The sequence below is a fragment of the Kibdelosporangium aridum genome, assembly GCF_900176515.1.
Classification (GTDB): domain Bacteria; phylum Actinomycetota; class Actinomycetes; order Mycobacteriales; family Pseudonocardiaceae; genus Kibdelosporangium; species Kibdelosporangium aridum.
This window is the reverse complement of record NZ_FWXV01000001.1, coordinates 1-56861: the sequence shown is the minus strand read 5'-3', so window position 1 is coordinate 56861 and position 56861 is coordinate 1. Positions and strand designations below refer to the sequence as shown.

At 66.0% G+C, this 56861-nt stretch carries 57 protein-coding genes (1 of these 57 running past the window's edge); 19 read left to right on the top strand and 38 right to left on the bottom strand.

Annotated features, from left to right (window positions below; genetic code table 11):
- The 20 genes from B9C43_RS00275 to B9C43_RS00180 form a co-directional block, all read right to left on the bottom strand.
- A protein-coding gene (locus B9C43_RS00275) for a hypothetical protein (protein ID WP_084424023.1) crosses the window boundary here: on the bottom strand, positions 1-401 show its beginning. The gene continues 715 nt to the left of window position 1, outside the view; only the first 401 of its 1116 coding nucleotides appear in the window; its start codon is at positions 399-401; its stop codon lies off the left edge, out of view.
- Complete coding sequence (locus B9C43_RS58255) at positions 398-544, bottom strand: LysM peptidoglycan-binding domain-containing protein (protein ID WP_235038376.1); 147 nt, start codon at positions 542-544, stop codon at positions 398-400. Before B9C43_RS58255 ends, B9C43_RS00275 begins: the two co-directional genes overlap by 4 nt.
- A gap of 116 nt (positions 545-660) precedes the next feature.
- On the bottom strand, positions 661-1254 hold the full coding sequence (locus B9C43_RS00265; RefSeq protein ID WP_235038375.1) for a hypothetical protein: 594 nt from the start codon (positions 1252-1254) through the stop codon (positions 661-663).
- A gap of 43 nt (positions 1255-1297) precedes the next feature.
- On the bottom strand, positions 1298-1897 hold the full coding sequence (locus B9C43_RS00260; protein ID WP_084424019.1) for a hypothetical protein: 600 nt from the start codon (positions 1895-1897) through the stop codon (positions 1298-1300).
- A complete protein-coding gene (locus B9C43_RS00255; protein WP_084424017.1) occupies positions 1894-8118 on the bottom strand; it encodes an eCIS core domain-containing protein in 6225 nt (2074 codons plus the stop codon). The genes B9C43_RS00260 and B9C43_RS00255 overlap by 4 nt, the downstream gene beginning before the upstream one ends.
- Complete coding sequence (locus B9C43_RS00250; protein WP_084424015.1) at positions 8115-8360, bottom strand: hypothetical protein; 246 nt, start codon at positions 8358-8360, stop codon at positions 8115-8117. Before B9C43_RS00250 ends, B9C43_RS00255 begins: the two co-directional genes overlap by 4 nt.
- The gene (locus tag B9C43_RS00245; RefSeq protein ID WP_407657057.1) at positions 8351-10234 is read right to left on the bottom strand and encodes an ATP-binding protein; all 1884 of its coding nucleotides are present in this window, start codon (positions 10232-10234) and stop codon (positions 8351-8353) included. The genes B9C43_RS00250 and B9C43_RS00245 overlap by 10 nt, the downstream gene beginning before the upstream one ends.
- Before the next feature lie 2 nt (positions 10235-10236).
- The gene (locus B9C43_RS00240) at positions 10237-11424 is read right to left on the bottom strand and encodes a Pvc16 family protein (RefSeq protein WP_084424011.1); all 1188 of its coding nucleotides are present in this window, start codon (positions 11422-11424) and stop codon (positions 10237-10239) included.
- Positions 11421-12092: a hypothetical protein gene (locus B9C43_RS00235; protein ID WP_084424009.1), complete on the bottom strand. Its 672-nt coding sequence runs from the start codon at positions 12090-12092 to the stop codon at positions 11421-11423. Before B9C43_RS00235 ends, B9C43_RS00240 begins: the two co-directional genes overlap by 4 nt.
- Positions 12085-12795 (bottom strand): T4 family baseplate hub assembly chaperone, encoded by a 711-nt coding sequence (locus B9C43_RS00230; RefSeq protein ID WP_084424008.1) that lies wholly within the window; start codon positions 12793-12795, stop codon positions 12085-12087. Before B9C43_RS00230 ends, B9C43_RS00235 begins: the two co-directional genes overlap by 8 nt.
- 2 nt (positions 12796-12797) lie before the next feature.
- A complete protein-coding gene (locus B9C43_RS00225) occupies positions 12798-13322 on the bottom strand; it encodes a phage tail protein (RefSeq protein WP_033391081.1) in 525 nt (174 codons plus the stop codon).
- 35 nt (positions 13323-13357) lie between these two features.
- Positions 13358-15166 (bottom strand): phage tail sheath C-terminal domain-containing protein, encoded by a 1809-nt coding sequence (locus B9C43_RS00220; protein ID WP_084424006.1) that lies wholly within the window; start codon positions 15164-15166, stop codon positions 13358-13360.
- 500 nt (positions 15167-15666) lie between these two features.
- Positions 15667-16419, bottom strand: a complete 753-nt coding sequence (locus B9C43_RS00215) for an ESX secretion-associated protein EspG (protein WP_084424004.1) — start codon at positions 16417-16419, stop codon at positions 15667-15669.
- A gap of 5 nt (positions 16420-16424) precedes the next feature.
- Positions 16425-17558, bottom strand: coding sequence for a hypothetical protein (locus B9C43_RS00210; protein ID WP_084424002.1), 1134 nt, complete (start codon positions 17556-17558; stop codon positions 16425-16427).
- 25 nt (positions 17559-17583) lie between these two features.
- A complete protein-coding gene (locus B9C43_RS00205; protein ID WP_235038513.1) occupies positions 17584-18159 on the bottom strand; it encodes a DUF3558 domain-containing protein in 576 nt (191 codons plus the stop codon).
- 34 nt (positions 18160-18193) lie between these two features.
- Complete coding sequence (locus B9C43_RS55330; RefSeq protein WP_143445973.1) at positions 18194-19366, bottom strand: WXG100 family type VII secretion target; 1173 nt, start codon at positions 19364-19366, stop codon at positions 18194-18196.
- 92 nt (positions 19367-19458) lie between these two features.
- The gene (locus B9C43_RS00195; RefSeq protein WP_084423996.1) at positions 19459-20043 is read right to left on the bottom strand and encodes a vitamin K epoxide reductase family protein; all 585 of its coding nucleotides are present in this window, start codon (positions 20041-20043) and stop codon (positions 19459-19461) included.
- Positions 20040-20693, bottom strand: a complete 654-nt coding sequence (locus B9C43_RS00190) for a DsbA family protein (RefSeq protein WP_084423994.1) — start codon at positions 20691-20693, stop codon at positions 20040-20042. Before B9C43_RS00190 ends, B9C43_RS00195 begins: the two co-directional genes overlap by 4 nt.
- 89 nt (positions 20694-20782) lie before the next feature.
- Complete coding sequence (locus B9C43_RS00185; protein ID WP_143445972.1) at positions 20783-21244, bottom strand: hypothetical protein; 462 nt, start codon at positions 21242-21244, stop codon at positions 20783-20785.
- Positions 21241-22152 carry an alpha/beta hydrolase gene (locus B9C43_RS00180; RefSeq protein ID WP_084423990.1) on the bottom strand — a complete coding sequence of 304 codons (912 nt, stop codon included), beginning with the start codon at positions 22150-22152 and terminating at the stop codon, positions 21241-21243. Before B9C43_RS00180 ends, B9C43_RS00185 begins: the two co-directional genes overlap by 4 nt.
- Positions 22153-22256: 104 nt before the next feature.
- Here B9C43_RS00180 and B9C43_RS00175 point away from each other — a divergent pair, with 104 nt between their 5' ends.
- Positions 22257-23114, top strand: coding sequence for a helix-turn-helix domain-containing protein (locus B9C43_RS00175; RefSeq protein ID WP_084423988.1), 858 nt, complete (start codon positions 22257-22259; stop codon positions 23112-23114).
- A gap of 37 nt (positions 23115-23151) precedes the next feature.
- On the opposite strand, the gene B9C43_RS00170 is transcribed toward B9C43_RS00175, so the two are convergent.
- Genes B9C43_RS00170 through B9C43_RS00160 form a run of 3 tightly spaced genes read right to left on the bottom strand, consistent with a single transcriptional unit; the run spans position 23152 to position 26904 of the window.
- On the bottom strand, positions 23152-25338 hold the full coding sequence (locus B9C43_RS00170) for a xanthine dehydrogenase family protein molybdopterin-binding subunit (protein ID WP_084423986.1): 2187 nt from the start codon (positions 25336-25338) through the stop codon (positions 23152-23154).
- Positions 25338-26309, bottom strand: a complete 972-nt coding sequence (locus B9C43_RS00165) for an FAD binding domain-containing protein (RefSeq protein ID WP_084423984.1) — start codon at positions 26307-26309, stop codon at positions 25338-25340. Before B9C43_RS00165 ends, B9C43_RS00170 begins: the two co-directional genes overlap by 1 nt.
- A 1-nt stretch (position 26310) precedes the next feature.
- Positions 26311-26904 (bottom strand): (2Fe-2S)-binding protein, encoded by a 594-nt coding sequence (locus B9C43_RS00160; RefSeq protein WP_084423982.1) that lies wholly within the window; start codon positions 26902-26904, stop codon positions 26311-26313.
- A 197-nt stretch (positions 26905-27101) separates the two neighbouring features.
- Here B9C43_RS00160 and B9C43_RS00155 point away from each other — a divergent pair, with 197 nt between their 5' ends.
- Positions 27102-27938: a helix-turn-helix transcriptional regulator gene (locus tag B9C43_RS00155; protein WP_084423980.1), complete on the top strand. Its 837-nt coding sequence runs from the start codon at positions 27102-27104 to the stop codon at positions 27936-27938.
- A 54-nt stretch (positions 27939-27992) separates the two neighbouring features.
- Positions 27993-28232, top strand: coding sequence for a hypothetical protein (locus B9C43_RS57380; RefSeq protein ID WP_200825516.1), 240 nt, complete (start codon positions 27993-27995; stop codon positions 28230-28232).
- Here B9C43_RS57380 and B9C43_RS60050 read toward each other — a convergent pair.
- From B9C43_RS60050 to B9C43_RS00140, 3 genes are all read right to left on the bottom strand, one after another.
- Entirely contained in the window at positions 28160-28312 is a 153-nt protein-coding gene (locus tag B9C43_RS60050; protein WP_200825376.1) for a VOC family protein, read from the bottom strand. The genes B9C43_RS57380 and B9C43_RS60050 overlap by 73 nt on opposite strands.
- Positions 28313-28447: 135 nt before the next feature.
- Positions 28448-30790, bottom strand: a complete 2343-nt coding sequence (locus tag B9C43_RS00145; protein ID WP_084423978.1) for a LuxR C-terminal-related transcriptional regulator — start codon at positions 30788-30790, stop codon at positions 28448-28450.
- 108 nt (positions 30791-30898) lie between these two features.
- Positions 30899-31357: a hypothetical protein gene (locus tag B9C43_RS00140; RefSeq protein WP_033391100.1), complete on the bottom strand. Its 459-nt coding sequence runs from the start codon at positions 31355-31357 to the stop codon at positions 30899-30901.
- A gap of 154 nt (positions 31358-31511) precedes the next feature.
- Here B9C43_RS00140 and B9C43_RS00135 point away from each other — a divergent pair, with 154 nt between their 5' ends.
- On the top strand, positions 31512-32486 hold the full coding sequence (locus B9C43_RS00135) for an NsdA family TPR-like regulatory protein (protein WP_084423976.1): 975 nt from the start codon (positions 31512-31514) through the stop codon (positions 32484-32486).
- A 4-nt stretch (positions 32487-32490) separates the two neighbouring features.
- Here B9C43_RS00135 and B9C43_RS00130 read toward each other — a convergent pair whose 3' ends face one another.
- The 6 genes from B9C43_RS00130 to B9C43_RS00105 all read right to left on the bottom strand — a co-directional run bounded on the left by B9C43_RS00130 (position 32491) and on the right by B9C43_RS00105 (position 37646).
- A complete protein-coding gene (locus B9C43_RS00130) occupies positions 32491-32910 on the bottom strand; it encodes a hypothetical protein (RefSeq protein WP_033391101.1) in 420 nt (139 codons plus the stop codon).
- A gap of 118 nt (positions 32911-33028) precedes the next feature.
- Positions 33029-34339 carry an MFS transporter gene (locus B9C43_RS00125; protein WP_084423974.1) on the bottom strand — a complete coding sequence of 437 codons (1311 nt, stop codon included), beginning with the start codon at positions 34337-34339 and terminating at the stop codon, positions 33029-33031.
- Positions 34340-34375: 36 nt separating this feature from the next.
- Entirely contained in the window at positions 34376-35119 is a 744-nt protein-coding gene (locus B9C43_RS00120) for an ABC transporter permease (RefSeq protein ID WP_084423973.1), read from the bottom strand.
- Positions 35116-35892, bottom strand: a complete 777-nt coding sequence (locus B9C43_RS00115) for an ABC transporter permease (RefSeq protein ID WP_084423971.1) — start codon at positions 35890-35892, stop codon at positions 35116-35118. Before B9C43_RS00115 ends, B9C43_RS00120 begins: the two co-directional genes overlap by 4 nt.
- On the bottom strand, positions 35885-36667 hold the full coding sequence (locus tag B9C43_RS00110; RefSeq protein WP_084423969.1) for an ABC transporter ATP-binding protein: 783 nt from the start codon (positions 36665-36667) through the stop codon (positions 35885-35887). Before B9C43_RS00110 ends, B9C43_RS00115 begins: the two co-directional genes overlap by 8 nt.
- A 13-nt stretch (positions 36668-36680) precedes the next feature.
- The gene (locus B9C43_RS00105; protein ID WP_084423967.1) at positions 36681-37646 is read right to left on the bottom strand and encodes an ABC transporter substrate-binding protein; all 966 of its coding nucleotides are present in this window, start codon (positions 37644-37646) and stop codon (positions 36681-36683) included.
- A 242-nt stretch (positions 37647-37888) separates the two neighbouring features.
- Here B9C43_RS00105 and B9C43_RS00100 point away from each other — a divergent pair, with 242 nt between their 5' ends.
- The 10 genes from B9C43_RS00100 (at position 37889) to B9C43_RS00055 (ending at position 49028) form a co-directional block, all read left to right on the top strand.
- The gene (locus B9C43_RS00100; protein ID WP_084423964.1) at positions 37889-38488 is read left to right on the top strand and encodes an SRPBCC family protein; all 600 of its coding nucleotides are present in this window, start codon (positions 37889-37891) and stop codon (positions 38486-38488) included.
- Positions 38470-39327 (top strand): FAD binding domain-containing protein, encoded by an 858-nt coding sequence (locus B9C43_RS00095; RefSeq protein ID WP_235038373.1) that lies wholly within the window; start codon positions 38470-38472, stop codon positions 39325-39327. Before B9C43_RS00100 ends, B9C43_RS00095 begins: the two co-directional genes overlap by 19 nt.
- On the top strand, positions 39320-41566 hold the full coding sequence (locus B9C43_RS00090; protein WP_084423960.1) for a xanthine dehydrogenase family protein molybdopterin-binding subunit: 2247 nt from the start codon (positions 39320-39322) through the stop codon (positions 41564-41566). The genes B9C43_RS00095 and B9C43_RS00090 overlap by 8 nt, the downstream gene beginning before the upstream one ends.
- Positions 41563-42024 carry a (2Fe-2S)-binding protein gene (locus B9C43_RS00085; RefSeq protein WP_033391114.1) on the top strand — a complete coding sequence of 154 codons (462 nt, stop codon included), beginning with the start codon at positions 41563-41565 and terminating at the stop codon, positions 42022-42024. The genes B9C43_RS00090 and B9C43_RS00085 overlap by 4 nt, the downstream gene beginning before the upstream one ends.
- Entirely contained in the window at positions 42021-42761 is a 741-nt protein-coding gene (locus B9C43_RS00080) for an alpha/beta fold hydrolase (RefSeq protein ID WP_084423958.1), read from the top strand. Before B9C43_RS00085 ends, B9C43_RS00080 begins: the two co-directional genes overlap by 4 nt.
- A gap of 3 nt (positions 42762-42764) precedes the next feature.
- Positions 42765-44207 carry a UbiD family decarboxylase gene (locus B9C43_RS00075; RefSeq protein WP_084423956.1) on the top strand — a complete coding sequence of 481 codons (1443 nt, stop codon included), beginning with the start codon at positions 42765-42767 and terminating at the stop codon, positions 44205-44207.
- Between the two features lie 21 nt (positions 44208-44228).
- Positions 44229-45014 (top strand): IclR family transcriptional regulator, encoded by a 786-nt coding sequence (locus B9C43_RS00070; RefSeq protein ID WP_033391116.1) that lies wholly within the window; start codon positions 44229-44231, stop codon positions 45012-45014.
- Positions 45004-45639, top strand: a complete 636-nt coding sequence (locus B9C43_RS00065; protein ID WP_084423954.1) for a UbiX family flavin prenyltransferase — start codon at positions 45004-45006, stop codon at positions 45637-45639. The genes B9C43_RS00070 and B9C43_RS00065 overlap by 11 nt, the downstream gene beginning before the upstream one ends.
- Positions 45640-45765: 126 nt before the next feature.
- Positions 45766-47058 carry an ABC transporter ATP-binding protein gene (locus tag B9C43_RS00060; RefSeq protein ID WP_084423952.1) on the top strand — a complete coding sequence of 431 codons (1293 nt, stop codon included), beginning with the start codon at positions 45766-45768 and terminating at the stop codon, positions 47056-47058.
- 17 nt (positions 47059-47075) lie between these two features.
- The gene (locus tag B9C43_RS00055; RefSeq protein WP_084423950.1) at positions 47076-49028 is read left to right on the top strand and encodes a serine/threonine-protein kinase; all 1953 of its coding nucleotides are present in this window, start codon (positions 47076-47078) and stop codon (positions 49026-49028) included.
- Here B9C43_RS00055 and B9C43_RS00050 read toward each other — a convergent pair.
- Positions 49025-49855 (bottom strand): hypothetical protein, encoded by an 831-nt coding sequence (locus B9C43_RS00050; RefSeq protein ID WP_160096204.1) that lies wholly within the window; start codon positions 49853-49855, stop codon positions 49025-49027. The two genes, B9C43_RS00055 and B9C43_RS00050, sit on opposite strands and share 4 nt — an antisense overlap.
- Before the next feature lie 144 nt (positions 49856-49999).
- Here B9C43_RS00050 and B9C43_RS00045 point away from each other — a divergent pair, with 144 nt between their 5' ends.
- Complete coding sequence (locus B9C43_RS00045) at positions 50000-50776, top strand: heparin lyase I family protein (RefSeq protein ID WP_160096202.1); 777 nt, start codon at positions 50000-50002, stop codon at positions 50774-50776.
- A gap of 40 nt (positions 50777-50816) precedes the next feature.
- Here the strand turns inward: B9C43_RS00045 and B9C43_RS56525 are convergent, their stop codons facing one another.
- Both B9C43_RS56525 and B9C43_RS00040 read right to left on the bottom strand, forming a co-directional pair.
- Positions 50817-50978: a hypothetical protein gene (locus B9C43_RS56525; RefSeq protein WP_160096200.1), complete on the bottom strand. Its 162-nt coding sequence runs from the start codon at positions 50976-50978 to the stop codon at positions 50817-50819.
- Positions 50979-50997: 19 nt separating this feature from the next.
- Complete coding sequence (locus B9C43_RS00040; protein WP_084423944.1) at positions 50998-51369, bottom strand: ester cyclase; 372 nt, start codon at positions 51367-51369, stop codon at positions 50998-51000.
- Between the two features lie 88 nt (positions 51370-51457).
- On the opposite strand from B9C43_RS00040, the gene B9C43_RS00035 reads away from it, so the two are divergent.
- A complete protein-coding gene (locus B9C43_RS00035) occupies positions 51458-52036 on the top strand; it encodes a TetR/AcrR family transcriptional regulator (protein WP_084423942.1) in 579 nt (192 codons plus the stop codon).
- Here B9C43_RS00035 and B9C43_RS00030 read toward each other — a convergent pair.
- Positions 52008-54239 carry an ATP-binding protein gene (locus B9C43_RS00030; RefSeq protein WP_200825375.1) on the bottom strand — a complete coding sequence of 744 codons (2232 nt, stop codon included), beginning with the start codon at positions 54237-54239 and terminating at the stop codon, positions 52008-52010. The genes B9C43_RS00035 and B9C43_RS00030 overlap by 29 nt on opposite strands.
- A 166-nt stretch (positions 54240-54405) precedes the next feature.
- Between B9C43_RS00030 and B9C43_RS00025 the strand changes: the two genes are divergently transcribed.
- The gene (locus tag B9C43_RS00025) at positions 54406-54861 is read left to right on the top strand and encodes a carboxymuconolactone decarboxylase family protein (protein ID WP_084423938.1); all 456 of its coding nucleotides are present in this window, start codon (positions 54406-54408) and stop codon (positions 54859-54861) included.
- 35 nt (positions 54862-54896) lie between these two features.
- The gene (locus B9C43_RS00020; RefSeq protein WP_084423936.1) at positions 54897-55331 is read left to right on the top strand and encodes an iron chaperone; all 435 of its coding nucleotides are present in this window, start codon (positions 54897-54899) and stop codon (positions 55329-55331) included.
- Positions 55332-55432: 101 nt separating this feature from the next.
- On the opposite strand, the gene B9C43_RS00015 is transcribed toward B9C43_RS00020, so the two are convergent.
- The gene (locus B9C43_RS00015) at positions 55433-55828 is read right to left on the bottom strand and encodes an NUDIX hydrolase (RefSeq protein WP_407657056.1); all 396 of its coding nucleotides are present in this window, start codon (positions 55826-55828) and stop codon (positions 55433-55435) included.
- A 101-nt stretch (positions 55829-55929) separates the two neighbouring features.
- On the bottom strand, positions 55930-56322 hold the full coding sequence (locus B9C43_RS00010) for a VOC family protein (protein ID WP_200825374.1): 393 nt from the start codon (positions 56320-56322) through the stop codon (positions 55930-55932).
- On the opposite strand from B9C43_RS00010, the gene B9C43_RS00005 reads away from it, so the two are divergent.
- Positions 56309-56812, top strand: coding sequence for a hypothetical protein (locus tag B9C43_RS00005; RefSeq protein WP_200825373.1), 504 nt, complete (start codon positions 56309-56311; stop codon positions 56810-56812). The genes B9C43_RS00010 and B9C43_RS00005 overlap by 14 nt on opposite strands.
- The last annotated feature ends 49 nt before the right edge of the window (positions 56813-56861 follow it).

The following is a 56861-nucleotide window of genomic DNA, read 5'->3' as shown; positions in this document are numbered from 1 at the left end:
ATCGCAGCAACCCGCGCGGCCGGTCCCATCGCGGGAAACGGAACCCCCTCCCGCTCTTCCAAATCCATCAGAACGGTCAGGTCTTCACCAGTGACGGTCAAAGTGGACTGCCCAGGAACGCCGGAGACACCAACCTCCTGGCGCGTGATGATGCCGTCCATCAAAACGGTTCGTGTCCCTTTGAAACTGACCGTGAGGACGATTCGCACTTGCGGGTCGAACTGCCCGCCGGGCAGCAGGGAGCGGTTGATCAAGCCATTGCGGCTGAGGTCGAACGACAGCTGAAACCCACTGCGCTGCCCGGCGGTGACGGTGACCTGAGCGGAAAGCAGGGCATCGGTCACCTCCTGCGGGGCGGGCGCGACGATCTGCGGGCCCATCAGCAACGTCATCCGAATCATTGGGTGATCCTCAGCCTGCGCCCCGGAGTGCTCGTCAGATCCCGCGGGTCAAGGACAGGGTTGGCGTCGGCGATCCGCCACCACTGCTCCGGATCCCCGATGTACCGGTTGGCAAGCACATCAGCACGATCCCCCTCCCGCACCTCATGCACCGCAAGTGTTTCCTCCGGCGGTCGCGGCAAAAGACGCGGCGGCAAACAAGGAATCCCATCGTGCACAACGGGTTCAATCCCGAAGTACCGACTAGTACGCGGATAAGTCATCCCAGTCCTCCCCTAAGCCCCAACGCACTGAGCTGCCCGGCCGGAGCAACCCCAGCAAGCCGCTCCTTCTGGGCGAGGTGAGCGAGATAGAGCTCGGCCCCCCGATGCCCAGTGGGCAGATCGCTGGACGACAAAACCCTCAACCCGACGGACAACGTGGCCCGAATAGGGTTGAGGTCGACGTCAAAGGCATCCTCCACAATGGAAAGCTCGGTGAGCCTCACCGGCATCACCCGGTTGCGTCCCCACGTGAACAACGTCAGCGGGCTCTCGATCGGCGTGATCTCCAGCGTGCCGGAGTCGGCGAGCGCCTGGTTCGCCCTGATCCGCGCGCTCGGCGGCTGCACGAGCATCTCAAGCGCGGCAAGCTGCGGATGGATCCCGTTCGGCGCCGGAACCTCCGGCTGGTCGGTGGAGTCGATTTCGGCGGTGAACTTCCAGGTCTCGACGGCGGGACCTTTGAGCCTCAGGGCTTCCGTCCGGTCGCCTTGCTCCGCACCGGCCGCTTGCGGCGCCAGCCCCCGCTCCAACGAGTCCGGGTTGAACTGCAGCACGATCACCCTTTGCGGCGTCCCCCGCTCAGGATCCACAATCACAATCCCCGACCGAATCGGCTTCGGTATGTCCAGAAACCTAGTCACCGCCAACCCCCTGCATCCTGTACGCCTGTATCACCATCCGAGCTTCAGCACGAAGCTGTTCACTGTGATCACGTTCCGCGACTTCAAGGAGAACGGGAATGTACTGCTCCCAGACGGCGTACAAGGTCGCCCACACCGCAGCTCTGCGCAATCCTTCGTCAGCGCTGGACATCGATTTTCGTACGCGGTCGAAAAACCGTTCGTCGAACTCGAGTGGCGAACCCAGTCCCAGCCGTAGGGTAGCCAGGATTTCATCTGCCAAGTCCCCGGACACGTCGTCGAACGCCTCGACAAGTTCGTCAAGGGTGGCAGGCCGCAGCCGGCCCTGCGCGAACCGCGCCGCGACATCGACCTTCGCACGGTCGTGTCCAGTGACGAAGAAATGAGGGCTACGAGAAAGGAAATCTTCAGAATAGTGCAGCGTCAGCTGGTCTGACGCGCCCCAGATCACCTCTCGCGAAACCAGATCAGCGCTGTTTTGGGAGATTTCGCCAAGTTTCGCCCATCCCAGCTTCGTGGCGACCACTGCAACATCGGCGTCAGTCGCTTTCGGCGCGAGCAAGTAACGCCGCGAGGAGAAGGATTCACTCACGGCAACTCCCCGCCAGCGGATTGTGCAGCAGTTTCTGCCACCGGAATGTTGTACGCCGCATGCATTCGCTGACGTATTAGCCTGAAAAGCGCCTGGGTCCGATCTTCTTCATTCGCAATCAGAACTTTCAGATCAAGAGTTTCCGCCCAGATCTGAATAATCTTGATCTCTCTGTCCATAACTTCTTGCGCGCGAGCCATGTGCTCAGATCGTTGACGCGTCGCCTTACGAAGAGCCTCGGCTCGACGAAGATCTTGTTCGACCTGACCACTGTTTTCCGCCGAACCTTCGTCCCGTTGCACCTGCCGCATAGCGGCCATCGCGCCGGTGGCGCGGGACGAGAGGTTCTGCAATTCTGTCGATTCTCCACCAGGACCCAGTGGTTCTCCGACACCGCTCCGCAACACGTCACCTCGTTCTTCGCGTTCCAGGTAGTCACTCAACCTGAACATACCGCGCTGCGAACCAACCGGCGCCGCCGGGAAATTCCCAAGACTCTTGTCCACATCTCCTGTCTTGGCCATGATCTGCATGGCCATCGCTGTGGTGACGATCGGAGCCGACCGTGGATCGCGATGCCCCTCTTGGACGACCGTGAGAATGCCGAGGAAACCAGCCAAGTCACTGCCCGATCCGGTCACCGGCTTTCCACGCATCACACGTTGAACCTGACGAGCAAGACGCTTCGCTCGGAACTTACTGCCGCGGGCGTCTTCTTTGATTGTCTCCGCTATCTCCAAATAAGAAGGCGGCCGGCCGGACTGACGCATGCCATCCAGCATTGCGAAGACCTTCTTGTTCACGGTGGGCGGTAATCCCTTGGTAGGCAACCACCCCTGCTGGCGCCACACTTCCACACCGCCAGAGAGACTGATCACTTCGTGGCCACTGCGACGATAGGGAAGATCCTTGAGAAATCGCAGTAGCGCGGGCAGGCTCGTTCTACGCGCCGGCCGATAGACGGGAATGACTTCCGTCTTCCCGGATTGGTTGACCACACGCGACTGGAGGTCGGTCTTCACCTTGGCCGCCTGGCGGATAGTGGTAGGAGCGGTGAGGATCTCGTCAGCGACCTGGCGGATGAATCTGAGCAATCTTTCTTCATTAATCTCGACACCGGCCACGACAACGGTGCCCGGATTGAGCGTTGCTCGAATTCTAAACCTGTCAGTACCAAGCAGTTCCAGGCTTGTCAGGCGGTGCCAGACACGCAAGGCCTGCAAGATGACACGGAGGACAGGACCTCGAACTCCACGGCTGAGCAGTCTCTCCAAACGAGGACGAATACGCGCCACAATCAGTTCAAGCCGTCGCTGTTTGGCCTGAGGAGACTGCTGATCGTTACGGCGGCGACGATCCGCCGCACGCTGGCGTTGGCGATCCTTGGTGTGGTCGCGACGGCGGCGGAATTTGTCGCGGAGTTTGTTGACGCTGTTGCGCAGGGCGCGGCCGAGTCTGCTGTTGGCAATCTTGCGTCCTGCCTTGCGGAGGACATTGCCGACCGCGCGGACGGCGCGTCGGGCGCGACCGGGTGAAGGTGTGTCGCGGTCACGGGAACGAGCGTCGGCATCGCGGTCACCGGGGCGGCGTGGTGCATCGGGGTCGCGGTCACGGCGGCGAGCGGGAGCTGGACGTTCTGGGCGGGCGCGGCGGCCGGGGCCGGCGGCGGGGCGAGGGCGGCGGGTGGGTGCCGCAGCGCCGGGCCGACGGGCGAGTGCGCCGGGGCGGCGGGCGGTGCCAGGTCCGGCGCCCATGGCGGGACGGCGGGGCGGGGCAAGCGCTGACTTCAGGTCGCGGCGGGCCGAATTCACCGCTGTGCCGGTGGCTTTGCGGGGTCCGCGGGCGGTGCGCCGAAGGCCTGCCTGGATCTTTTTGGCCATTCCGCTCAACGTTCGGCCGACGCCCTTGGCGGCCATGGCGAGCTTGGCCATCAGGAAGTTGGTGATGAACTCCAGCAGCGCCACCACACCCGCGGCGACAGCGGTAGCGAACAGACAGGCCGCGGGCCCGGCTCGGACCGCCTTCAAGAAGGCGATGAACGCGCCGATCGCCGCCAGGATCCTGCTGATCGTGCCCCACGCGGCCATGAGCCCTTGGACGATGGCGAGGACCGCGCCCGCCGCTGGGATGATCAACGAGACCAGGCGCTCGATGACCACCATGATGATGATCATTGGCAGCGAGGCGATCAGCGCGTCCCAGGCCATCCGGCCGATCTTGGCCATCGAGATGCAGCCCTTGACCAGGGTGTTGATCACGGCTTTGCCCAGGCCCAGGATGGACTCGACTTTTTCGTTGAACCATTGGCGGACCGCCGCTTTTATCGCGCCCCACAGGTGGTTCTGGATGCCTTCCTTCGCCGAGCTGCCGAGGCGGCCTAGCCAGGGACCGACGCCCATTGCCGCGATGTCGGCGATGATCGCGGCGAATTGGCCGAGCATTTGGATTGCTGCTCGGGCGAACTCGATGGCGCCTTCCACCGCCGCGCGCACCACTTGCACCGCTGCCTTCAGGCCCGCTTCGAGCAACCTCAACAATCCTGTCAGGGCTTGGGCGAGCAGGTTCATCAGCGCTTGGACGCCAGCCTTCAAAGCGTCCGCCAACGCGTTCACGGCCGCGATCGCCGCGTCACGCAGCTGCTCGATCTTCGCGCGGATCTTGGCCGCCAGCTCCGGGAAGAAGATCGCCAGGATGTCGCACAGCTTCAACAGGGCATCGGCCAACGCGTTGATCAGGCCGATGATCGCGTTGCGCGCCAGGTCGATCAGGCCGGTGATGAAACTGGCGAAGCCCTGCACGATCGTGTTCACCAGCTTGATCGCCGCGTCGAAGATCGCCGTGATCGCGTTCAGCAGCCCTTCGAAGAAGCTCTTCACCTTCGACGCGATCCACCCGAAGATCCCGCCGCTCGACTCCTCCTTCTTCCTCTCTTTCTCCTTGCGCGCCTTCTCTTCGGCTGCTTCACGCTCCCGCGCGATCTCGTCGTTGTCCTGCTTCTGGCGCTCCTCGCCTTCACGGTCGGCGTCCGTCTTCTCCTTGTGGATCCCGGTTCTGGCCTGCTCGTGCTCCTTGCCCGCCTCCGCGCCCGTTTCCTGGATCTTCTTGTCCTGCTCGGCCCGCCACTCCTCACGCTGCGCGGCCGCGTCCTCGGCGACCTTGCCGCGCTCAGCCGCCTGCGCTTCGGCGTTCTCCTGCACGGCCTGAGCCACATCAGCTTCGTGCTGGGCGTTCGCCTCGGCCGCGCCCTGCTGCTGGTTTTGCCGCTCCTGGCCCATCTGCGCTTGGCCTTGAGCGACACCGGCCTGGATTTGCGGGCCACGCTCCTGTTGGGCGACAACGGCAACGCCCTGATCCGCGGCAGCCGCCCCAGGGCCGACGGGTCCCCCGCCACCGCCCTGACCGCCTGGCACCTCAGCGGTCAGGGTCTCCGCGGGTACGTTCGGGTAAATCTGGTCCTCGCCAAGCGGTTTGGCCGCCTCCTCCTTACCGCCCTGATTGATCTCCTGCGACTTCTGGCTGAGCTCGGCGGACTGCTCATCGGTCCTGACCGGGTCGGTCTCACCCTTCAACTCGACCTTCTGGACTGGACCGACAGTGGCGTGCAAGGCCGGGTCGGTGGTCGGGACGTTCTCCACCGCCTCCTCGACGTTGCGCGCCTCCTGCTCGGTGATCTTGCCGTCGGTGCCGCCAGTGACCTGCGGACGTGACGCCTGACCAGCCGGATCTGTGCCCTGAACCTGCTTGGCCTGCTGCTGCTTCTGCTGTTCGGCACGCTCGGCGGCGATCTTGTCCAGCGTCACCTTCTCGGTGTGCCCCAACGGCGCGGCCTCCGGCGGGCCGGACAGTGTCTGCGGGGCGCCGGACGGCCGCTGTGCCGTCGGTGGCGCCGCCTGCAACTGGGCCTGTTGGTCGCCGACGTCCTTGCCCACCGCACTGTCTACTTGCGACAGCGATGACGCCATCCGATCCGGCGGCAGGGTCGAGACCGTGGCCAGCGCGGCCTCTGGTTGCTGAGCGGAGACGTCAGGCGCAGGCGGCTGCTGTTCAGCAGCAGGAGGCGCGGCCCCGCCACCGCCACCTGCGGCGCAACCGCCTTGGCCGCCCTCGGGCTTCGCGCCATCGGTCGTGGGCTCCGGTGAACCGGCGCACGCACCACCACCCGCCTCCAGCGAAGCGTCCGGACCTGCCCCCGGTGGGCCAGCTAGACCTGCATCGGCACCCGGCCCGGCAGACCCCATGCCTGGTCCGTCAAGACCGGCACCCGGCCCGGCGGCACCAGCCTCTGGTCCGCCGAAATCGGCCCCCGGTCCACCAGGACTCGCCCCTGGTCCGCCAAGGTCGGCACCTGGTCCAGCAGGTCCCACACCTGGTCCGCCAAGGTCAGCACCTGGTCCGGCAGGTCCCATGCCCGGTCCGGCCGGCTCTGCCGCTGGTTGCGCCGCGAGTGGTTGCGGCTCAGCAGGTCCAGCGAGCGGCTCAGGGTCGGGACCCGTCTCAGCGGGCTCAGCTGGCTCAGCCGCAGCACGTTCGGGCTCCGCGAGTTCGGGTTCGGCGGTCGCGGGCTCGGGAGACGGCTCAGGTTCGGCGGCCTCAGGCGCGGCGGGCGCGGGGGGTTCCTCGGCCTCTTCCTGTTCAGCCTTGGTCGGCGGCGGTGCCGGGAAGCTCGGTGGGGCGGGAGGTCTCGGCGCGGCACCGCCGGCCGGCAACGTGACCTGGGCGGCAGTCGGCACATTGGACACGTCGAGATCGCTGCCGGGCAGGAAGTCCTCAGGCTTGAGCTCGGGACGCTCCGGTTCAGCCGCCGCGCGTTCCGGTTCAGGCTCAGGCGTGGCGATCTCCGCCTCGGCGTCCGGCTCCAGACCGATCGGCCGCTCCGCCTCTTCGACAGTGTCCTTGTCCGGCCGGTCCACGAGACCGTGTCGTACGAGTGGGCTGTCCGGCGCCATCGCGGCGGCCTCGACCCGTTCCGGACGCTCAGCTCCCGGCTGGGCATCAGCGGTGGTCGCCCCACCAACGGGCGTAGCACCAGCGGCAGGCCCTTGCCCCATCATCGGCTGCATGGCGCCCATCGCGCCCGGCGCCTGAGCTGCAGGCTGGGCGGCCGCGGCAGCCTCAGCGTCCCTGGCCTGTTCCTCGGCGGGCTTCTCGCCCTCCTTGTCCTTGGATTTGTCCTTGGACTTCTCGTCCTCGTCCTTGGACTCTTCGTCCTCCTTCTCCTTGTCCTTCTTCTCCTCGTCCTCCTCCTCTTTCTCCTTCTCCTTCTCCTCTTCGGAAGGCTCTTCCTCGGTCGGCTCCTCAGGCTCCGAGGGTTCCGAGGGCTCTTCCTCGACCGGAGGCTCCTCCTCAGCAGCCTTCTCGTCTTCCTCGCGTTGCTCGTCCTGCTCCTCTTGCCCCTCACGAGACTCCGACTCGGCGTCGCGCGAGGCCTCGATCTCGTCGACAGTGTCCGTCACAGGCTCCGGAACAGCGGCCGACTCGACCGAACCACCAGCCGCAGCCGCATCAGCCTCAGCGACAAGCTCAAGCACCCGCGAGAACTCCGCGGACGACAACCGCGTCTCAAGCCGATCCAGCACAAGCTCTCGCAACGACACAGCGAGACGACCGAACTGAAGCCGGACACGCCCCGAAGCATCGGTCGGGTCACCACGCAAACTACGCAGCACCCCGGCAACCAACCGGTCGACGATCGTCGCCGGATCAAGACGCTCGGCACGCTGCTGATCAGCGGAAACACGCGTAAACCGCAACCACGACGCAACCTGCGCTCCCCGGGCGTCAACCTCGGCCGCAGAACCGTCCGAAGCCTCCAACTCCACAGCCGAACGAGGATCGCTCAACGCACCATGCGAACGCCCCAGCCGCAACGGCCCTGGCGCATACGGAACCTGAACCGTGTGCAGCAACTCGTGGGTCAACAACGCCCGCCCGGCTACGGTTTCCGGGTGGAAGGCGCCCTCGGCGAAGAACACGTCCTTGCCCACAGCGACCGCTTCCGCACCAAGCAGAGCAGTCAACGCCGCCGCATCACGGTCCGCATGAATCCGGACCTGGCTGAAGTCGTGGCCGAGCCGTTCCTCCAGTTCCCGGCGGAGCCCCACGTCAAGCGGCTGGCCAGCGCCGGAAACGATGTCCTTGAACTCAGGCGGACGGACCACACGCGTCGAATCGGCCTCCCGCTTGCGGGAGGCCTGCTGTCGTGGTGCCGCCGCGGTCTTCATGCCCGGGTGACTCCATCATGGACAGCTCTGGCGAGCATTTCCCCGAGGCGCCGTGACGAAGTCGCAGGCGGCAGAGCGGGCAACGACACCACATCCACCGTGCGGCCCGATTCCAGGTTGGGCGGTGCAACGTGCAGCAGCCGGGTCAGTTCCCGCTGGAAGGCCTCGCTCACGCGATCCCGGTCAACCCTGGGGAACCCGTTGAGCACCAGCTCGTTGATCTCGAAGACGATCACTCCCATCCGGCGACCTCCCCGGACGTGAGCTTGCGGTCGAGTTTGGCGTACTCGGTCCGCGCGGCCGCCAGAACATGCCGCATGCGCAAGGAAGACTGTTCGTCCGCGGCCAGGAACGCCGCGGACAAGGCGATGTTGCGGATGCTGCCGCCTGCGACAGTGAGCTGCGCCAGCCGCGCCATGTCGAGACCTTCTGCGGGTGTCCTGTCGGGAATGACGCGGCGCCAGATCTCGGCCCTTTCCGTCGCGCCAGGGAACGGGAAGTCGATCACGAACCGGATCCGGCGCAGGAACGCGGGATCGAGCGCCTTCTTCATGTTCGTGGTGAGCACAGCCAGTCCGCGATAGGCTTCCATCCGCATCAGCAGGTAGCTGACTTCGAGGTTGGCGTACCGGTCATGGCTGTCCTTGACTTCGCTCCGCTTGCCGAACAACGCGTCCGCCTCGTCGAACAGCAGGACGGCCCCGCCGCGCTCGGCCGCGTCGAAGACCCGGCGCAGGTTCTTCTCAGTCTCCCCGATGTACTTGCTGACCACCTGGGACAGGTCGATCACGAACAGATCGAGGCCGAGTTCACCCGCGATCACCTCCGCGGCAAGGGTTTTGCCCGTTCCGCTGCCACCGGCGAACAACGCGGTGACGCCAAGTCCACGCCGCAGCACCGACTCGAAGCCCCATTGCTGGTACACCGTGCCGCGTTGCCGGACATGGGCGACGATCTCGGCCAGTACTCCTCGTTGCTGTGCGGGCAACACGAGTTCGTCGCGGGTGGCGCGTGGTTCAATGCGATTGCCGAGGTCGTCGAGCACCATCCGGGCCTCGGCAAGACCGGCCTGCCAGGCTCGCCGCGACACATCGGCACCAGGTTCCTGCCGGACAGCTCGACCGGCGTCACGGATGACGTGTGCCGGCAAGGAGAACTGCGCCACGAGACCGCTGAGTTCGGCATCGTCAACCGGCCGGGACCCGTTCGTGGCATGCCCGTTCAGCTCCGCCGACCAGAGCTGATACTGCTCGTCGGACGTCAGCGCGGGCACCGTGAACCGGTGCCTTCGCCGATCGGCTGAACCTCCATCCTCATTGGACACTAGGATTGGTACGTCCAGCGGCGAGATGAACGCGTCGACGACCGCCTGAGTCGCCGTCCCAGTCTCCACGAGCAAGGCCGCGGGCAACAACACGGATTCGCGTTCCCACAGCCGCCCAACGGCATCCCGGTCCGTCGGGTGACTGGGCAGATCTGTTCCGTCCGCGACATACAGCGTCAACCCGGCCGAGGCTGCCGCGGCCGCAGCCACTTCGCGGTGTGTTTCACGGTCGCCGCCGGTCAGTTCGACGTGTGGCCTTCCGTCCACACGCTGCCAGCTCTCCGCCGCGCGGGCCGCCAGTCCGGCGTACGAGCCTGGCAGGTCACCCGGATCCGGGACAGGTGCGACAATCCCGCGCAACCGCGTGTCCAGATACGGGATGCCAGCGAGGAAGTGCAGGATCCGCTCGTCGATCCGAAGCCGGGCGTTGACCAGCGATCCAGTCTCGTCCAGTTCGATCAGCCGCCACCGCCGCAACGGCGCCACTGGCGTGAGCGCGCCCCAGTGCGGCTCCGGGAAAGCCGCCAAGGCCAGGGAAAACGTGGGAAACGCGCGCTGCGGATCTCCGCTGGCTGCCGCACACCGCGCCGCCGTGGTCGGGTCGATCTCCATCGCCGCGGCCAGCACAAGCACATCGCGTTCGAAGGATGTCAACCCAAAGCACCCGCACAGTGCCTGCAACGCGCTTGACCCGTCAGGCTCAAAGGGTTGTGGGGCAGGCCCATTCCCGGCGTGCGCGTCGATGGCGGTCAGCACTGACCGCACTGCGTCAACAAGCGCCTGCCGGTGCACGATCAGCCCTCCACGTCGATCTTCGGCGTGCGCAAGTCATCGCCGGGCCTGCTGACCACGCCGGAAACCTGCACGCGCACCAGATAGCCGAGCGGCTGCACCGCCGCGATCGGGATCTGCACGCTGGTGCCCGGATCAGCCGGGAACGGCGCCGCGATCCGGTAGCTGGCCGCGGGCCGGTCCGCGGGCGGGTCCAGTTCGTCCAGCAGCAAGTCGACTCGTTGATCTGCGCGTACCGGCATGTCCAGCTGAACAGTCACGGCAAGTGGATCACCGCCGACCTCGACGGGTTCCACGATCTTCGGCTGGCGCGTCACCGGCACGGCCGCGGATTCGATCGGCCCGATGTCGACCCGGACCGGATAGACCCCGGCAGGCAAGTCCGCTGGAAGAACGAACACGATTCGGTTGTCCGCGACTTGATCCGGCACCACTCGCTGGCCGCCGACCCGGACGCTCACGTCCGGACCGGCCAACGTCCGGCCCTCCAGCCAGACCTCGTGATCCGCGGGCACTGGCCCTTCCACAGGCAGTGCGGTCGACCCGAGCGGGCGTGACCGTACCCGGTCGATCACCGGCCTGCGACCCGCGATCGTCCTGATGTTCCTGCTCAGCACCGGTTTACCCGCAGCCGGAGTGCCATGCCCGTCCAGTAGGACGGCCGTGGCTTCGTAGACCACGGAGAACGCGTACGGTGTCTGGACGAGCATCGACCACAGCTTCGACATGTCGTCCAGGTCCAATTTGGACGGCGTGAACCGCACCCGTTGCTCGGCCGCCGCGAGGTCGCCACCCGCGAGGAACGGCCGGGTCGCGGCCTCCTCGATGTCCATCTGGGACAAAATGGGTTCCTCGTGCAGGCCACGCACGATCGAGCCGAGCATCCGCTGCGGCTCGAGCTCGTCCTCGTTGCCGTAGGCGCTGATCAGATAGTGCAGGTCCAATGCCGCCTGCGGCTTGGTCAGCAGTGTTCCGTCCGGCCCACGAGTCGGCGCGTCGCGGTTGCGCAGCGCCCCGTTGGGAGTGGTCTGGTAGAGGAAGACCGTGACAAGGGGTTCCTGCGGCGGTTCCGCGGGTGGTTTGCGGGGCACGACCTGAGCGCCGAGTTCGAGACCGTCGGCCTGGAGGCACCGCGCGATGAACTCACACAGCGCCTGGGTGGCCTGGGCGATGGCGAGATAGTTGCTCATGGGCGCCCGTCCTCCCCCGCGAGATAGCGATCGAGGCTGACAACCGGAGCCACGCGGCTTGGACGTGCCCGCGGTGTGGCACGGTCCGGCCCCGCGACGTTCACCTCGAACCTGCCGATGGTCACCTGGACCGCACGCTCGGCACGCGGACTGTGCACCTGCGCTTGCTCGGCCCGCCGCTCCTGCCTGGAGACCGTCGGATCCGCAGTAGACGCGGGCTGCCTTGCTTCCACAGTGGACTGACCGGACACGGTCGCGGTGATGACGGGCGCGGGCCGTTCGATGGATGTCAGGGGCGGCGGCGGGAGATGCACCGGGACCAGTTCGGCATCACGGCGCAATTCGACGCGTTCCTCAATGCGGTGCACGGCTTGGACGATCTCCACTGACTTGGTGATGTCCTGCCGGACTTCCGTCCGGACCTGCTCCCGTATCGGTCCAGTGTGGACATCCTGCTCCGGCGTCTCGTGCGGACGCCCCGGAATCAGAGGCCCGGGCGGAGCGGGGACGGCCGTACGAACCCGGGGAGTCTCGATTTCCTCGTACTGTTCCAATTCGGGCGCGTGTTGCGGCCGTTCGAACAGGTGCGGCAGCCTTGGCCGGGCCTGCGGTACGGGGCCCGGCGCGCCGGAGGCTTTGGCCAGCAGTCGGTCGAAGTGATCAGGCATGGCCGGCCAGCTCCAGGTAGTAGCGCCTGCGCAACGGGCTCATCGCCAGGATGTCGGCTTCCGTCCACCCGAAGCTGGCGGCCAGCTTGGCGACGTCCAGCAGCGTCGCACGGGCCCATGCGTCCAGTTCGGTCCACAGGCACACCGAGATGTCCAATTCGGCTCTTGCGGTCGAGTCACATTCCGGGCAGCGGACCGCCAGTTGGATGTCCGCGCCCGGATCAGCCTGCGCGGCGGCGTCGACCACGCGCCCGACAACTTCGGCAGGAAGGTCCGTGACCGCTGCCGAGTCATTGCCGCACTTGGCTTCAAGCACGCACCGAGCCAACAGGACATCGCGGGGGCTCGACGACTGTGCCGCCGCAAGGACATCACCGCACGTCGGCACACGCAGTACGACCGACCACGGTCCTTCGGTGACCGTGATCGGGTCGGCGATGCTGCCTCCTTGTGGCACAGCCATGGTGTCGAAATCGAACTCCAGTTCCTCGTCGCATTCGGCGCACGCGAGCAGCACCGGAATGCGGCGCCCGAACAGCGAGCGGCGCAAAGCGAAAAGCTCCGCGTCCCGCTCGCCAACCGGCACCGCGAGCAAGTCCGGCACGTCGGGCCGCGCCACCGCGTGCAGCAACGCGGCCCGTTGGGCATTGCCCGCCGTCACGCCTGATTCCCAGACCGACAGCAGGTCCGCAGCCGCGATCACGGCTACGACGGCTGGGTGATCGAGGGCTCTTCCGGCTCCTGCACCTCGGCGTCGCGCTCCCAGCCCTCACACTCGAGCTTGAGGCTCTGGATGGCGACCGCGTTGGCGTTGGCGTCCATCTCGCCCAGCGCCTGGTACTCGCTGACCCAGGCGCGGTAGACGTTGTAGGCCACCGCGACCTGGCCCGCTTCGTTGAGCACCTGGATGACGATGTTCTTGCGGAAGTCGCGCAGCGAGGACTCCGACCCGCGGCCCGCACCGACCAGCCACACCTTGTTGGCCCACCGGTCGAACTCCGGATCGTGGGTGACCCCGCGTTCCAGTGTGATCGCCTCGAACTCGGTGCGGCCCGCGGACTTGCGCGGCGAGCTGGAGTCGCCGCCGCTCCGGTGCTTGACCACCTCGGTTGTGCGTTTCATCGGACTGATCTTGCTGATCCCCGCGACGATCCGGCCGTCCCACAAGACCAGGAACTTGAAGTTCTTGTAGGGGTCGAACCGTTGCGCGTTCACCGTGAACTCGGCCATTGACTCGCGTACCTCTGGGTTGGCGGGAAAGGCTGTCAGACCAACAGTTGGCCGGCCATCTGCTCGATCTGGATGATCACGAACTCGGCTGGCTTGAGCGGCGCGAAGCCGACGACGACGTTCACCACACCGCGGTTGATGTCGTCCTGTGTGGTCGTACTGGCGTCACATCTCACGAAGTACGCCTCTCGCGGTGACGTGCCCTGGAAGGCACCCTGCAGGAACAGCGTGTGCAGGAACGCGCCGACGTTGAGCCTGATCTGGCTCCACAACCGCTCGTCGTTGGGCTCGAAGACCACCCATTTCGTGCCGCGGTACAGGCTTTCCTCGAGGAACAGCGCCAGCCTGCGGACCGGCACGTACTTCCACTGCGAGGCAAGCCGGTCGGCACCGGCGAGCGTGCGTGCTCCCCACACCACTGGGCCGATCACCGGGAACGCCCGCAGTGCGTTCAACCCGAGTGGGTTGATCAGACCGTTTTCCTCATCGGTCAACGGGACCGTGAACGCGCGGACGCCGGACAGCGTGGCCTCCGTGCCCGCTGGGGCCTTCCACACGCCACGCTCGGTGTCCGTCCTCGCGTAGACGCCCGCGATGGCGCCGGACGGCGGGAAATCGCGGAGCCTGCCGGTCAGCGGATCAGTGAGCCGGATGTGCGGGAAGTACAAGGCCGCGTGATCGCTGCGGACCGAGTCGAAGGTGGCAAGACCCGCCCTTGCTCTGTCCAATGTGGTCCAGGAAGCGGGGCTGTCCAGGATGAGGAAGATCCTTTTGTCCTCGCACAACGAGATCGCCTGCGAGATCACGTCGATCCTGGTCGCGGCGAATCTCTCGTCCGCGATGTCGGGCAGCACAAGGAGGTTGACGTCCTCGACGTCCCGCAGCGCGTGGATGCCGGTCTTGTCGTCCGGGCTGCCGATGAACTCGGGCGCTTTCGGCACCGTGCCGTCGGCACCGCTGCTGAAGGCGAACGCGGGCGGGTGTTTCGACGAGCCGAGCCCCAGCGCGTCCGCACCGGCCAAGGTCAGTTCTGTGGTGCCGTCGCCTGCCAGCGTCTGCAGGCGGTCGCCCCTTACCTGCACCCGCGCGGCGGCCAATGCCGACTTGCTCGGGTCAGCGGCCCGGATTTTCCGTTCGAGCAGCAGCGCCAGCTCGGTCAGCGTCGCCGGTTTGTCCTCGGCATCGGCGTCGTACAGCGTGAAGGTATAGTCTTTGCCGTCCGCGGTCAGGATGATCTCCTGGGGGCCGTCCGGCAGCGGCACGGCTATCGGCCGGGACACAGTGCCGGAGTACGCGGGGAACACGGCATCGGTTTTGACGTCGATCCTGACCGTCGTCGACGACTGGTTGACAACGGCTTCGGCGTACCGCGGTGATTTGGGATCGAGCGACAGGTCGCTGTACGTCTCGCGGACCGCGCCGCCGGTGTCGAAAACACGGAGATCGAACGCGTCGGCGGTGTCGCTCGGGTCGATCGCGGCACGCAGGTTGTCCGCCCACGCGCCCTCTTCGGTCGATTTGATCGTGAACGACTTGTTCTCCCCGGAACCCGGCACGTCAACGAATGACGACACCGCGTCGCTGGCGAGCCGGACCACGATCGCGGTCGACCCGCCCTTCAGGAAAAACTGCTGCACCGCGTAGCTGACGACGCTGGTCACGGCCAGTCCGCCGAACCGGCGCTCGTAGTCCGCGAAGCTGGTCAGCGTAACCGGCACGTTCACCGGGCCACGGGTGGTGTAGCCGACGAACGCGGTGACCGAAGTGGACACACCGGTGATGGTCCGGACCGCGCTGGGCAGCTCCTCGATATAGACACCCGGGTATGTCGGCGTAACGGGCATAGCACCTCCATAACGGGAAGCGCGCGACAACCACAGAATGCCTATGTGGAGGCTAAAAGCATGACACTACGCCCGCACCGGCACTATGCCGTGCGGGAGAATAGTCACCCCCTGCGGCGAAATCCCTCCCTCACCACTTCATTCTGCGGAGTGGCACCTCTTCGACGCATCCAGTACTACTCCTGGTTCGCAAACGTGTCAATGATGATCAATTGGCCCGAAAAGGATCTCCCCCGCTTTTCGGCGATCTACGTACAACGGGTCCGAATGGATCATCAGAATCTGTCCACGATGGATCGACTTCCGCTACAACCTGCGCATGGACGACAAATTCCGACCACGCAACGACGACCCGGATTGCGATCTTCCGGCGCGCCGGGCTTGATCCACCCAACGCGCCGCCGACCAGCCAATTGGACCTTTGGCCGCTACGCAAGCTCACGAATTGGAGCTGTGCGGAGTTTATGTATTCAGCGTGGCCGATCGGTGAACAGATCCAGTCAACGACCTCGGATCAACAGGTCCAGCTGGCGGTCGATTTGCCGGGCCAGTCTCGCGGTGTCACTCGGCGCGATCGTGGTCCACGACTCCCCTGACGAGCTTTTGTGCTCTTCCGCGAGGTAGCCGCCGGTATTGGTGGCCCACCAGCCAATCACGTGGTCACCTCTGCGCATTCTGCGGTCCTTGGCCGCCACGGCGACACTGAATTGCGCGGTGCTGACGACGTCCTCGTTCATCTTCGCGATCAGGTAGGCGATCGCGGGCGATATGCCATGACTTTGCAGGGCTGACCGAAGTGCGGCGATGTCATTGCCTGCCTCTTTCGCGGCGGCCTGCAACACAGCGGTCGGTACGGACACCGACCGGCCGTGTCCCGCGCTCAGGTTCGGCAGCAACATGGCCGCTTGATCGGCGAGTCCTCCTGGCTGGATGCGCCGCACCTGCATCCGGTCGCCGGACAGGAGAACCTTGACCGCGCGGCGACCAGCAACCGCCAAAACGGCGTGGGTCTTGCTGCCGACGTGACGTATCGCCTCGACGAGATGGTCAGGCCGATCGAGTACTCGTAACGCCGCAGCGAGACGTCCTTCCACGTCACCCCGCGCGTCGATCCACCCGTTGCGCCGAAGCTGCATCGTGACGTCGGCCTCGAACCCGGTCGGGGGCAAGACAATGGCGGCAGGCAGCCGGACCTCCAGACGATCGCACAGCACCCGGACAGCCTCTGTCGGCAGGCGAGCGGTGAAAGCCACGGCCTTTACCGCGGATCTTCGCCGATCACCGGCGGCGCCACGGCTGGTTGGTCGTCAGGACCGTGCTGTTCCTCCAGTACGACGTACTTGCGCTCGTGCTCCTTGTCCTCGTTTCTGGTGTTGCCGAAGGCAGGGACGAAACCCGGCGTCATGCCGGTGGCTCGACCGGTGGCCGGTGAGTTGGGCCCGCCACGACTGCCGTTGACCGGCTGCTGCACGTACACAGGCTGAGCGCCACCACCACCCGGATTTCGTGGCGAGCGATCCTGCGGCTTGCCAAGGATCGAGGCGGCGAGGGGGACGTCGTTCGCCCGGGAAGGGCTGGGCGCACTGACACTTCCCGATTGTGCCTGCTGCACAGAGGTTCCCGGTGCGGCGGCAGTGAAGCGCTGTGGTAACTCACCGGAGGCCGACGGCGTCTGGCTTGAGGGCGCCGGCCGAACTTCCGCCCGTACCACACCCGCAGCAGGATCACGAACGACAGCTTCCCGACCGGGAGGCAGTGGCTGTGGTTCGCCGCGAAACTCTTCCGGTGCAGCGACATCGCTCGTTCGCTGCTTGGGCGAGCCGACAACCGGCCGGTTCGCGATGCTACCGCCTGCAGGGACCACAGCCGCAGTGACCGAGGTGCCGGGCACTTCCGGATACGTGGGCATCGCGGCGACAAAACGGGCACTGGACGACTCATACCCGGACATGACATCGGCGGCACGCGCGTGCGCGGCAGCAGCGTCGGCATGCGCCGCCACCACGTCCAACAATACGCGAGTCACGGGAAACCCCTGCCCGGGCGCGATATCAGGAATGCTGACCGGCTCCGGCATCGCGTTGCGCGCATCGACGTACGCTCCGGCTAAGTGCATGCTTTGGGCACGAGCGACGATCGTGGCGACGGACGCCGCACTGGCCCATTCCGCGGATGCACGCGCGGTCGCCTCAGCGCCATCAGCCGCAGCACCGGACCAACTGGCGGACAGCTTCCTGAGCCCGTTCGTGATGTTGTGATGCACCTGCTGCAGGACTTCGTTGGCCTTGTCGTAATAGGACATCGTGGCTTCGCCCGCGTTCACCCCCGGCCCGCCATGGAGGTCCTCGTACATCTGCCTGTGCGGCTTGGTCATCCAGTTCCGTTCAGCCATCGTTCCTCCCCGGGACGACGAACACTCAACGTGCCAACAGGTTTCCCGTTACGACGTCAGCCACTTCGGCCGCCCGCCTGCACACCTCCGATCGGCCGAGGTGCGGGCGAAGCCCATCCTCGCCGTAGTTGACATGCACGGCTTGCCCGGCAGCGACATCGACGACCACGACACAGAACATGTCGATCGTCTCGATCGTCTCGGTGAACACCTCGACAGCCGGAAAAGCCCGGATCGTCAGGGGGCGCACTTCCCCGTTGACTTTGCGGGGCTGGAACCGTTCGATGCCGAAGCTGGTCAACGGTGAGATCGAGATCTTGGTTCGCAGCTTCTGCGAATCGAAGTAACACGACTGGGCCTGGAGTGTCTGATCGTCGTTGGTTCTCGGCTGATCGTCGACACCGAACTTCCGTTGCTGGTCAGGGGTCAGCAAGTCGCAAGGCCGAACCCCGGACATGGCAAGGTCCCGTGGCCTGGACACGCTCGGCGGCGGTGCACTCGTGCTGGGACTCGGGGGCTGGGACGTGGAACTCGTCAGCGGACCTCGTTGTGCGGCGGGAACGCCCGCCTGCTCAGTGGTACACGCGGCCAGTGCCAGCATGGCGAGGCTCAGCCGAATCAGAGTGCGACCGCGGTCAACCACTGTCGGTGCCTCCGAGGTTGACCGCACTGGCGCCGTCGGTAGCCCGGTAATTCCGCGCACTGGCCTCGAGATCATCCGCGATGCCCCGCAGCCATTCCCGGTACTTGCTGACCGCCTCGATGTGCACCACGCCAGCCATGGTGAAACCCCTGGCCGCGGTACCGGATACCTCGTCTTTGGCCATCGGTGGCATCTGGAGCTTGTGCTCGCCCTCGCGGATCAGATCAGCCAATTGCTTGGCGTTGTCCCGGAACAATCGCACCACCTCGTCCACCTGATCGGCCCGTACTTGCAGGCTCATAGGTGTACCAAGTGGAATAGTCCGGTTAGGACTCTCAGGTGGCATGATCGGAGACTGTCCGATCGGTTCCTCATCAGGTCGCATCGGCATGTCGCTCAGCCCTCGTGATAGACATAGTCCGACGTTCAAGATATCCAGGACGAGATTCGCGATTCCCGTTTCAGGGCAACATTTCCCGCAGTCCACCCGAACGGACCATCGACCATAACGGCCTGACAACAATGGCATCATGTGTGCATATTTGCCTTGTTCACACCGATCCTGTATGCGTCCGCTCACATATGTGAAAGTGCCTCTATGTGACCAGATTATGGCATCTCTCGTCAATTTTTGCCGTGTCGAAGTGATCGGCCAGTTGGACTGCTTATCGTGCAGCGGTTGAAAAGCAAGCGCTCGCAAGCCTGGTCCGGCTCCGATCACCAGCAGCACCCATACGTACGAATTCCCGAGACAGCGCCAGAAGATCCCGGCCTGTGGTTCAACCGCGGTGTCGCACTGCAGGCGGCAGGAAGACACGACGCAGCAGTGGCCGACTACCTCAATCCAGAAGTCCGCTTCCTCGGCATCCTGCCATGCGGCTCGAAGTGCTTTGGCAGTCGCAGTCCGGGTTTCCTCCCAGGGTGCTGACTCTATCGCCGAAAGCTTGCGTTCAAGGCGGGGAACGTCCTCTGAACCATAGAGACCCGCACCGCTCAACGCCATCGTGCGAATCCGGTCGGGCATCCGGCGCGAGAGCACCTCGGCAAGCATCCCTCCCGCCGATTGGCCGACCACATGCAACCGTTGTACGTTCTCCGCGCCAAGAACAGCCAGGACACCGTCCGCGAGTTCGTCGAACGAAGACGCAGTCGTCGAGTAGTCCACCGCAATCGTGCGATAACGCGGGTACGCCGAAGGAACGCCGCCGACCAATCCCGGTTGGCCAGCCGAAAGGCCAGCCAACCGGGACCGAGCGGTCACACCACGGTGATCCAGTACGACCAGAACGCTTGCAGCACAGCCGCAGCGATCACGACGTACCACAGGATGAGCACAACGGTGTGGTACCGGGCAAGGACTTCACCAGCGCGACGCCAGGAACCATTGCCCTGACTCAGGTTGTGCAGGGTCACGTACCAGAACACCGGAATCGTCACAGCCCAGACCACCATGCAGTACGGGCACAGCGCACCGATCCGGTACAGGCTCTGGTAGATCAACCAGTGCACGAACACAACGCCGAACACGACCCCGGCTTGCAGGCCGAGCCAGAACCAGCGGGCGAACCTCGCTCCCGACAATCCCGCCACTCCCACCGTCATGACGACGGCGAACCCCGCGATGCCCAGCAGCGGGTTGGGAAATCCGAACGCCTCGGCTTGCGGCGTCTGCATGACCGAGCCGCAACTGAGCACCGGATTGATGCTGCAGCTGGGAATGTAGCCGGGATCGCGCAGCAGCGAGATCTTCTCCACCGTCAGCACCGACGCCGCCGCCAGCCCGATCAGGCCGCCCACGGTCAGCACCCACGGCAGTAGCCGGTTGACGAACGGCGGTTTCACTTGGCGAGTTCCGCGTCAACGGCTGCCTTCAGTCCCTCGTACGTCGGGCGTCCGCTGAACGGCACACCGTTGACAAAGAACGTTGGGGTGCCACGGACTCCGAGCGCGACACCGTCGTTGCGGTCAACCAGAACGCGGTCAATGGTGGCTTGAGCATCAAGCGCTGTCTCGAACGCTTTCACGTCCAGACCCAGCTGACGAGCGAAACCCACGAAAGTCGCCCGCTGCGAGACGCTCTGCTCGCCCCACTGCGGCTGGGTCTCGTACATCAGCTTGTACATTCCCTCCAGCTTTCCCTGCTTGGCAGCGGCTTCCACGGCGCGGGCGGCGAGCTCGGCGTTGCGGTGGCTGGGAATTGGGAAGTAGCGCATGACGAACGTGACCTTGTCGGCGTATTCCGCACGCAGCTTCTCCACGCCAGGATAGGCCGCGGCGCAGGCTTCGCATTCCAGGTCGAGGAATTCGACCACAGTCACTTTGCCATCCGCCGCGGTGGACAACCGGTGGCTGTCTGGACGAACCAACTGGGCCGCGGGTGCCGTGGCAGATGTGGGCTGCGGTGTCTCGGAGCGGTTCAGCAGGAGAATTCCGGTCACTACAACGGCAATAACGGCAAGAACCGTCAACGAAATCTTGGTATTCGAAGTCATGACTGTATTCCTTAGGCAGGTGTACGAACGGGAGTCGACGCGCGTACACCGGCCACGTCAAAAGACGACGGCCGGTGTCGAACTCCTGCCTATGTCCGCAACACGCAGAGCATCGCGAGTTTGGGCGCACCCCAGTCACGCATCACACGCCGCAGCCACGGCCCAGCCCGCAACAGCACCGTGCCCAGCAAAACGGGACCGCTCAGCCACACCATGACGAGCAGTACCGCCATCAAGACGGCCAGGCACAGCGCGGCAGCCCCGATCGGCACATGTGGATCACGAGACAGAGCGTGATACATGACGGCGCCGTGCAGGTTGAGAGCGTTCAGCTCCGGAGGGTCGTAGGTGTCCGACGTCGGACACTTCGCGGCGTGGACCAAGGCCCCGAACTCGTCACCGCAGTGAGATCCCTGCAGACCGGTGAGGCCGATCAGGACGCCGAAAATGACAATCAGCCGCGCCAACCCACGTGGCGCGGCGATTCTCGGGCTCGACGTACCCGGCACATCCTCCACAGTAGCGGACCGAGCCAAGCGGATCTTGGTCAAGCCGCCAGGCTGGTGCGGTAGAACTCGGTGAGTTTGGCGACGGCGGAGCCGACGTACGGTTCCTTGTCGTAGAGGTCGACGTGGCTGGCGCCCTCGATCCAGGCCAACTCCTTGGGACCCCGCACCTTCTGGAACGCCTCGACGCTCATCCAGGACGTCTCCGCCGCACGTCCGACGATCATGAGCAGTGGGCGATCCCCGAGCATGCCCGCGACTGCGAACGCGTCGAAGATCGCCATCCGGTCGATGCTGGACCAGGTGAAGAACGCTGCCGAGCGTGGATGCTGGGCGCGGTCGGTGCGGTAGTACTCGAAGCCCTCGTAGCCGTGCTGTCCGCCTAGAGCACGGGCCTGCTCGGCGGTGTCGGGGAACAGTTGGAAGCGCTGCGGCCCCTTGCCCTGCGCTTCGGCCGTACGGGCGACCGCCGCGGCGGCGAGCATGCCCTGGAAGACGGCCGGATCTTGCGTGCCGTCGGCACCGAACCGGAATTGACGGGCGATCTCCGTGGCACTGACCGTGCCGACAGCCTTGATCCGGTGGTCGCTCGCGGCGGCCGGGAACGCGTAGGCACCCGAGGCGCAGATTCCCAGGACGCCGATGTTGTCAGCGTCGGCCTCGGGACGGGTGGTGAGGAAGGAGACGGCGGCCTTGAGGTCTTCGACCCGGTGCGCGGGGTCTTCCAGGCCACGTGGTTCGCCGCCGCTCTCGCCCTGGTAGGCGGCGTCGAACGCCAAGGTGACGAACCCTTGCTCGGCCAGGCGGCGCGCGTAGAGGCCGGCAGTCTGCTCCTTCACGCCGCTGCCGGGATGACCGACCACGATCGCCGGCTGCGGACCGTCAGCGGAAGGGGTGTAGAGGTGGCCGGCGAGCTGGACGCCGGCGCTGTCGAAGGTGACATCGGTTCTCATGTGATCCAGATTCGGCCGGTTTTCCCGCCTCTACCAGGGCGAGTCGCTGCCTGGGAAAAATCCTTCCCCGGCACGGCGGATGGCCGGGCAGTCACAATGGCCACATGAGCTCCCACGACCGGTCCACCGAGCTCGGCGGCTTTCTCAAGGCCCGTCGCGCCCAGTTGACCGCACGCGAGGTCGGTCTGCCTGAGACGGTCACCCGGCGCAAGGTCGCGGGCCTGCGCCGCGAGGAAGTCGCCCAGCTCGCCGCGATCAGCGTCGACTACTACACCCGCCTCGAACAGGGTCGCGTCCAGGCATCGGCGGCCGTCCTCATCACGCTGGCCAAGGCGCTGCGGCTGAACGAGGATCAGCAGGCGTACCTCTACGAGCTCGCCGGCAAGACCGACGCCCGCCCGCGTCGCCGCCGCACACAACAGCTCCGGCCCGCGATGCGGCGACTGCTCGACCAACTCACCGAGAACCCCGCGATCGTCCTAGGCAAGCGCATGGACATCCTCGCCTGGAACACCCCGGCCACCGCGCTCTACACCGATTTCGCCGAAATCCCAGCCACCCGGCGCAACTACGTCCGCCTCCTGTTCACCCACCCCGCCATGCGCGCACTGCACATGGACTGGGAACACGCCGCCCACACCGCGGTCGCCGCGTTGCGCATGGAAGCCGCCAAGGACCCCGACGACCCGGATCTGGCCGTGCTCGTCGGCGAACTGTCCGTTCAGGACAGTGACTTCCGCAACTGGTGGGCCACACACCAGGTGAACAGCGCGTCCTACGGCACCAAGCACTACCGCCACCCGGTCGTCGGCGAACTCACGCTCGACTGCGACACCTGGGACAGCCCGGACGGCAGCGGACAACGTCTCATGATCCTCACCGCGGAGCCGGGCACACCGTCCCATGACGCACTACGGATTCTCGCTTCCTGGACCGCGCAATCTGAAAAACGAAACGCGTGACCGTAGAGGGATTTCTCCCTTGGTGAGGTCGCGGCGTTCACAGCAGTTTGTCGAGGGTGATCGGGAGTTCGCGAACACGCTTGCCTGTCGCGTGATAGACGGCATTGGCGATCGCCGGCGCCACGCCGACGATGGTGATCTCCCCCAGTCCCTTGGCTCCGATCGGGCTGGCCTTGTCGTCGTGGCCGTCAAGGAAAAGGACGTCCACGGCGGGTACGTCCGCGTTCACCGGGACCAGGTAGTCGGCCATGCTCGCGTTGACCAGTCTGCCGTCGCGGTGGTCAGTCACCGTGTTCTCCAGCAATGCCATGCCGATTCCGCCGATCAGGCCACCGACACCTTGGCTGCGAGCCAGTTTCGGGTTGATCACGCGACCCGCGTCGTACACACCCAGCAACCGCCGGATCCGGACGAGACCGAGCGTCTCGTCGACTCCGACTTCGGCGAACACAGCGCCGTACGCGTAGCTGGAGAACTGCCGCGGCGTATCCCCTGGCCCCCATTGCGCGGTCACCTCAACGGCATCCCGGTTGCGGCGGCGTAGCACTTCGCGATACGAGTCCGACTTGCCGGATGCTTCGAGTCGTCCATTTCGGACCTGGACCTGGTGGGGATCGAGGCCGTACAAGGGCGAAGCCGGATCCGTGACCGCCATGCGCACGACGGTGTCGCGCAGACTCTCGCAGGCCTCGCGGACCGCTGAACCAACACTCGCCATTGTCTGGGAACCGCCGTGTGACGGGGACGGCGGCAAAGTCGAGTCACCGAGCAGGAACTGGATCTTGCCCATTTCGATGCCGAGGCTGTCGGCCGCGACCTGGCACATCGCGGTGTAGGTGCCGGGTCCCATGTCACTGGTCGCACTCGCCACCACCGCTGTTCCGTCGACTTTGACCCGAGCCAACGCCTGCGCGTTGTTACGGATGGTGTGGTAGCACGCGGTCGCGGTCCCGACACCGACAAGCCAATGTCCGTCCCTTGTGGAGCGGACTTGCGGCTTTCGGCGCGACCACCCGAACTTGGCCGCACCGATTTCATAGCACTCCCGCAGTCTACGAGTCGAGAACGGCAGGCCGTTGAACTGATCGCGGTCCGGCTCGTTACGCAACCGCAGCTCGATCGGGTCCATCGCCAGCTCATAGGCGAGGTCGTCCAAACCGGACTCGATGGCGAAGGCGGCTTGTGCGCGGCCAGGGCCGCGCATGTAGGTCGGGGTGTTCACGTCAAGCTCAGCCAGCCGATAGGTCGTCTGGACATTCGGGCTGGTGTACAGGAACCGGGCGAGCTCGGAAAATGCTTCCGTGTGCTGTTCATAGGCCGATGTCTCCGCAATGGACTCGTGGACCATCACGGTGATCCGGCCATCGCGATCCGCACCGACGGCGAACCGCTGCCTGTTCGCCGCACGATATCCGGTACCCGAGTACATCTGCTTGCGGGACAAGACAAGCTTGACAGGTCGTCCTGTCTGCCGGGCGGCGAGAGCGGCCAGGGTGACATGCGGCCATGCCCGCAGCGCACTGCCGAAGGCACCGCCGACAAACGGCGACACCACGTGCACTGATCCCGCTGGCAGGCCGAAAACGGCGGTGATCTCGTTCGCTGTGGACAGGACCCCTTGGGTCTTGTCCCACAGAGTCAGCTTGTCGCCCTCCCACTGAGCGATGGTCGCGTGCAACTCCATCGGGTTGTGGTGCTCCCGCGCGATGCGATACGCACCGTCCACTTTCACCGGCGCGGACGCCAGCGCCGCGACTGGATCTCCTCGGGTGTAGTCACCTCCGGTCGGCGTGACCAGCGGCAGGCCGGGCTTGTCGAGATCGGTGACGGCTTCAGCGGTGTCGTATCGCACGGTCACCAGTCCGGCGGCGTGCTCCGCGGCCTGCAATGTCTCGGCGACAACGACCGCGACGGGCTGGCCGAAGAACTTGACCTGATCGTCCTGCAACACGTGCAGCCGCTCGCCGACTTGCGGATCGATCGGTGTGCGAAACGGCAGATACGGCAGCTTGGGCGTGTTGAGGTGGGTGAGCACCTGGAGAACGCCCGGTTGGCCACTCGCGTCCCGGGTCTCGAAACCGGTGATCCGGCCCTTGCCGACAGTGCTGCCGACGATGACCGCGAAGGCCATTCCGGGCAGGACGAAGTCGGCGGCGTAGGTCGCGGCACCACGAACTTTGAGCTGACCATCCACACGGGAACGCTCCGATCCGATCTCAGGCATCAAGCCCCTCCGACGGTTTCCAGTTGCCGGGCGACCGTCCGGCGCAGCAACTCCACCTTGTACTCGTTGTGCCGCAGTGGTTCAGCCCCATCTGCCGCGAGCATGGCAGCGGCCTGCCACGTATCGTTGCCGGGCGTGCGGCCGAGCAGTGCGTTCTCCACAGCCGTGAGCCGCCACGGCACTGTTGCCACACCACCGACCGCGATCCGTGCGGCCACAATCCGCCGGTTCTCGATGTGCAAGGCGACCGCGGCGGACGCCAGGGCGAATTCGTAGGACTGCCGGTCTCTGACCTTGAGGTAGCCGGATCTCGCGGTATATGGCCCGGCCGGAACGTGCACGGCCACGATCAGCTCACCCGGCCGTATGTCGTGCTCGATCTGAGGCGTTTGTCCTGGGCGACGGACGAACTCGGCCAGCGGGACGACGCGCGTCCCTTGCCCCCGTAACTCCAGCCTGGCGTCTAGCGCCACCAGTGCGACCGCCAGGTCGGACGGATGCGTGGCGACGCACGCCGCCGATCCGCCGAGGATGGCGTGCATCCGATTGTCGCCTTCCAACGCCGAGCATCCCGCACCTGGTGCACGCTTGTTGCACGGCGCAGTGACATCCCGGAAGTACACGCACCGGGTTCGCTGCATCAGATTGCCGCCGATAGTCGCCATGTTGCGCAACTGCGCCGAAGCACTCAGCTCAAGTGCCTGGGCGATCACGGGATATTCAGGGCGCACCCGGGGATGGCGAGCGAGTTCCGCCATGGTGACGAGCGACCCGATGCGCAAACCGGAGCGGCCGGACTCGATCCGCCCATAGGGCAACGCGTTGATGTCCACGACAGCTTGCGGCCGTTCCACGGTTTCCCGCATCAGGTCGATGAGTGTCGTACCACCGGCTATGTAACGGGCACCGCGCCCGCCTGCGAGCAAAGCCTCGCGCTCGCTGGCGGCCTTGCTGAACCGAAAGGGGTACATGTCACTCCGGCTTCCGTGACGCTTGCTTGATGGCAGCGACAATGTGGGGGTAGCAGCCGCAGCGGCAGATGTTGCCGCTCATCCACTCCCGGATCTCCGCGTCGGACCCGGTATGTCCTTCTTGGATACACCCGATGCCGGACATGATCTGGCCGGGCGTGCAGTATCCACATTGGAAGCCGTCATGATCGATGAACGCTTGCTGCAGGGGATGATCGGCACCTTCGATCGTGGTGAGGTCCGCACCATCGTGCATCACGGCCAGCGTGAGGCACGAGGTGATGCGCTTTCCGTTCACCAGGATGGTGCACGCGCCGCACGCCCCCTGGTTGCAGCCTTTCTTGGTCCCGGTGAGGTGCAGCTGCTCGCGTAAGAGGTCCAGTAACGACGTGCGGTTGTCCACCCTCATGGTGTGCCGCTCACCGTTGACAGTCAGCCGTACCCGGCGAGGATCGGGTGCCGCGTCGGCTGCGCTGGGGTCCACCAGATCCACCGCGACCACCGATCCGGCAGCGGCGGCCGTGGTGATGAACTGCCGCCGGTCGAGCGGGAGTGTCCCCGGCGATGAATTCTCGTCGTAATCGGCCGTGTTCATGGTGCTGTGAGCTCCTGGGCGCGAAAGTTCGTCGAAGCGGCAAGATCGCCAAGGAAAGCGTGGCACACCGCCGATGCCGGTGGAGCCGCGAAACGTGGTCGCTCGAACCTAGGACGCGCTTTCCTAGGAAGAGCCGGTCCACGTGACAAAAACATGCAAGTGGGGAAGAAATCACCAGAACCGGGCATAATGAGCAGGTGGAAAGGCGCGTCGAAGTCAGTGAATTCCTGCGGCTGAAGCGAGCGAACATCAGCCCGCGGGACGTGGGCCTGGACAGCCCGGTGCGCAATCGCCGTGTTCCCGGCCTGCGCCGCGAGGAAGTCGCCCAGCTCGCCGGTGTGAGCGCGGATTACTACACACGCCTGGAACAAGGCCGCGACATCACGCCATCGGAATCCGTGCTGGATGCCATCGCCAACGCGCTCCGGCTGGCGGCCGCGGAGCGCGCACACCTCTTCGACCTGGCCCGGCCACGCCGCACGGACTCCCGGGCGGTGCAGCGGGTGCGCAACGGCCTGCATCACCTGCTCGACACGTGGACCGAGCATCCGGCCTTCATCGTGGGCCGCCGCACCGACGTCCTGGCGACGAACGCGCTGGCCAGGATCCTGTTGACCGATTTCGACAGCATGCCCGCCCGCGAACGGAACTTCACCCGCTGGATGCTGCTCGACGAATCGGCCCGCAGGCTCTACGTGGAATGGGAGCGCGTCGCCGCCGAACTCGTCGCCAAGGTGCGGTTCGACGCAGGGCGATGCCCCGACGACCCCCGAACCCAGGAGCTTGTCGACGAGCTGACCGCCAAGAGTCCGGAATTCCGTGAATGGTGGCCTACGCGCCAGGTGATGGCCCACAGCAACGGCTCCAAGCTCTTCAACCACCCACTCGTCGGCGCTCTCGAAGTCGATTACGAAGCCCTCACGGTGCCAGATGAGGAAGAACAAACGATCTTCATCTACACCACCCAGTCCGGTTCCCCGTCGGAACAGGCAATGCGCGAGCTCGCTCGCCACGCGGCAGCCGGAAGGTGGTAGCTATTCACCTGGTGTGTGTGCGGGTGGTAGCCATGCGCTGGTGGTGAAGAGTTGGTGGCCGAGTTGGTCGAGACCCTATTTGGTGGCGGTGTCCAGATAGGACTGGACGATGTCGGTGTGGTCCCGTCGGCCCGACCCGCTCAGTCGTACGGCGAAGCCTGGAACAACACGCCGGGCAGGGGTCTGTCAGTTGATGTCGAACTCGTTGCCCTCCGGGTCCTTCATCCCGACCGCGTAGTGATCAAGCCCTTCGTTGGCCAGGGCGCCGGTGATGGTGGCACCGAGGCCAGCTGATAACCCAGCGCGGCGGCCCAGAAGCGGGCCAGGCGGTCCCGGTCAGCGCAGTCGATCACCAACTGGAAGCGGACGGGCATCGGCGTTCCTTTCGTAGGTCACGCGGGGAGCGTCGGCCATCCTGCCAGTGGCTCGCGGAGCGATCCGCGCGAGCGCGATTGTCCGAGCCTCCATGGACCACAGCGGCACCAGCTGAACAACGAAGGAAATGAGCTTCAGTTGTTGCTGATCCGCTCGTTGGACAAGGACGCCTGTGTGATCCAGGTGGCGACTTGGGCACGTGAGTCGAAGCCGAGTTTACGCAGGATCCGGTTGACGTGACCTTCCGCTGTGCGTTGTGAGATGACCAGGTTCTGGGCAATCGCCTTGTTCGACAGGCCGTTGGCGATCAATTCGGCCACTTCGAGTTCCCGGTCGGTCAAACCCGCGGGCTGATTCGTGTCCGTCGCTGGCCGGCTCGCCGTTTTGCCCTCGCCGAGGGCGTAGGCGATCGCTTCGTCCAGGCTCAGTTCCTGGCCGTGCGCGATCTTGGCTTCGTAGTCGCGGTCGCCGAGCGCTTGGCGGGTTTGCGCCGCGCACTGGCCGTGCGGGGCACCGAAGTACTTGGAGCCGAACATCGGGAAGCCGACCGACGGCCAGATCCGTTGTGCGACACCGAGCATCGTGGCGGCTCGGTCCCAGTTTGCTTGCGCCGCCTCGGTCCAGGCGAGCACCTCGATGGCGAGCACGATGCCCAGCAAGTCCTTGAAGTCGCGCTTGATCCGCAGACATTGCCTGCCGTACGCGGCTGCCTGGTGCAAGTCGCCACGGCTCAACGTCACGAGCGCCAGGCCGTAGATCGCGTAGGCGTACGCCCACTGCTCACCGTGTTCCTGGCCTGTCGCGCAAGCTTCCTCACAGAGGACGGCCGCCCGATCGAGGTCACCAAGGAAGACGCAGGCGATGGCCAGTTCGATTCCGGCCAGCATGACGTTGCTGTCCAGCACATCCAGCCGCCGATAGCGTTCTTGTGCGTCCTCGAACAGGGATTTCGCGTAGTCGATGTCGTCGCCGACGAGAGCGTTGCAACCGATCCGGTGGGTGGCGTAGGCCAACGCGACCTCGTCGCCGGTCTTGCTCGCGTGCGCACGGCATTCCTCGAGCATGGTGACCGCCGCAGCCACCTCGCCTTGCAGGGTGTGGATGTACCCGTTGACCCACAACGCTTTTGTTCGTTCGGCGGTCGGTTCCGCCGTCGCTTCGAGCGCGCGGCCAAGCCAATGACGTCCTTCGCCGAGCATCCCGCAGCCGGTCCAGTAGAACCACAACGTGGCCGCGAGCCGCAAACCCGTTGCCGCGTCGGCAGGTGACGCCAGGCTGAAGTCCAGTGCCGCACGGAAGTTGGCGTGCTCGAGGCCCGCGCGGGTGACCATGTCCGCCTGCCGTGGCCCGAACCACTCCTTCTCGCTGCGCTCGGCCAGGTCGAGGTAGTAGTCGCGATGCTTGCGCCGGACTTGGGTTTCCTGGCCGGATTGGCGCAGCTTGTCCATTCCGTACTGGCGCAGCGGCTCCAGCAGCCGGAACCGGCTCTGCTCCGCATCCGGTTCGCAGATCAGCACCGACTTGTCGACCAGACGGAACAAGTGGATCAGCATCTCGTCCGCGGCGAGGCCGGCCGCGGAACACACCTGCTCGGCCGCGGACATGTCGAAGCCCCCGGCGAAAACCGACGCTCGCATCCACAGGTTCTGTTCGGCCTCAGTACACAGGTTGAAGCTCCACTCCACGGCCGCGTGCAACGTCTGATGACGAGGCAGCCCACCCCGTGTCCGCACGTGCGGCAATCGGTAACAGTCGGCGAGCCTGGCCGCCAGCTGGTCCAGGTTCAGCACTCTGAGCTGCACCACGGACAGTTCGATGGCCAGCGGAATGCCGCCGAGCAACCGGCACACCTCGGTGACCTGTGCCTGGCTTTCATTGGTCATGGCGAAGCCAGGCAGCACCGCGGCCGCACGTTCGCCGAACAACGTCAACGCCGGGGAGCGCGCCCACTCCCCCGGCGGCAAAGCGGTTTGCGGCAGCGGCAGCGGATTGACCGGCCACAGGTGCTCACAGCTGACGCCGAGCCGTTCCCTGCTGGTCGCGAGCACACGCAACCCGGGTGCGGCTCGCAGCAGGGTGTCGGCGAGGTCCGCGCACGCCTCCACGAGGTGCTCACAGTTGTCCAAGATCAGCAACAGCTGCCGGTCCGCGAGGTGGTTGACGAGGACGTCGACCTGGCTGCGCCCGGTCTCGTCGTGCACGCCGAGCGCCTCGAGAACGGTATGCGGCACCAGCGCACCGTTCTGCAGGTCCGCGAGCTCGACCAACCACACGCCGTCGCGGAAGGCCCGCCGCAGGTCATTGCCGGTCCGTAACGCCAGTCGTGTCTTGCCCACGCCACCGACACCGGTCAACGTCACCAGCCGCGCCTTGCTCAGCAGGTTCTTGACCTCGGCCAGTTCATCTTTGCGACCAACGAAACTGGTGGTGTCAGCAGGCAGGTTGCCTTGCCGGTCTGTTACGAGGGCCCTACCCACGGCTAGATCCTTGATCTGCCTTCGCCATCGGGTCAACACAAGACGGTGCCGTTCCCCTGGAGGGAGCAACGAGCTTGCCCGATCTGATGAAAAACAGCTGACGGTCAGTCACTCATCGGGTACTTCGTACAACGCCGCCCGGCGCCCCGCGTGCATCGCGGAAAGGCTGGTGCGGCACGCGAGAAGGACTTCGCGGTTGGCAGTCGTGTCCGGCAGGAGACCACAACGCGAGCAGTGCAGACGGACCGAGCCCATCCCGGCTTCGTCGATGTCGACTTCCACCGGGCATTCGCATTCTGGGCACCACCGGTGTCCGGTCGCCGCGCTCACGTGGACCGGTTCGGCGATGCATTGGTGCAGCCAGCACCTGTGGACCGCACAGGTGCTTCGGGCGTACTGCGTCAGACCGTAGCGTTCAGCAGTGTCCTCGGCGGCGAGGATCGAGGCCAGCCGCCGGTCGGCGAGATCGCCATACCGCACTGACGCAGAAGAAACGGACGCTGTGTCGTCGGGGTCCGCTGAGGAGACGACCCGCAGGTGCCTGCGCGAACGGGCGCGCCGCTCCATGGTTTACGACCTTTCAGCGACGAACGAAACGGAACCGTTCCAGATTCCTCCGGATATGTACGTAGCGCGCCCGCAGAAATACCCGTATCGGTACCTGTGTCGGCGGGAGTACTCTCCGTCGGGGGCGGTTGAACCGTGTTCGAGGTTGCCAACCATGACCAATCCCGAATTCCTCAGCTTTCGCCCTCCGACGCACGGCCGCTCCGGCACAGCGGACGCCGAGCAGTTGGAGGCACATATCAGTGCGCTGCGCACCGTCGACTACCGGTGCGGCGGCGGAATGTGCCGCGAAGCCGTGATGGTCCGCATCCACTGGGGACACGAACTGCTCGGCATGTCCGCCGCCGGACCAGTGCCGGACCGGCTGTTGTCAGCAGTCGCTGACCTGCACAATCTGGCTGGGTGGACGTGCTTCGACAGCGGCAACGTCGGCGCCGCCGACCACCACTTCGACATCGCGCTGCAGCTGGCCAAGCAAGGCGACAACGACGAGCTGACCGCCAACATCCATTACCGGAAGGGTCGATTACGGCTCCACCACAGCTCGCCAGACGCCGCGCTGACCCATTTCCAGCTCGGGCAACTGGCGGCGCACAAGTCCGGCTCACGCCTGGCGTCGAGCATCCTGCACGCCAACCAGGCATGGGCGTACGCCAAGAAAGGCGACGCCGAGCTTGCGCTTGGGCTGCTTGCCCGAGCAGCGGACGACTTCGGCCACGCCGACGTCAGCCGGCCACCGGACTGGGCCAGGTTCTTCACCGAGACCGAACTGTCGGCGATGGTCGGCACCGTGCACACCGAACTGGCTTGCACAGCCGACGCGCACCACAGCCGTGTCGCGATTCCCGCCCTCACCGAAGCGATCTCCGGCTACGGGCCGGACATGGCCCGTAGCCGGGCGTTCTGCCTGATCATGCTGGCCACGGACCACATGCTGGCCGGGGACGTCGAACAGGGTGTCGCAGTGGGAATCGAGGCGGTGAGCGCGGCCGAAACGCTCAAGTCCGTGCGCGTGAAGGACCGTATCCGGCCGCTCGAACACCAGACGGACAAGCACAGGGACAACGCTGACGCCCATGCTCTGTCCGACTACATCACCGCCTTCATCACCAGCCCGACGCACACTTGAGCGGCTAGAACACGACTACGCCGACGATGTTCGACGTGGCTGAGGCGTACACGTCCGTGCCCGGGAAGTACAACCGCAGGTCGGCGGAGACGTCGATGCTCAGCTTGAGGTTGAACGTCGAGTTCGGGTGGCAGGTCTTGGAGGTCAGGTCGACCCAGCCGGACGCGCCGATGTTGATCTGAGCGAAGACGTTCAGGCCGAGCGTCAGCTCGCGCTCGTGGCCCGGTGCGCCGAGCGTGCCCTTGATCGAGAGCTTGTTGCCCTTCTTCACCTTGACCTGGGCGCCGCCCGCGTCCAGCGTCAGCGTGGTCGGTTTGGCCTTCGCCACGGTGGCGGCCGAGGCGGCCGAGGCGAAGGCGGGCGTGACGAGCATGCCCAGCGCGGCAGCGAGAGCGACGAAGATCCGTGCGAACTTGATGATCATGGAATCATGCTGGGCCGAACCGGACGAATCCGCGTGTGGAGACGCCAGGAACCGCCGGATCGGGTGACAAGCCGTCGCGTATGGACGGTCCCTTCTCGTTGCACGGACATGCAAGGCGTCACTCAGGCAACGGGCGTCCGCGGGTCTCGGGACAGAACGGCACCACGATCATCCCGATGATGTACACCAGGCCGAGCACGGTCGCGGCCGTGCCGAAACCGCCAAGCTGGGCGATGATCGTGCCTGCGGTGAGCGGGCCGAGGAAGGCGATGAACCGGGCGGCGTTGAACACAAAGGACGTTCCCGTGCCGCGCAGGTGTGTCGGGTAGAACTCGGGCAGCCACACTGGCATCCACGTGTACTGGCCCAGTGTGAAGAACCCGTTCACCGCGCAGAACGCCAGGATCAGCCACAGGTCTTGCGTCCACAGGAACAACACCGGTGTCAGCACCAGTGACGCTCCGAAGTAGAGGAACACCGTGCCCTTACGCCCGAACCGGTCCGCCAGGAAGCCCAGGCTGATGTACCCCGCGATCGCGCCGGCGTTGTAGATCATTCCAGCCGTGCTGGCATAGCTCTGCGGGGACAGTCCTTCCCGTTGGGCGACACTTCCGACATACGCGGGTACCCATGTGGAAATTCCCCACCATGCCAACGTGGTCACGGCGGACATGATCGAGCCGAGAATGGTCAGCCTGCGCAGCTTGGGGTCCGCGAGGATCTGCCGCAACGTGAACCGCATGTAGGTACGGTCCTTCTCGGACAGTTCGGTGCCGGTGGCCAGTTTCGAGCGGCGGTCACGGACTCGTTCCCACTTGTCCGATTCCGGCACACTCCGGCGCAGCCACAGGGCGAACAGCGCGGGCAGCACACCGATCAGGAACATGTACCGCCACGAGTGCTCGCCGAGCGGAGCGATGAACGCCCAGCACGCCGACGCGATGAAGAACCCGAGACCAAGCCCGCACTGCATCAGCCCAGCCGCTTTCGCGCGGGCGCTCGGCGGCCACATCTCGGCGACCAGTGACGTGCCGGTCCCCCATTCCGAGCCGAGGGCGATCCCGGTCAGCAGCCTGAGCACGAGGAACGACTCCCACGACCAGGCCGCCGCGCTCAGACCGGTGAACAGCGAGTACAACGTGATCGCGGTCAGCAGGATCTTCCGGCGGCCGACGTAGTCGGCGAGGATCCCGCCGAGAATGCCGCCGACGCCCCAGCCCAGCAGGGTCAGTGCGATGGTCAGGCCGACTGCGAACGCACCGTTCTGGTCCGGGGCGAGCTGGCGCAACGCCACGCCCGCGGTGAGGATCAACGCGTACGTCTCGAAGCCGTCGAACAACCAGCCCAGGTTCGCCGCGATCAGGGCGCGCCACTGTGTCCGGTCCAAGGACTGGTACCAGCGCTGGGGCTGGGCCGCGGTCTCGGTCATCTCTTCTCCACTCAGCTCTGCCCCCTGGTGGTTTCTCTAGTTCGGCCGCATCCGTCCGCTGATCGCGGATTCGCCCCTGGTGACGACCCAGTTCACGGCGTAGCCGAGTACGCCGGTGACCGCGAGCAGCCCGTAGACCTGAGCCGACAGGAAGTTCGCCTGTGCGGCACCGAGTACCGCGCCGAGCCCGTCGACCCGGGTGATGATCTCCACGAGCAAGGTGATGATCAACGCCAGCGGCGCGGCGACCCGTACGCCCAACAGCACCGCGGGCAGCAGGGCCGGTGTGAGGATCTTGGTGACCCGTTCCCACCGAGACAGTGCCAGTGTTCTGGGCACGTCCAGCAGAACCGGGCTGAGCGAGCGGCGGGCGGTCCGGCACGCGAGCAGAATCGGCCACGTCGCCGGCAACACCACTACGACCAGTTTCATCGACGTGGTGTAGCCCAGGATCAGCGCGGCCACCGGCACCAGTGCCGCCGCGGGCAGCGCACGCAGGAACTCCAGACTGGGGCTGAGCGCGCGGTCCACGGACTTGCTGGCCCCGACGACAGTGCCGATCGCCGAGCCGATCACGGTCGCCAGCACCAGGCCAAGCAGGAACGTCAGAGCGGTCGCCCCGATCGCCTCCCACAGCGTGTTGTTGTCCACCAACGGCTGCACGGCCGACGCCCATTCGCTGGGGGGCGGGAAATACGGCGAGCCGGGATCACCCAGCAGCTGCCACAGCCCGAGCAGGATCACGAGCGGTAACAGCCCCCGGATCGGTGTGCCCTTCATCGTGCCTCCCCAGCCGCGGCCATCTGGCCACGGAACACCAGCCGGGCCAGGACCATGACGAGTCCATTCAGGACGATACCCGCCACGCCGATCACCACGACCCCGGCGAACATCTCGTCCGGGCGCAACGCCTGCGCCTTGGACACCAGGACGAACCCGAGTCCGGCCGGATTTCCGGTCATCTCGGCCACCAGCGTGAGCACGAGCGAGATGGACAGTCCCAGCCGCAGCCCCACCACGATCCCCGGGGTGGCCGCGGGCAACCGGATCTTCCACAGCACAGCGGCCTTGGAGAGCCGCAGCACGCTGCCGGACTCGAGCATCCGCTGCTCGGTGCGCATTCCGTGGATGGTGTTGAGCAGGATCGGCCACAGCGCGGCGTACCAGGCGACCACGATCTCCATCTGCGCGGAGAAGCCGAAGATCAGCACAGCCACCGGCACGAACGCCACGATCGGCAGCGCCCGCAGTGCCTCGAGACTGGCCATCGAATAACGCCAAACCGGGCGAACAAGACCAAGCACGCTGCCTGCCGCGACGCCCGTGAGGGCAGCCAACAGCCAGCCGGTCAGCGAGGCCGAGAGGGTATGCGTGAGCGCGGTCTGCAACTCGCCGGTACTGACGAGTTCCGCCAACCCACCAGCCACATCGGACGGCGGTGGCAGATAAGCGAAGTCGAGCAGTCCACTGCGGACACCGGCTTCCCACAGCACGAGTCCGAGCATGAACACCGCCACGCCAACGACATTGATCCGGCGTCGTAGCTCATTCATGCTTGTGCCCCAAAGCCTCGTACACACGGTGGCGCAGCTCAAGATAGTCCGCGCCCTCCTTTGTGGTCACCTGGTGACGCGGCCGGGACAGCGGGATCTCCAGCGACAGGCCGACGTTCGCCGGGCTGCCGTGCAGCACGAGCACTCGGTCGCTGAGGTAGACCGCCTCCTCCACGTCGTGTGTCACGAACACGATTGTCGTCCCGGTCAGCTCCTGGACCTGTTGCATCTGGTCCTGCAGCGAGGCCTTCGTCATCGCGTCGAGGGCGCCGAAGGGTTCGTCCATCAGCAACACTTGCGGCTCCATCGCCAGCGCACGCGCGATCTGCACGCGTTGCTGCATGCCACCCGACAGGCGCCAGGGATACTCGTCGGCACGCTTCTGCAGGCCCACCATGCTCAGCGCCGCGTCCACGCGCTCGTCGCGTTCTTCCCGTGAGCACTGGGACTCGATGCCCAGCGCGACATTGCGACGTACCGTCCGCCACGGCAGCAACGAATGCGTGTAGTCCTGGAACACCGTCACCACGCCAACGGGTGGCCCGGTCACCTCAACACCGTGCCAGTGCACCTTGCCCGAGGATGCGGCCAGCAACCCGCCGAGCACCCGCAGTAGCGTGGTCTTGCCGGTGCCGGACGTGCCGAGGATGGAGACGAATTCGCCTCGGGCAACGGAGAACCGGACGTCCCGCAGGATGTCGACGGGACCCGACGCGCCAGGCAAGGTCACGGCGATGTCGTGACAGGCCAGGCTTTCCCCTGCCAATGCGGTCATGTCGGCGCTCTCCTCAGTTCTGCTGGGCCACGAGCGTGCTCAGGTCGATGTCGCCGGTGAAGGCACCGACCTCGCGCATGGTGTCCAGCCAGACCTTCAGGTCCTCGCTGCGGACCGCGCTGGTGTACGTGGGCAACTTGGTGCCGGTGATCACCGCGTCGGGCAGGCCGGTGTAGTCCTTGAGGACCTTGCGTGCTTCCTGGTCGTTCTGGCCGATGGCAGCCTGGGCCTCGTCCAGCGCCGCACGGAAGTCCTTGATCACGTCGGGTTGCCGGGCGGCGAAGTCGCGCTGTGCGATCCACAGGATGGCCGACAGTTCCGGCGCCAGCTTGAGGTACGGATCACCGAGATCGAAGGCGTCCGGATTGTGCAGGATGTTGGTGGCGAACGGCATCACGGTCTCCACCGCGGCGATCCGGCCGGACGCGAGCTGGTCGGCCTGCGCGGGTCCGTCCACTTGGACGATCTTCACTGTGGACAGGTCGACGCCCTCGTGCTTGAGCCATGCCTTGGTGGCCACGTGTGTCGTGCCGGTCTCCACGAGCACACCGAGCGTTTTGCCCTCCAGGTCCTTGGGTTTCGAGACGCCCGCCTTGCGCGACCCGATCAGGAACGCGGTCGGGTTCTGCTCGATGTCCAGCGTCGCACCGGCCACCTGAACCACGGGAATGCCCTGCTGCGCGGCGGTGATCAGGGTTGTCGGCACCGACAGTGCGACGTCGAAGGACTTGCCGACCGCGCCGGGCAGCGTGCCCAGGTTCTCCACTTTGGTCAGCTCCACCTTCAAGTTGTGCTTGGCGAAGATGCCTTTCGCCTCGGCAACCCGGACCGGCAGCGCGGCGGCGTTGGAGTTGTGCGCGATGCGCAGCGTCCTGGGATCACCCCCGCCGGACGCACCGGTACCTCCTCCCACACCGCAGCCGGCTAAGGCGATCACCGCGACCCCGGCAATGAAGGTGGCGAGACGTGTGCTGGCCATCGGGACTCCTCAACGCTCGTCAACTTTGACCCGTATATCGAACAGACTGTCCTGTGGAGCGGATGTTAGGTACCTAGCGAGACAAGCGTCAATACCTGTTTCGATTCGGTTATCCGCCCGCCTTGGTCGAACGTCATCGCAGGTCACCCTGGATGACCAGCAAGGTTGACACGCCACAGGGTCAACTCTTAATGTCCTCTATACAGGATTAGTTGTCTTCTCCAACGGTCTAGAGGAATTCCATGAAGCTCGCGTCTGAATTCCCCGTACCCGCACCGCCGGGCAAGGTGTTCCCGCTGTTCTTCGACCCGGACACCATGCGGGCGTGCATCCCTGGCTGCGCGGAACTCGATCGCGTCGACGACGCCACGTACCGGGGGCGGCTGGTCAACGAGATCGCCCACGTCCGGTTCTCCGCGGCGTTCTCCGCGGCGATCCAGTCGACGACCGAGCCCGCCGACGACAGCCCGGGCACGGTGCACGCGGTGCTCAAGGGCGAGGACCGCAGGCTGGGCAGCTCGATCAAGATCGACGCGACGCTGACCGTCCGGCCGGGCGGCGCGGACGACTCGATCATCGGCTACGAGATGGAGATGGCGCTGTGGGGCAAGCTCGGCAGGCTCGGCGAGCCGATCATCCGGCGCCGCAGCCGTGAGGTGGAGCTGGAGTTCGCCAAGTCGCTGGCCCGGATCATCGGCGGCGAGCCCGAGGAAGTCACCGCACCGGCCGGCGAAGCTTTACCGGCAAAGGAAACGCGCCCATCGCCATGGCGACGGGCGCTGCCGGTCGTCGCGGTGGCCGTCGCCATCGCCGCGTTGATCGCATGGATTGGACGGCGTTGATGCCCGAGTTGCACCGGCCCGAAACGCTCGCCGAGGCGTGTTCTTTGCTGGCCTCCCTGGACAACCCGATGGTCTACGGCGGCGGCACGGCGATCCAGATCCTGCTCAAGCAAGGCATCCTGTTCGCCGACAACTTCGTCGACCTGTCAAGGATCCCACGGTTGCGTGAGATCACGGTTGACCACAATGGACTGATCGTCGGCCCGATGGTCACGGTCCGCCGGATGGAGACCGACGAACGCGTGCGCGCGACCAGTCCCCTGGCCGCAGCTGCCTACCACCACGTGGCAAACCCCCGTGTGCGCAACACTGCCAGTGTCGGCGGGAACATCGCACACGGCGACTACCGGCTTGACCCGCCAACGGCTTTGCTCGTGCTGGACGCCACGATCGAGGCGGCGTCCACAAAGGGCACCCGCCGGATTCCGGTCCGTGAGTTCTTTGTGGACTTCCAGCAGACCGCGCTCGCGCCCAACGAGATGGTGACCGCCGTGTGCATCCCCACACAGCCAACGGGTTCCGGCCGCTTTGTGAAATACAGCAGTCTCAGCGAGAACGACTGGCCGTGCGCGTCCGCCGCCGTGCTCGTCGCGGATTCCGGCGGCCGTCGCGAAGTCCGGATCGGTCTTGGCGCGCTCGCCCCGGTGCCGCGGCACGTGTCGTTCGACGCGACCGGTCTGAGTGATCAAGAAGCAGTGGACGCGGCGATAGCGGCCGTCGAGCCGGCACTCGACCCCATCCCGGACGTCCGCGGCAGCGTGGCCTACAAGCGCAGGCTGGGCCGCGTCGCCGTGGAGGACGCCGTTCGCAGCGCGTGGAAGGACCTCGCAGATGGCTGACAACACCGCAGGCCACGTAGGCGACCGGCGCGCCCGGTTCGACATGCGGGGCCGAGTCCGCGGCGCGCTGGGACACGTCGCTGACCAGCCGGCAGGCCCGTGCGCGCATGTCGCAGTGCACCGCAGCACCCAGCCGCACGCCACGATCCGTGCCGTGCACGTCGAGGACGCCTTGGCCATCGATGGCGTGTACGCCGTGGCCACCGGCGCCGACCTGTACAAACAGTTCGGCGACAGGCTGTTGACCGGTCCCGCGTTCGCCGATCAGCCCGCGCTCGCCCACGACAAGGTGCGCTATGTCGGCGAGCCGATCGCGGCCGTGCTCGCCGCGGATCTCGCGACCGCGCGCGCCGCGGTGGACGCGATCTACGTGGACTACGGCGAACTCGATCCGATCTACGACCTGGAAACCGCGCTGGCCGGTGAGTCGTTCGTGCACGAGGAACTGCGCCCCTCCGCGGTGTTCGGCGACCTGCGTCATCTGCGGGGAGTCCGCGACACCAACGTGAACTACGAGTACAACCTGCGCAACGGCGACCCCAGCGCGGAAGGGGCGCACACGGTCCGAGGCCAGTTCTGGGCGCCGCCGACCCACCACGTGCCGATCGAACTGCCGTGCACGGTCGCCTGGGTGGAAAGCGGCAGGCTGGAGATGCTCACCACCACCCAGACTCCCTCGTACGTCCGGCAGACCATCTCGGACCTGCTGGACCTGCCCCTCAGCCAGGTGCGCGTGATGACCCGGCCGCTAGGCGGCAGCTTCGGCGCCAAGATGTACGACCGCCTCGAACCGCTTGCCGCCGCGCTGGCGTGGCATTTCCAGCGCAAAGTCAGGATCGTCGCGTCGCGGGAGGAAGCCTTCCTGCTCACCACGCGGCACGGCGCCGCCGTCACCGCGAGCCTCACCGCGGACGAGAACGGTGAACTGGTCGGCGCGAACGCAGATGTCGCTTACGACACTGGGGCGTATGCCGATGTCGGCCCGCGTATCACGGCGAAATCCGGGATGGTGGCCGCGGGCCCGTACAAGATCGCGAACGCCACGGTCCGGTCCAGGTGCGTGTACACCAACAAGCCTTCTGCCGGGCCGTTCCGTGGTTTCGGTGTGCCGCAGGTGACGTGGTCACACGAGACGTTGATCGACGAGCTGGCGCACGAGCTGGGCGATGACCCTTATCGCTTCCGGCTGCGGCATTTGCTGCGTGAGGGCGACGTCGCGCCGATGGGTACGAAGATGCACAGCGCGGACTTCGTCGGCTGCCTCGACGCGGTCGCCGAAGCCATCGACTGGGATGCGCCCCTCGACCGCGGCACCGGGCGGATCCGTCGTGGCAAAGGTGTGGCCGTCGGCGTGAAGGCCGTGTTGACGCCGACCATCGCGAACGCGGTGCTGCAGCTCAACCAGGACGCGTCCGCGACACTGATGATTTCCACTGTGGACATGGGCCAGGGCAGCGACACGATCATGGCTCAGATCGTCGCGGACGTGCTGGAACTCGACAGTGCCCGGGTGCACGTGGTCAAGGCCGACACGGACGTCACCCCGTACGACACCATCACCGCAGGCAGTCGTTCGACGTACCACACGGGCAATGCGGTGCGCCGAGTCGCGGAAGCCATGCGTGCCAAGCTGACCGAGCTGGCGGGCTCCTACGATCCCGCTGGAATTCCGGAGCTGATCCGGGGACACTTCGGTGCCCGGGGCGCGACCGTGACCACCGAGGCGAATTACACGTCCACGTGGGTCCCGTACGACAAGGAAACCGGGCGCTCGGAGAAGGTGACCGAGCACTGGTTCGCTGGTGCGGTCGGCGTGAAGATCTCGGTGGACACCGCGACCGGTCGCGTGAAGATCGACCACATGGCCGTCGCGGGCGACGTCGGCAAGGCCATCAACCCCATGCTGGTGGAGCAGCAGCTCACCGGCGCGGCGATCATGGGCATTGGGCACGCGCTGTTCGACCAGCTGGTGATCGACCAGGGCCAGCTGATCAACGGCACCCTGCTGGACTACCAGCTGCCGTCCATCCGGGATCTGCCCGGGCGGCTGACCCCGATCGTGGTGGAAAGCCCGCACGACACCGGCCCGTTCGGCGCCAAAGGCGTTGGCGAGACCGGGATTCTCGGCATCGCACCGGCGATCGGCAACGCCGTCCGGGACGCACTGGGCATCCGGTTGACCACGCTGCCGATGACTCCCGAAAGCATCATCGCCGCACTCGACGAGGAAGACCGATGAAGCAGATCACCTTGACAGTCAACGGAACCCCGCACCGGGTCACAGTGGACGACTCGACGCTGCTGCTGGACGCGCTGCGTGAGCAGGTGGGCTGCTTCAGCGTCCGGGAAGGCTGCGGTGTCGGCGCTTGCGGCGCGTGCACGGTCCTGGCCGACGGGATGAGCGTGTCCAGCTGCCTGGCGTTGGCATTGCGGTACGAAGGCGCGGAAATCACCACCGTGGAAGGGCTTGGCGAGAACGACCACGTGGTGAACGCGTTCGTCGACTGCGACGCCGCCCAATGTGGATACTGCATCCCGGGTTTCGTGCTGATGTCACACGAGTTGCTCAGGGAGAACCCCAAGCCGACCGAGGAGCAGATCACCGACCACCTGGAGGGCAACATCTGCCGGTGCGGGACGTATCCGGAGATCCGCAAAGCCGTGGCCACCGCGGCGGACCGGAAGGTGGGAGAATGATCGACGAGGGTTCCGGCCAGCCGATCGTCCTGCTTCATTCGCTTGCGCAGTCGGGTGAACTGTGGCGGCCGTTGATCGATCTGCTCACACCGCACGCCCGTGTCCTCGCGCCTGACGCACGCGGACACGGAAAGTCCACTTGGGATGGATCGCCGTTCTCGATCCAGGACCTTGCCGACGACGTGGCTCGTGCGGTGGAAAAGATCGGGCCGGTCTCGGTCCTGGGCATGTCGATGGGTGGCTGTGTCGCGATCGCACTCGCCATCAGCCACCCGGAGCTCGTGCAGCGACTGGTCCTCGCGGACACAACCGCGAGCTACGGCCCGGATCGCAAACAACAGTGGGAGAAACGCGCTCAGGCCGCTGTCGGCAAACCACGCAGGCAGCAGGTCGAGTTCCAGGTCGACCGCTGGTTCTCTGCTGGCTTCGACAACCCCGCTGAGGTGGAACGGGTCGTGGAGTTGTTCGTCCAGACCGATTCCGCCGCGCATGCCCAGGCTTGCCGGGCGCTCGGCGATTTCGACGCCACGGACGAACTCGGCGCGATCTCGTGCCCCACCTTGGTCGTCGTCGGCGAAGACGACCAAGCCACCCCGCCGGCCATGGCTCAAGCCTTGGCGGACGGCATCACCGGCGCCCGGCTCGTGACGCTCGCCGGCGCCCGGCACTTCAGCCTGTTCGAGAAGCCCGAAGCGCTGCCGATGGCGGCCGACTACCTGCTCGGCAAGGAGGGCTGACGCGTGGAACCGGTGCTGAGCCTGCGGTCGTGGCTGGCGAAGGTCGAGAGTTTCGGGGAGTTGCGGCATGTCAAAGGCGCGGACTGGGACGTCGAACTCGGTGCGATCGCCGAGCTGAGCTACCGGCAACCCAACCCTGTCGCGTTGCTGTTCGACGACATCACCGGGTACGACAGCGGGAAGCGTGTGCTGACCGGAAGCACCGGCTCGCCGCGCCGGCTAGGCCACACGCTACGACTGGGTGACGACCTCGACGACGTGGGTTTGGTCGCCGCGTTGCGGGGCAAGCCTTCCCAGTGGGCTGCGGCTGCCGCTGACTATCCCGCTGAGACAGTCACAGACTCGCCGTTGCTGGAGAACGTGATCGACGGACCCGATGTGAACCTCCTGTCGTTGCCTGTCCCCCGTTGGCATACGGGCGACGGCGGCCGCTACATCGGCACAGGCTGTTTCGTGGTCACGCGCGACCCGGAGGACGGCATCGTCAACGGCGGCTGCTACCGGATGGAAGTCCAGGACGAAGGCCGGTCGGCGACCATCAACGCGGTGCCCGGAAAGCATGGCGCGCAACACATCCAGCGCTGGTTCGAGCTGCACGGCAAGGCCCCGGTCGTGGTCTCGTTCGGACACGACCCGATCCTCCTGATCACCGGCGGAACCGAGGTGCCTGCGAGGATCTCGGAGCTGGACTACGCCGGGGCGATCATCGGCGAACCGGTGCCTGTGCTGATCGGCGAGCACACCGGCCTGCCGATCCCGGCGGGCAGCGAGGTCGCGATCGAAGGCTGGCTGCGGCGGGACCACGTGCGCAACGAGGGCCCGTTCGGCGAGTGGACCGGGTACTACTCCGGCAAACGCCGTCCGGCACCCGCGTTGGAGATCGTGCGGATGTACCACCGTGACGACCCGATCCAGCTGGGCGCGCCACCGGGGAAACCACCGCATGACTACTCGTACATGCGGACCGTGATGAAGTCGGCGATGATCGAGGACGCGCTGGTCGGCGCGGGCGTGGCCGGGATCAGGGGCGCATGGGCGCACGAGTCCGGCGGCGGCAGGCTGTTCATAGCCGTGTCCGTCGAGAACCGGTACGCCGGACAAGCCAAACAAGTCGGGCATCTGACCGCGCAGCTGCCCGCCGCGGCGTACATGAACCGGTTCGTGGTCGTGGTCGACGCCGACGTCGACCCGGCGGACCTCGGTGAAGTGGTCTGGGCGATGAGCACGCGGTGTGACCCGGTCAAGGACATCGACATCATCCCGGGCACGTGGGGCAGCAAGCTCGACCCGATGCTGGTCGAGGGCGCGCCGCCGTACAACAGCAGGGCGGTCGTCGACGCGACACGCCCGTTCGAGCGCAAGGCCGACTTCCCGGCCGTGTCCACTGGCGATCCCGAATACTTACAGTCGGTACTGCACCGGTGGGCCGAGGTGTTCGCGCCCTGATCATGATTAAGGGGGACTCGCGTGGCGAGTGACGTTCCGGCGGTCGCGTCGTCGGTCCGGATCCTGGAGCGGCTCGCGGCCGAGTGGCCGCACCCGGTGGCGCCAAGGGACCTGGTCAACGACCTCGGGCTGAACCGCAGCACGTGCTACAACATCCTGGCCACGCTGCAGCGGGCCGGCTGGGTGACGTCCACCGGGGAGCGCTCCGGCTGGATGCTCGGGCCCAAACTGCTCACCCTGACCGGCGTGACCGACAGCATGGCGGCCACCGTCGCCCAGCAGGAGATCGATGAGCTGGCCAGGCGGATCGGGTTCATCGTCTTCCTGGCCGAAGCGGACGGCTCAAGCGGCTACGTGGTCACAGCCAAGGCCGAGCGGCAAGTCGGGGTGCGGGTGACCGTGGGGGTCGGCGAGGACTTCACGTTCTCCGCTCCCGCGCTGATGCAGGCGTTTCACGCGTGGCGGCCAAGGGCTGAGGTCGACGACCTGGTCGCCCGGTTCGGCCTCAAGCAGTTCACGCCACACACCGTGACCGACCTGGACTCGCTGCACGAGCAGCTGGCGCTGACGCGCAAACGCGGCTTCAGCACCAGTCTGCAGCAGTACGACATGGCGCAGAGCGGAGTGGCCGCGCCCGTGTTCGACCGTCGTGGCCAGGTCACCCGGGTGGTGTGCTCGCTCGCGTTCTTCACCGAGCTGCACGAGGACAACGTGCAGCGGATCGGCGCGTTGGTCAGCGCGTGCGCCGACAGGATCACCGCCCGCACCGGCGGCATGAAACCACCGGAGGTTGAGGATGGACCGTAAGCCCTGGTTAGTGGGCGTCACCGGTGCCAGCGGCACGCCCTATGCGGCGGCCGTGTTGCGTGGCCTGATCGACGCGGGCGAGGACGTCGACCTGGTCATCAGCCAGGCCGCGCGGCTGACTCTGATCGACGAGACCGGACGAGGCGTACGCGACAAGCATTGGCAGCAGGACGTTGGTTCATGGGTGAGCCGTGACGTCAGCCGCGTGCGGTATTGGTCCGCCGGGGACATCGCCGCTGGTCCCGCCAGTGGTTCGTACCGCACCAAAGGTATGATCATCGTGCCCGCGACCACGGCCTCCGTCGCCGGAATCGCCGCGGGCACGAGCAAGGACTTGCTGCAGCGTGCGGCCGACGTGACGTTGAAGGAACGTCGGCGGCTCGTGATCGTGTTGCGCGAGACCCCGTTGCGCCTATCCACTTTGGACAACTTGCGGACGCTGGCGCTGGAGGGCGCGATCATCATGCCCGCCAGCCCGGCGTTCTACGCGGGCGCGACGGACATCGACCAATTAGTCGACTTCATGGCCGGCCGAGTACTGGATCTCTGCGATGTCGAGCACGACCTGTACCGGCGCTGGACCGGCACCCTCGGCGCCGCCAGGATGGTCGCCCACGCCGAGTGACGCAGCCGTATCCGACCGTGTACTGCCTGTGCTTAGCACGTTCGGGCTATTGCCGAACCTGATGGCGGGCCGAAACAGTGACGATTCGCGACGATTCGCGCATACCGCACGGGACGGGAGGCTGCGGTGGCCACGATCGGACTACGGGGCGTCAGGAAGGTCTTTCCGGGCGGCAGCATCGCGCTCGACCAGGTCGATCTCGATGTGGCCGACGGTGAGCTGATGGTGCTCGTCGGGCCGTCTGGCTGCGGCAAGTCGACGCTGCTGCGAATCATCGCCGGGCTGGAGGAGCCCACAGCGGGCACGCTCTACCTGGACGATGAGGACGCCACGGACTTCACGCCGCAGCAGCGCCAAGTCGCGATGGTGTTCCAGAGCTTCGCGCTGTACCCGCACATGACGGCGGCCGACAACATCGGTTTCCCCTTGCGCGTTTCCGGGCTTCCCCCCGAGGAGCGGCACGAACTCGTCGTGGAGTCCGCGACGGCTCTCGGTGTGCAGGAACTGCTTGAGCGCTGGCCCAAGCAGATGTCCGGTGGCCAGCGGCAGCGGATTGCGATGGGGCGCGCGCTGGTCCGTGACCCGCGGATCCTTCTCCTCGACGAACCTTTGTCCAATCTGGACAGTGGGTTGCGTTCGGAGCTGCGGGCGGAGATCTCCTCGACGGTGCGGTCGTCGGGAATCACCACTGTGTACGTCACGCATGACCAGACTGAAGCGCTGACGCTCGCCGACCGGATCGCGGTGATGCGCGGCGGGTCCATCGAGGACATCGGCACGCCCGGACGGGTCTACGACAAGCCTGCCACCATCTTCGTCGCCGCGTTCCTCGGCACACCAAGGATAAATCTGTTCGAAGCATGGGTGTGGAACACAGTGGACAGTCACGTCTCACTGCGCATCGGCGAGCAGACGATCGCCTTGCCCTGGCAGGACCCTAGGGCCCGGCAGCTGGCGCACTACCACGGTGAGCGTGTCATTGTCGGGGTGCGCGCGGAGGCGCTGGTGTCGCTCGCCGAGCCGCTGCCCGACTGCACGATCCGGGGCCGGGTTCGCTACCTGGAACACCACGGCCACGAATCCCTCGCGTTCGTCGACATCGGCGCCGCCGGGATCGAGATCGACCTGGCTCCGCCACCGGCGACGAAACCGAAGCATTTCCGCCACCGGCCAGTCACGACGATGCGCGGCGTCTGGAAGCGGATCACCGGCACACAACCCGCCGAACCGCAGGACCAACCGGACTCCACGTTGCCCGCGACCGCGGGCAGGCATCAGAAACGCTCATCCGGCCTGGTCATGCGCCTCCCACCGAACGTCCAGGTCTCCGCCGGGGACACCCTCAACATCGGTGTGCGGCGCGAACTGCTGCACTTCTTCGACCTCAGGGGCGACCGCATCGACGCCGGGTTCCGCTGAAGTACCATCTTGCGGCGATGGCCGTGGACTCGTCCGCTTCGGACTCCGATGCACCGGAGCGGCTTCCGCACGACGACCCACCGTACGAGCAGGTGAGGCACGCTGCACGCGGGCAGCGCAAGGATTACAAGCTCGACCGGACCCCGATGGCACGCGGCGGTCAGGCCGTGGTCTTCCGCGCTCTGCACAAGTCCACGCAAGTGCCTGTGGCGTTCAAGAAGCTGGTCGCGGACAACAGGTCGGCCGTGGCACGGATGCGCCGAGAGATCGAGGCGTCCCGCAAGTTCGGCAGCCACCCGCATGTCATGCCTGTTCTGGATGCCGACACACAGAATTCGTGGTTCGTCATGCCGTTGGCCGAGGCGACCGCGAGCACGCAGGCCGACGAGCTGGCCGATCCGGACAGGTTACGAGAGCTGGTCACCGCGGTGTGTCTCGCCTTGCGAGAACCACACCGCTTGGGCTGGGTGCATCGGGATCTCAAACCGGACAACATCCTGCTGCTGGATGGACGGTGGACGGTCGCCGACTGGGGACTGGGCAGGCGGCCACGTGGGCAGACAAGCGATCCACGCCGCACGGCGGCGGGCACCCAGTTCGGCACACTCGGCTTCGCGGCGCCTGAGATGTCGGTCAACGCGCACGAGATCGGGCCGCAGGCCGACGTCTACAGCATCGGCCAGATCATCGGCTGGGCTCTCACTGGCCAGTGGCCACAGGCGAACATCCCGCTGCTCCCCGAGCCAGGACCATGGCGCCGGATCGTGCAGGACGCAACGGCGTTTGGAAACAACGAGCACCGTCGCCCGGCCGATGCCGAAGCACTGCTCACCCTCGTCGCAGCAGAGCTGGACGCGCCGACAGAGTCCCCCATCGACCGCGCGAAGCGCCTGCTGGCCGACCCGAATACGGCAGGCGCGCTGTTAGGCCTGGCTGCGGACGTGGGCCCGGACCGCGACTTCTTCAACCAAGTCCTCCTGCCGCTCGACGAAGAGCAACTCCGGACCGCGCTGATGACCGACCCCGCCAGCGCACAACAGGTGTTGCAGGCCGTGCGAGCGCTACCTGATGAGGACTCGACCGGGATCTGGTTGCTCACAGTCGCCCGGATCGCCGAGTCCCTCGCGGAGTGGGATGTTCTTCGGGAAGCCGCGGAAAGCGTGTTACGACTCAACCGGCCCGAAGACGACGTGCGGAGCTGGCTGACGTCCCTTACCGGCGACGCGGCTTCGGCCGCCGCTGCGGCGTTACGTGGGTACGCCGCTGATTACCAAGACCTGCTCGGCGCCAGCGATCTCGACGACCGGATCGCGAAGGTCCTCCGCGCGAAACCTCGTGCCGGTTCAGTGGAAGATGCCCGAGGCGAGTCCATCTGGTGGTCCCGGCGCAGATGGAGACTTGTTGGCGCAGCGACAATCACCGCGGCGGCCGCGGCCATCACCATCCCGATCGTCCTGAACGAGACGTCCAACCCGACCACCCCGTCAAACCCCGGCGCCACAAGCTCGGCCAACGAGCCAAGACTGCCGAGCAAGGTGGCCGGGACACCCCAGCTCGCAAGCTACGTGAGTGGGTGGGACCAGTACCCGACGTGGAAGTCGTGCACAACAAACAACAAGGACGCCACAGTCGACGGCACCTTCCCCGCGGCGGCACCTGCACAGGCGCTACCGGCGAACGTGACCTTCTCTTGTGACGCAGGCGAGGACGTTTTCACCGTCATGTTCGGCGAATACACGGTCCGGGTTCGCGACTACAACGACGCCGTCGCTCGCTATCGATCAGCGCCTCGTGCACAGAACGCCGTCAAAAGTGAAGCGTCTCCTCCCGATGGGTTACATGTCTTTCAATGGAGCGCCACCCATCGCGCGTTGATGTGGTTCTCGCAAGATCGCCGGACGATCGGCATCCTGACCACAAAAAGTCCGAACAGGGACCTAGTCGAGAATTGGCAGAAGTACCAGCGTTAGCCGGGGATGACGTCGGGATACCTGGCCCAGCCGCAGACCCGCCGACCTTCCCCCAGCGGGGCACTCACCAGCACCCATTGTTTGTCGCGGTCCTCACGAGTCCTGAAATACCGGCCGACATACACCTCGTCGACGAACACGCTCGTCGGTTCGATCGGCTCACCTACCGCGGGTGACTTTTCATCCGGCCACGTCCGCAGTTGCAGCTCTCCCGGTGGGACGACTTGCTCTGTCTGCTCTCGGGGATTGCAGGTTTCGACCGGGCCGAACTCGGGACGGATGCGAACCGGCCAGCCGTCCTGGACGCTGACTTCGTAGCTGACCGGCAAGGATCCGCTGGCCGAACACGAGTCGCCCTCGTCGCGAAGCACCGCGGTCACCGAGAAGGCGCCAGGTTTCGCGGTCACCGACTCGATTTCACCCTGACACCTGTCAGCGAGTGCGATCGGCTGACGAAGCTGAACCGCTCTGCCGTCCTGCCATAGCCAGATGTGCCATGCGGTGTTGAACGTTTGACCGCCCTCGGCCGTCAGGCCCACCGCGGCGTCCTCGTCCCCGTCGGCATCGACATCTGTATAGACAACCGGGCCGAGGACTCGGTTGACCATTCCGAAGGCCGTTGGCGCCATCTGCGCCTCTGGATGGGACATTCCGCCCACCAGCTTCACGGTGACCGAGTTCGTCACGTCGAACCACTCGGCCGCACCGAAATCGAAGTTCCTGATCTCCGTGGACGTGACCGGTGGCGGTGTCGGAGGCCCGGAATCCGAGCAACCCGCCAACACCACGGCGAGCACCGGCAGACCAAGGCAACGCAGCGATGGCACGTGGCTCAGTATCGCAAAGGGACAGTGATCAACAGTGCGGAATCGCTCGATCGCGTCGAGGTCTTGACAAGGGGTTCGTGGTCGATGCAGGTTGGTGGAGTCCGCCGCCTCGAAGGAAACACGCCTCGAGGAGGAGGATTTCCTGTGAATACCCTGTTCAGTCGCCGTGCCACGTTGCTCGCTGCCGCTGCCACGCCTTTCGCGGCCGGAACGGCTCTCGCCGATGTTGGAGTCACCGCGTTCAAGCTGCGATGGAGTGCCGATCCCGGCAAGGACGGGCTGCGGGCGTTCGTCGGCATCGAGGACGACAGGTCCGATTCGCACCCGGGCGTCACGCACATCTTCGCCGAACCCACGCAGTACCGCTTCGTCATGCACAAGGCCGATCGTGACGGTTCGGACCGGCAACGCCAGGAGGTCCGGGCCATCCAGATGAACGGCAGCCGGGTCGACATGAAGAAGAACGAGACCTGGCGGTACGACTACCAGATGTTCATCCCGCCCTCGTTGAAGGGCACGAGCAGCTTCACCCACATATTCCAGGTCAAGCACACCGCCGTGGCCTCGCCTGTGGTGACGATGTCCCTGCACCGCACGGGAAGCACGGAGAACGTCGAGATGCGGCTGTTCGGCGAGGGCCAGGCCAAGCTTGGCGTCACGAACCTGGCACCGCTGCGCAACAAGTGGATCGACGTGGAGATCGAGATCAAGGTCGCCGACGGCTCGGGCGGACGCCTGCGGTATTCGCTGAAGGACGGCGGCAGCACCATCGTCAACGCGTCCCGGTCGGGTGTCGACACGTGGCTCGGCGGCGACCAGGCGCATCCGAAGTGGGGAATCTACCGGTCCATCAACGACTCCGGCCAGCTGCAGGACACTTATCTGTTGCTGCGCAACATGAAGGCGTACCGGGACGAATAGGCCCCGACGAGCATGCTTGTGCGGTTTCTGACCACTGTGGTCAGAAACCGCACAGGCGCTCGGCGATCGCCTTGCTGAGCGTCAGGATCTGTTCGGCTGAGCGCTTGATCCGGTCGGCGTCCACGGCGGCCTTGACCATGCTCACGCTCAGCGCGCCGACTGGGCGCCCGCCGCGCCCGGGGATCGCGGCGCCGACGCACATCCACATAGGACCTTGCTGGTCAGTCGCTTCGCAGGACGTCGAGGGGCAAACCCTGGCCGAGTCCCCACATCTCGGCGAGCCTGCCGTTCTCGACACGGAAGATCTCGATCAGCATCGGCTGCACACCACCGTCCGGAACCGGGATCCCCTCCACCGAAGAACGGACGGCAACTCTGTCGTGGTCGACGAGGATGTCCTCGGCGACTACGCGGTAGCCGGGAAAGTGGGCGACGAGCGTACGCCAGGCCTGTTTGCCTGCCTCAAATCCAGCGACACCAAGCGGATGGCTGAAGAAATCGGGCGTGAACAGATCGTCGGCCTGGTCGAACTGACGGGTGTTGAAGCATTCCTGCATCCGGCGCACCAGGGCCCCGGGGTCGCGTGCGGTCATCACGCCCTCCTCAGTCAGCTAACCGGGTCGTCGCCCCGGTTATGACCCGGACTATACGGGGCAGCGCCCCGGTTACACTAGGTTCGAGATGACCGAGCACTCGCACGGACGTGAGCTCCGAGCCGACGCCCGCCGCAATCGCGAGCGGGTCCTGCGGACTGCCCAGCAACTGTTCGCCGAGAACGGTCTCGGCGTCTCGCTTGACGAGATCGCCCGGCAGGCCGGTGTCGGCCCCGGCACCGTCCACCGGCACTTCCCCACGAAGGAAGCGCTCTATCTCGCCGTCGCGATCGATCAGCTCGAGCAGTTGGTGGCGGAGGCGAAAACGCTTGCCGCGGCTGAGGATCCCGCCGCTCTGTTCACCCAGCTCGCCCGGATGATCGCGATGGGTGCGCAGAACGTGGCCGTGAAGAGTGCGCTGATAGCCGCCGAGTTCGACTTGCGCGAGGCAGCCCCGCAGGTCGCCGCGGACCTCACGCGTGAGGTCGCGGGCCTGCTCGATCGCGCGCACGCGGCAGACGCCGTACGCGAGGACGTCACTGTCGACGAGGTGATGGCGTTGGTTGCCGGAGCCTTCGCCGCGATCCGCCACGCCAACGCGGAGACCAGCAAGAAACGCTCAGCGCACCTCGCCCAGATCATCCTCGACGGGCTTCGACCTCGATGATCAGCCGCTCTGCGAGCTTTTCGTCGTGCGGCCGGCCCAGCTCCCGCGCGAGCTTGACGATCCGGCCAAGCAGTGCCAGCGCTTCGTCGTAGCGCCCGGCCAAGCGGCATGTTTCGGCGTGGCTGTGCAGGCAGTCGATCTCCAGTTGGACCTCGGCCAGCGGTTTCAGCAGCTCGAAAGCGCGCCGATGATGTTCGAGCGCCTTGTCGAAATCGCCCATGACACGCAGCGCGACGCCTAGATAGTTGTGGCACCACGCTTGGTTGTGCTGAAGGTTGTTCTGCTCCGCCAACCGCAACGCGTCATTCAACGCTCGCAGTGACTCCGCCGGATCCTCCGATGCCAACGCGACACCGAGCGTCACAAGTCCGGTGATCTGCGCAGGCCCGTGCGCCAGTGCGACGGATGCTCGGGCGAGTTCGACGGCTTCGTCGCGTCGTCCGAGACGCAGTGTCACCCAGCCGTCGAACGCCAGCGCCTGCGACTGCCCGCCGGACTGCCCAAGCGTTGCGAACAGTTCGCGGGCTCGCCGGAAATGGGCCTGTGCTGCTTCGAAATCGCCGAGGTCCCGGCGCACGAACCCGATTCGCAGCGCCAGACCCGCGGCGAGCTCGTCGTCCGACCCGCACTGCTCGGCTTGCTCGTACGCGGCAAGGGCCTTGGTGAGGCGACCGGCGGCGGCGTGGGCGAAGCCGAGGTCCGACAGCAGAGAAGCACGCTGCGGGCCCGGATCGAGCCGGGCCGCGGCGGCGTCGAGCATGCGGATCTGGTCGTCGGTGCCGCGGTGCCGGAAGAACCAGACCCGCATCGCCTGCGGCAGTTCGGTCACGACCTCGTCCACGCCGAGCCGCACCGCGGCGTCGAAACAGGCGATCAGGTTGACGTACTCGAGGTCGAACCAGGCCATAGCCTTCGCCGGATCACCCGGCGACGGTTCGCGACGGTGTGGCGACGGCAGCGTCTGGTCATGCGCGACGGCCTGCGCCAGATAGTGGTGCAACACCCGGCGCACGGCGGCTTCGGCCTGTGGTTCCTCGTCGGCGGCGATGTCCGCCGCGTAGCGCCGGATCAGGTCGTGCATCCGGTACCGCCCAGGCGAAAGCTCCTGGACCAGGTGGGCGTCGACCAATTCCTCAAGCACCGCATCGGGCGGCATGCCGGCGAGCACCCCTGCGACCGCCGCGTCGAAGTCGGCACCTGGCAGCACGCCCAGCAGCCGGAACATCCGGCGCTGGTCCGCGTCGAGCTGCTGCAGCGACATGCCGAACACGGAGTCGAAGCGGCTTGCGTTGTCACGCAACCGTTCAGCCAGCACCGCGACTGTCCAACCTGGACGATGACGCAGCCGCGCACCGGCCATTCGCAGCGCCAGCGGCAGCCCGCCACATTGCTGCAGTACCTGATTGACCGCGTCCTCTTCGGACAGCGTGAGCCCGGCCGCACGGGCGAACAGGTGCGCCGCGTCGCCGTGGGCCAGTGGCGTCAGGGACACCGGCGGCACGCCGTCCAGGCTGACGAGCCGCGACCGGCTGGTGATCAGGACTGCGGAGTTCCCCGCGCCAGGCAGGAGCGGGCGGACCTGCTCCGCGTCGACCGCGTTGTCGAGCACGACGAGCGCCCGCCGACGCGACAGCTCCGACCGCCAGAGCGCCGCGCGTTCGTCGGCACCGGCCGGGAGATGGGTGACGCCCAACGCTCCCAGCAACCGGCCCAACGCGGTCGGCGGCTCCAGTGGTTCTTGGCCTGGGGTGAAGCCGTACAAGTCGAGGTAGAGCCCGCCGTCCGGGTACTTCGGCGCGAGCCGGTGCGCCACGTGCACGGCCAGGCTGGTCTTGCCGACGCCCGCCATACCGTCGATCGCGACCGTACCCGCAGACCGCAGCAGCTCTTCGACCTGCGCGTACTCCGCTTCCCGGCCGGTGAAGTCGATCAGGTCCGCCGGGAGGTCGTTGCGGCGCGGCGCAGGCGCGGCGCCTGCCTTGGCCGCCTCGGCCCAGATCGGACGCAGTGGCCGGGGGTCACGGCGGACAACCCGGCACAGCGCGACGACGGCGTCCCACGGCGGTACGAGCCGGCCGGTCAGATACCGGGACAACGACGAGCTGCTCAGACCCGCGTCGCGGGCGAGGGAGCGCAGGCTGAGCCCGCTCAGCTCCTTGATCTGTGCGAGCTGGGCGACGAGACGCTCCTGGGGGCTCGACACGTGCAACACCGTACCTGTCCCGTTTCACGCGAACGGATCAACAAGGCGTTTGCGCTGGTAGACGCGGTTCTTCGTGTCCCACGGTGTCCCACGGACCGCGCGGCGCGGGGTGCGCCGATGGTCGGATCACTCCTGTCAGCAACACCGACAACCCGAAGGAGAACCGATGTCGACCGAGCGGATGCCGAACCCGGCGATGCTGATCCCCGGGGCGATGGAAGCCCTGGTGGCCGTCAACACCGCCATCGCGGACACCGGAGTGGACGGCAAGCTGCTGGCGCTGAGCCACCTGCGCGCCAGTCAGATCAACGGCTGCGGCCCGTGTGTGGCCGGCGGCGCTCACCAAGCCCAGCACCACGGCGCGACCGCGCAGCAGGTGCACGCCGTCGCCGCGTGGCGGGAGACGCCCTGGTTCAGCGACGAGGAGCGCGCCGCGCTGGCGCTGACCGAGGCCGTGACCCGGCTCGCCGACCGCCCGGACGCCGTGCCGGACCAGGTGTGGGACGTGGCCGCCAAGCACTTCGACCACAAGGAACTGGCCGCACTGCTGCTGAACATCGCGATCACCAACGCCTTCAACCGGCTCAACGCGCCGACCCGCCAGCAAGCCGGCAAGTGGTAAACGCCCTAAATCCCTCCCATTGAAAGGAAAGTCCCATGGCGACCACCAAGAAGTACGACGGTTTCACCGAAGAAGAGCGCAGCGCGATGAAGGACCGCGCGAAAGAGCTGAAGGCAAGCACCCGGCGAGGCGCCAAGGCCGACACGGAGGCCGAGGTGCTCGCGAAGATCGCCGAGCTGCCCGGATCCGACCGCGCGATCGCCAAACGGCTGCACGCCGTGATCAAGGCCAACGCACCGGCCCTCACCGCGAAGCTGTGGTACGGCATGCCCGCGTACGCCCGCGACGGCAAGGTCGTCTGCCACTTCCAGCCCGCGTCGAAGTTCAAGACCCGGTACGCGATGCTCGCCTTCAGCGACCAAGCGAACCTCGACGACGGCGCGATGTGGCCCGCCTGGTACGCGCTGGCCGAGCTGACCCCGGACATCGAAGCGAGGATCGGCACGCTGCTGAAGCAGGCAGTGAGCTGAGATCACGGGGTGGCGAGGTGGGTGAACACGTCCCTGACTCTCAGGACGTGTTCACGGCCTGCAGTTCTACACGTGCGTAGCCTTCCCCGCGCACCAACACGTCACGAACATGCAGTAGCGGCCCTTCGGTATACGCGCCAAGCGATCTCCGCATCCAGCGGGCTCATGTCGTTGTCAATGGGTGAGGTTGGCGGCCACCACCGGAAGTCCAGCGCCTCGTCGTTGACGGTCAGCGTGGGCACCACCCGAAGCTGAAGCCGGTAAACGGCAAGCAGTTCCCGGCGTTCCGGCGCCACGAGGTCGAACTCGGCCACGGCGACGAACGTCAAGTCCATCGCCCGGATACCGGTCTCCTCATGCAGTTCACGCACCGCAGCCTGGCGCGCGGTCTCCCCTTGCTCCCGCATTCCCCCTGGCAGCTCCCATTGCTTGCGCCAACTGTCGAACAGCATCAGGACGGTGTTCGCGTGCATGACGACAACCAGCGACGCGGGCATGGCAGAAGGCTCGACCGGCCGCACAAGCTCGCCTTCGGCACCGAAACTTAAGCCGACCAACGCATTGCCGGCGCGATCACGAATCGGAAAGGTAGCCACTGCTACCCGTAGACGATCAGTTCAAGCAGCGAACCGTCCGGGTCGCGAAAGTAGATGCTCGTGCCCCGGCCACGTCCACCCCAGCGGACAACCGGGTTCTGCTCCACCGGCACTTGGTGCTCGCGTAGATGGGCCATGGCTTCCTCGACCGTGCCTGGCCACACAAAACAGAGATCGCTACCGCCCGGCACCACCGGCGGGCTCGCCACCAGCGTGCCGACGTCCAAACCCGGCCCGTGGACGTTGAGTTGCTGATCGCCGAACCGGTATGCGACCCGGCCGCCGGGATGATCGACGACCTGCGCCCCCAGCACGTCTCGGTAGAAGTTCCTCGACCGCTCCCAGTCGCTCACCGCGATCACGCAGTGGTCAAGCCTGATCTTGATCTCCGCCATCACCGAAATGTACCGGCCGGAGCGGGCAGGTCTCAGCACACAATTCGGCATGTTCGGGCGGATTCCCGCGCTGTGGCAGTATTCGATCGTGACTGAGTTCCCGGCGCATGTTGAGGATCGCTACCGGCGACTGGCTGAGCAGCGGCGCTGGACGCCGGAGGTGCGAGCCGCGTTTCGAGCGAGCGTCGGCTGGTATCGAGCGCTGGATGAAGACCCCGGTCCGCGTTGTTACTTCGAGTATGTCGATGAGGAAGGTTTGTCGGACAAGGGTTCTCGCTGGCTGTGGGAGGCCGTCATCGTGGACGGTGATGTCGTTGCCATCAAACAGATCGAGGTGCCCTCGTCTGGTCCTTCTCGTCGCTACTGGTGGCAGCATCTGGAAGACGACACCGGCATGCTGACCGACCAGGCCCTCGAAACCGACCAGCCAGGCATCACTCCCATAACCCGGTCCGCCTTCTACGCGCTCTGGGACAGCGTCCACAGTTGACGTTGAAGCCGCCCGCGGGAAGTCCTGACCTCATCGGTATCTCGGCGGA

Bases quoted from the DNA above. Each gene is read 5' to 3' on its own strand.
- B9C43_RS00160 (WP_084423982.1), bottom strand. From the start codon at position 26,904: ATGAACACGGCCGATTACGACGAGAATTCATCGCCGGGGACACTCCCG.
- B9C43_RS00120 (WP_084423973.1), bottom strand. From the start codon at position 35,119: ATGAAGGGCACACCGATCCGGGGGCTGTTACCGCTCGTGATCCTGCTC.
- B9C43_RS00055 (WP_084423950.1), top strand. From the start codon at position 47,076: ATGGCCGTGGACTCGTCCGCTTCGGACTCCGATGCACCGGAGCGGCTT.
- B9C43_RS56525 (WP_160096200.1), bottom strand. From the start codon at position 50,978: ATGTGCGTCGGCGCCGCGATCCCCGGGCGCGGCGGGCGCCCAGTCGGC.
- B9C43_RS00105 (WP_084423967.1), bottom strand. From the start codon at position 37,646: ATGGCCAGCACACGTCTCGCCACCTTCATTGCCGGGGTCGCGGTGATC.
- B9C43_RS00130 (WP_033391101.1), bottom strand. From the start codon at position 32,910: ATGATCATCAAGTTCGCACGGATCTTCGTCGCTCTCGCTGCCGCGCTG.
- B9C43_RS00235 (WP_084424009.1), bottom strand. From the start codon at position 12,092: ATGCCTGATCACTTCGACCGACTGCTGGCCAAAGCCTCCGGCGCGCCG.
- B9C43_RS00250 (WP_084424015.1), bottom strand. From the start codon at position 8,360: ATGGGAGTGATCGTCTTCGAGATCAACGAGCTGGTGCTCAACGGGTTC.
- B9C43_RS00255 (WP_084424017.1), bottom strand. From the start codon at position 8,118: ATGAAGACCGCGGCGGCACCACGACAGCAGGCCTCCCGCAAGCGGGAG.
- B9C43_RS00035 (WP_084423942.1), top strand. From the start codon at position 51,458: ATGACCGAGCACTCGCACGGACGTGAGCTCCGAGCCGACGCCCGCCGC.
- B9C43_RS00095 (WP_235038373.1), top strand. From the start codon at position 38,470: ATGGATTGGACGGCGTTGATGCCCGAGTTGCACCGGCCCGAAACGCTC.
- B9C43_RS00020 (WP_084423936.1), top strand. From the start codon at position 54,897: ATGGCGACCACCAAGAAGTACGACGGTTTCACCGAAGAAGAGCGCAGC.
- B9C43_RS00175 (WP_084423988.1), top strand. From the start codon at position 22,257: ATGAGCTCCCACGACCGGTCCACCGAGCTCGGCGGCTTTCTCAAGGCC.
- B9C43_RS60050 (WP_200825376.1), bottom strand. From the start codon at position 28,312: ATGCCCGTCCGCTTCCAGTTGGTGATCGACTGCGCTGACCGGGACCGC.
- B9C43_RS00220 (WP_084424006.1), bottom strand. From the start codon at position 15,166: ATGCCCGTTACGCCGACATACCCGGGTGTCTATATCGAGGAGCTGCCC.
- B9C43_RS00125 (WP_084423974.1), bottom strand. From the start codon at position 34,339: ATGACCGAGACCGCGGCCCAGCCCCAGCGCTGGTACCAGTCCTTGGAC.
- B9C43_RS00135 (WP_084423976.1), top strand. From the start codon at position 31,512: ATGACCAATCCCGAATTCCTCAGCTTTCGCCCTCCGACGCACGGCCGC.
- B9C43_RS00190 (WP_084423994.1), bottom strand. From the start codon at position 20,693: ATGACTTCGAATACCAAGATTTCGTTGACGGTTCTTGCCGTTATTGCC.
- B9C43_RS00025 (WP_084423938.1), top strand. From the start codon at position 54,406: ATGTCGACCGAGCGGATGCCGAACCCGGCGATGCTGATCCCCGGGGCG.
- B9C43_RS00240 (WP_084424011.1), bottom strand. From the start codon at position 11,424: ATGAGCAACTATCTCGCCATCGCCCAGGCCACCCAGGCGCTGTGTGAG.
- B9C43_RS00100 (WP_084423964.1), top strand. From the start codon at position 37,889: ATGAAGCTCGCGTCTGAATTCCCCGTACCCGCACCGCCGGGCAAGGTG.
- B9C43_RS00170 (WP_084423986.1), bottom strand. From the start codon at position 25,338: ATGCCTGAGATCGGATCGGAGCGTTCCCGTGTGGATGGTCAGCTCAAA.
- B9C43_RS00140 (WP_033391100.1), bottom strand. From the start codon at position 31,357: ATGGAGCGGCGCGCCCGTTCGCGCAGGCACCTGCGGGTCGTCTCCTCA.
- B9C43_RS00180 (WP_084423990.1), bottom strand. From the start codon at position 22,152: ATGAGAACCGATGTCACCTTCGACAGCGCCGGCGTCCAGCTCGCCGGC.
- B9C43_RS00225 (WP_033391081.1), bottom strand. From the start codon at position 13,322: ATGGCCGAGTTCACGGTGAACGCGCAACGGTTCGACCCCTACAAGAAC.
- B9C43_RS00090 (WP_084423960.1), top strand. From the start codon at position 39,320: ATGGCTGACAACACCGCAGGCCACGTAGGCGACCGGCGCGCCCGGTTC.
- B9C43_RS00115 (WP_084423971.1), bottom strand. From the start codon at position 35,892: ATGAATGAGCTACGACGCCGGATCAATGTCGTTGGCGTGGCGGTGTTC.
- B9C43_RS00015 (WP_407657056.1), bottom strand. From the start codon at position 55,828: ATGCCCGCGTCGCTGGTTGTCGTCATGCACGCGAACACCGTCCTGATG.
- B9C43_RS00040 (WP_084423944.1), bottom strand. From the start codon at position 51,369: ATGACCGCACGCGACCCCGGGGCCCTGGTGCGCCGGATGCAGGAATGC.
- B9C43_RS00210 (WP_084424002.1), bottom strand. From the start codon at position 17,558: ATGGCTGAACGGAACTGGATGACCAAGCCGCACAGGCAGATGTACGAG.
- B9C43_RS00165 (WP_084423984.1), bottom strand. From the start codon at position 26,309: ATGTACCCCTTTCGGTTCAGCAAGGCCGCCAGCGAGCGCGAGGCTTTG.
- B9C43_RS00085 (WP_033391114.1), top strand. From the start codon at position 41,563: ATGAAGCAGATCACCTTGACAGTCAACGGAACCCCGCACCGGGTCACA.
- B9C43_RS00010 (WP_200825374.1), bottom strand. From the start codon at position 56,322: ATGGCGGAGATCAAGATCAGGCTTGACCACTGCGTGATCGCGGTGAGC.
- B9C43_RS00205 (WP_235038513.1), bottom strand. From the start codon at position 18,159: ATGCTGGCACTGGCCGCGTGTACCACTGAGCAGGCGGGCGTTCCCGCC.
- B9C43_RS00065 (WP_084423954.1), top strand. From the start codon at position 45,004: ATGGACCGTAAGCCCTGGTTAGTGGGCGTCACCGGTGCCAGCGGCACG.
- B9C43_RS00080 (WP_084423958.1), top strand. From the start codon at position 42,021: ATGATCGACGAGGGTTCCGGCCAGCCGATCGTCCTGCTTCATTCGCTT.
- B9C43_RS00110 (WP_084423969.1), bottom strand. From the start codon at position 36,667: ATGACCGCATTGGCAGGGGAAAGCCTGGCCTGTCACGACATCGCCGTG.